Genomic DNA, 57,010 nt, shown 5'->3' with positions numbered 1-57,010 from the left:
CATCAGCAACATCGAGCTGCTCGAACAAGCCGACGGACTGTGCAAGGTGCGCTTCAACTGGCACACCCTGAGCTTTCGCTACAAGACCGTCGACAGCTATTTCGGCAGCAGTTTCTACACCCTCGACGTGCGGGGTGAAAACCCGTTGATCAAGGCCAAGAAAGTGATCCTGAAGAACGACTACGTTCGCCAGGTCATCGATGTTTACCACTTGTGAGACTGCCGTCATGACCCATTCCATCGCGTTCAATTTTGAAGACGGCGTCACTCGATTCATCGACGCCAACGTTGGCGAAACCGTGGCCGATGCAGCGTACCGCCAAGGCATCAATATCCCGCTGGACTGCCGCGACGGCGCTTGCGGCACCTGCAAGTGTTTTGCCGAAGCCGGGCAATACGATTTGGGTGAGGAATACATCGAAGACGCCCTCAGCCCTGAAGAAGCCGAGCAAGGCTTTGTCCTGACGTGCCAGATGCGCGCTCAGAGTGATTGCGTGGTGCGGGTGCCGACGTCATCGGAGGTCTGCCGCACCCGTCAGGCCAGTTACGACGCGACCATCAGCGCCGTACGCCAGCTGTCCGACAGCACCATCGCGCTGTCGATCAAGGGCGAGTCATTGAGCAAACTGGCGTTCCTGCCGGGGCAGTACGTGAACCTGGGCATTCCCGGCAGCGAACAGACGCGGGCCTATTCGTTCAGTTCGTTACAGCGCGATGGCGAGGTCAGTTTCCTGATCCGCAACGTGCCGGGCGGGCTGATGAGCAGCTTCCTCACCGGCATCGCCAAGGCGGGCGACAGCATGAGCCTGGCAGGGCCTCTGGGCAGTTTCTACCTGCGCGATATCCGTCGTCCGCTGCTGTTACTGGCCGGTGGCACCGGGCTGGCGCCATTCACTGCGATGCTGGAGAGAATCGCCGAGCAGGGCAGTGATCATCCGTTGCATCTGATCTATGGCGTGACCCACGATTTCGACCTGGTGGAACTCGACCGCCTGGAAGCCTTTGCCGCACGCATCCCCAACTTCACCTTCAGCGCCTGCGTCGCCAGCCCCGAGAGCCAACATCCGCTCAAGGGCTACGTGACCCAGCACATCGAGCCCAAGCATCTGAACGAGGGTGATGTCGATGTCTACCTGTGCGGTCCGCCGCCGATGGTCGAGGCGGTCAGCCAGTTCATCCGCGAGCAAGGCATCGCGCCGGTGAACTTCTACTACGAAAAATTTGCCGCCAGCGCGGCGTGAGACTTGCGCGGGTAACTGCTTCGACAACCCATCCATGCAGGAGCGGGCCTGCTCGCGATGAGTTCGGCACCGACCGATGAGGTAAACATGAACAGATTTCACGAAAAAGTCGCGCTGATTACCGGTGCCGCGCAGGGCATTGGTAAGCGCGTGGCCGAGCGCATGGCGGCGGAAGGGGCGAAGCTGATACTGGTCGACCGTTCCGAACTGGTGTTCGAGTTGCAGCAACAATTGGCGCCTAGCAGCCAGGTCCTGGCGCTGACGGCCGACCTCGAACAATACGATGAGTGCAACCGGGTGATGCAGACCGCCGTCGAGCGTTTCGGGCGCCTGGATGTGCTGATCAACAATGTAGGCGGGACAATCTGGGCCAAGCCTTTTGAGCATTACGAAGCGTCGCAGATCGAAGCCGAGGTTCGCCGTTCGCTGTTTCCGACGTTGTGGTGCTGCCATGCCGCATTGCCGTTCATGCTGGGGCAGGGCAGCGGTGCGATCGTCAACGTTTCGTCCATCGCCACCCGCAGCATCAATCGCGTGCCATACGGCGCGGCGAAGGGCGGCGTGAATGCACTGACCGCCTGCCTGGCGTTTGAAACCGCCGGGCGCGGCGTTCGGGTCAATGCCACTGCGCCGGGCGGCACCGAAGCGCCACCGCGGGTGATTCCGCGCAACAGCGCCGAACAGAGTCCGCAGGAAAAGGTCTGGTATCAGCAGATCGTCGACCAGACAATCGACAGCAGTTTGATGAAGCGTTACGGCACGCTGGATGAGCAAGCAGGCGCGATTTTGTTTCTGGCCAGCGATGAAGCGTCTTATATCACCGGCATGGTCATGCCAGTGGGCGGTGGCGATCAGGGCTGAGAAGACACGAGTTAGAGGCGACGCTGAAACGCTTTGACGATCCTTCGCGTGGCTTCGCTGGTGTTGAGGTTCTGCACGGCATCCAGCGGGTACCAGATGCAATCGAAGATTTCATTGAGTGGCCGGGCTGCGGGGTAGCCCGGCACTGAGGCCTCGAAGACGTGGTGCCGGGTACTCTCGGTTTCCAGTTCCATCAGGTACAGCATGTCATCGGCATCTATCCCGGTTTCTTCTTGCAATTCTCGCAACGCCGCGGCAGCAGTGGTTTCACCGGGTTCGACTTTTCCCCCAGGCAGCGTCCAGCGACACCTTGGTTTGCGCACCAGCAAGATGTGTCTTTCCAGCTCGCAAATGACTGTCGCGCGTACTTTCATGGGTTCCAGACCAACTGCTGTCATGAAATTGTAACAAAACTGCAATGATCGGGCCGCTTTTGCCTTCTCTTGTTGTTCTGAGCGGTGTGTGACCCGAAAAGTGCCGTTGTTTTGGCAAGCGGCTAAATCGACGTCTGGTCGTCATGACGTCCAGGGGTGGGTGTAAGGTAAGTGTGTTGACCTTGGATTCATTGTCGAGATGGAGGTGACCATGAGTGTTCCGATGTTGAACAAGATGCACATGAACGGTTACGACGTACTTAGCGTAAACAACGGCCCATGGCGGGTTTGCACCAAAGGTGATCGTCTTGGGTCATTTGCCAGCCGAGAAGAAGCATTGGCGTTTGCGGCGTCACTTCCCGGCTACCGATCAAAGTCGAACAAAAAAGCGAACAGCCAGTAAGCTGATCAAGCGTACGCAAAAGCCCCGGCACGCCGGGGCTTTTTATTGTGTCGGGGCGTTTGCCCGGTAACGGCTACTTTTATTCAGCCTTGTTGCGGGTGATGATCTTGGCCTTCACTTCCTCGGCATAGCCAGACAATCGTTGTTCATCGCCCTGGAACAGGTCGCACAGGCGCTTGACGGCCTCTGCATCGACATCGTTGCCGGTCAGGCGTAATTGCTCGGCGATGCGTAAAAGTTCTACCGCCGACCATCGCAGATCTGATGCAAGCCCTTGCAGATCACGCCGAAGCGCTTGTTCGCTCTCGTTAAGCCACATGATGTTCTCCTGAAACGCTGTGCTACGAAATTTTAGACCCATTAGCGTGACGGGGCGTTGTGTTTGTCATGCCCCGAGCGGCTTCCTTTGGTCGGGAAATTTGCGCGATCGGAAAAATTCGTTGTCGTAGTGAAGTAGCGATTTTCCTCAGGGCGGGGACAGGGCAAATGACGGCAACCGATGACTTCCGGGCGCATGCCCACGAGCTGATCGCCGATCTGGATGCGGCCACCAGCGAAATGATGAATCTCATTTCCGGCCACCAACTCAGCGGTCCGGAATGGGAGCGGGTCACGCGATGGCAGCATGAAGCCTACGAGCGCTGGATGACATATCTGAACGAGCGTTCATACCCCGACCCTGGCGAACACAAGTCCGATGGCTAAGGCGCGGCGCAGCAAATCAGCCGATAGCAAATGGTTGTCGGTGCGGGGACAGGCTACATTTCATGTTTTCAGGATAAGGATGCTTTATGCAGAGGCGGATGTTGTGGGGGGCGGCTGTGGTATTGGCGTTGTTGGGGGGATGTTCGTTACCGGCGTCTGTGGTGCCTGGGGAGCCGAATGTCAGTAAGTACAGTGAAAAAACACCCAAGGTCCTCGCCGGGTGCGTATTGCCGATTTGGCAGCAAGAAGTTTCCAACACCACGCAGTCGTCGATTTCCAATGGCTACCGGATTACCGCACCCAGCATCATTACCGCCGACGAGGTTCTGGACATCGTGAAATTCAAGGACGGTAGCCGGGTGTCCTTGTATCAAGGGCCACCCTGGGCGAAATCCGGCGCATTGCGCCAGGCAGTGCGTGACTGCCTGTAGCCTTCAGTCGCCGATGTCAGTGACCTGGATGAGTTGATCGTCGCCTGCCTGGGCACTTGCCGTGCCTTTCTTTTCACGGCGATCATTCATCCAGTCGTCTACCTGCGAATTGAACTCGGCCGGCGCTTTGCGCCCAACCTTTCTGGCGATATCCAGAATGGTTTGCTGGGCGAGGGCGTCTTCCATGCGCTTTTGCGCGGTCATCATTGCAGCGTGCACCGAGCAGTGCCCTTCAAGTGCCCAGTCGGGGGCTTCACCCTCAAAAAGCGCACAGCGACCGCGAATCTCCCGGCAATCGAAAATGGCCTTGCGCCCATCGATGGCGTTGACGATATCCAGCAGCGAGATCTCGTCGGCGGGCCGGGCCAACTTGAAGCCGCCACGCACACCCTCGGTGGCGACCACCAGTTTTGCCTTGGCCAGTTTGGTGAAGATTTTTGCCAGGTAGTCCAGAGGCACGCCTTGCAGTTCCGCAAGGTCGCGCACGCTCGCTTCACGCGTATCGCCGCGATTGCCCACCAGAAAAATCAGGCAGTGAATCCCGTACTCAACACCTGCGCTGTATAGAGACATCTCGATCTCCGACTAAATTTGTCGCAAATATTAACAGCTGATTCCCTGCCTTACAACGAACCACTGCCTCCTCATTGGCATCGACAGGCCTCTGAAACTGTTGGTTTAAAGGAGTTTTATCGGTGTATCGATTTGATTGATTGGAACCATCTCGAAAAAATTGTTGCGGCATTCAACTCGGACAAATAGAGTCGCCGTTGTCAGGTCGAAAGCCATGCGCCGCGTTTACGAGAAACGTGACCATCGACTCCTGATCCTTCAACAAATCTAATTGTCCCTGGAGTGATGAATGAAACAGCACATTTTGGTAATCGGCGCAGGTTTCGGTGGCATGTGGACCGCTTTGAGCGCCACGCGCCTGTTCGACATTCACGGCCACGAAGACTTTGAAGTGACCGTGCTGGCTCCCCAGGCCGAATTGCGCGTGCGCCCTCGCTTCTACGAACCGAACGCCCATCAACTGGCTGCTCCCCTCGGCGAATTGTTCGATGTCGTCGGCGTGAAGTTCATCAAGGGCGCCGCCGAGACCATCGACGTCGCGCAAAAACGTGTGGGCTACATCGACGCAGCGGGTGAAAAACAGGTCTGCATCTACGACAAACTCGTTCTGGCCACCGGCAGCCGCCTGGCATTGCCCGGCACTTCGGGTGTGGTTGAGCATGCCTTCGATGTCGATCAGATCGAGCAGGCCGTGCGCCTGGAAAACCACCTCAAGTCCCTGGTCGACCAGCCAGAAAGCCAGGCACGCAACACCGTCGTGGTGGCCGGCGGCGGTTTCACCGGCATCGAAACGGCGACTGAAATGCCCACTCGCCTGCGTGCCATCCTGGGTGATCGAGCGGACATCAACGTGATCATCGTTGACCGTGGCAATAAGGTCGGCGGTTCCATGGGGCCGCAGATCGCCGAGAAAATCGCTGAAGCCAGTGTTCATACCGGGGTGCAATGGCATCTGAATGCTTCGGTTGTCGCTGTCGATGAAAACGGCGTGACCTTGTCCGATGGCCAGCGCATCGAGGCCAAGACCGTGGTCTGGACCACCGGTGTGCGCGCCAATTCGCTGACCGAGCAAATCCCCGCAGAGCGCGATCATCTGGGCCGCCTGCATGTCGATGCGCACCTGAAAGTCATTGGTCAGGATGACATCTACGCCACCGGCGACGTTGCCTATGCGGCCACCGATGACATCGGCAACCACGCGTTGATGACGTGCCAGCACGCCATTGTGCTGGGCCGTCATGCCGGCAATAACGTCGCGGCGCAGATACTGGGGGTGGACCCGACGCCGTATCGCCAGCCCAAATACGTGACTTGTCTGGATCTGGGGGCGTGGGGGGCGGTTTATACCGAGGGCTGGGATCGTCAGGTCAAGCTGACGGGACAGGAGGGCAAGGAGCTCAAGACGCAGATCAACACGGTTTGGATTTACCCGCCGGTGGCGGATCGTGAGGTGGCTTGGGCGGCGGCGGATCCTTTGATTCCGATTGCCTGATGGCTTGAATTTGAACTGAATCCTGCCTGGGGTTTCCTGGGTGGGATTTTTTTTGCCCAAATCGAGCCATTGCCGGCATGAAATTAATCGTGTACTTTTTCATGAAATTACAACTATAAAATTTCATGGAGCCGGTATGTTTCAGCAGTCCACCCAACACATCGCCAGCTATTACGCCCATACCTGCGCAAATCAGTTGCCCATTCGACCGGCTCTTGAAGGCGAGCAATCCGCTGAGGTGGTGATTATCGGCGCCGGCTTCAGCGGCCTGCACAGCGCATTGCGTCTTGCCCTGGCGGGCAAGCGTGTGATTGTGCTTGAGGCCAGTCGCGTGGCGTGGGCCGCATCGGGGCGCAACGGTGGTCAGGCGATTCTCGGCTGGTCGTGCGACATGCCACCGCTGGAAGCTGCGCTGGGTTACGAGCGCGCGCGGCAGATGTGGGAGGGCATGCGCTGGGCGGCGCGGGAGTTGCGTGAACTGCCTGCGCGGCATGGGTTCGATTGTGACTATCGGCCCGGACACCTGTGGACCTCGGTGATGCCGCGACGGGTGCGCCTGCTCACCGAATGGCAGCACGAGGCCAGTCACAAATGGGGCCACGACGGCTTGCAATTCATCCCCCGTGAGCAGTTGCCCGACTGGGTTGCCAGCGAGCGCTATCAGGCGGGTCTGTTTGATCCCGAAGGCGGGCACTTGAATCCGCTGAAGCTGGCGCTTGGGCTGGCCGCTGCGATCGAGCGCGCCGGTGGGGTGATTCATGAACACAGCAAGGCTCTCGAATATCGTGAGGAGGCGGACGGATACGTAGTGACCACCGAGCGCGGTCGGATCCGTGCCGATGTGCTGGTGTTGGCCTGCAATGCCTACCTGGATCGGCTCGACCCGCAACTCTCGAGTTGTGTGCTGCCTGTCGGTACTTACCAGGTGGCCACCGCTGAACTGAGCGAAGAACAGGCCACGGCGTTGCTGCCGAGCAATGTCTGCGTCACCGACAATCAGTTCGTGCTCGATTATTTCCGTCGCACCCCGGACAACCGGCTGCTGTTCGGCGGTGGCTGCACGTATCTGGGCGGCATGCCGAGAGACATCGCCGCAGCTACCCGACCGTGTCTGGAGCGCGTGTTTCCACAATTGAAAGGCGTAGAGCTGGAGTTCGCCTGGGGCGGTCATATCGACCTGACGCTCAAGCGCACGCCTGACATCGGCCGGCGCGGCGACCTCTATTGGTTGCAGGGCTACTCCGGGCACGGTGTGTTGCCGACCCTGGCCGGCGCGCGGGCGGTGTCCGATGCGATATTGGGCCGGCAGGAGGAACTGGCGTTGTACCAAGGCTTGACCAACGGCAGCTTTCCCGGCGGCAAGTACATGGCCGCGCCCCTGGAAGCCATCGGCAAAGCCTGGTATCGGCTGCGCGACAGTATTTGAAACGAGGGAAACCTTTAGATGGACATGCAGGAAGAAATATCGGCGCTGGCGATCCTGATTCAGGACCTGCGCAAACACAAGAAATACACCCTCAAGGAACTGGCGGACAAGATTGGCCGGTCGGTGGGTTTTCTGTCGCAGGTCGAGCGCGGCTTATCCCGCCCCACGGTGGCCGACCTGACGGCCATCAGCGAAACCCTCGGCGTGCCGACCACCTATTTCTACAGCTTGCCCAAACCCATGGCCTTGCCCTGGGTGACCCGGCCGGATGAGCGTCGCACGCTGTATTACGCCGATGGCATCACCGACATCATGGTTTCACCAAAAATGCGCGCGTCCTTTTCGATGCTGGAAAGCCGGCTGGAGCCCGGCGCGAGCAGCGGCGACCGACACATGAAAGACAGCTCGGAGCAGGGCGGCTATGTCCTCGAAGGCGCGTTGACGTTGTGGCTGGATAACGATGAGCCGGTGACCCTGCATGCCGGTGACAGCTTTCAACTCGCCAGTCATGCCCATTGCCGTTACGGCAACCTGTCAGACCAACTCACCCGCGTGCTTTGGGTTTACACCTGATAAAAACGACAAGGAACAGAATGATGGATGCTGTGTGCTCTGAACTGCTGGCCGAAGTGCGTGGGTTTCGTCAGCGCTACCCCGATGTGCGCTACGTCGACCTGATTTCCCTGGACATCCCGGGGCATTTCTACGGCAAGCGCTACCCGATAGAAATGCTCGAAAAAGTCGCCGCTGGCAGCGCGCTCAAGTTGCCGCAAAACTGCGTGTTGCTTGGGACCCAGGGCGGGTTGTTCAAGATCGGCGACTACTGCTTCAACGACGGCGACCCGGACGCGCTGCGCCGCCTGGTGCCTGGCACGCTCAAGTTGGTGGGCTGGGAAAAACAACCGCTGGGGCAAATGCTGATCACCTCCGACGGCACCGAAAAGCCGATCGTCTTCGAACCGCGCGAAGTGTTGGCGCAGGTGCTGGACCGGCTCAAACGCAAAGGCATTTTCCCGGTGGTGGCGTTCGAGTTGGAGTTCTATCTGTTCGACAGCCAGTTGCGTGATGGTTTGCCGCAGTTCGCCCGCGATCCGTTGACCGGCGATGCCGATGATCAGCCGAACATGCACATCGAACGCCTGTCGCGTTTCGCCCCGGTGCTCGACGAAATGGTCGAGAGCGCGCGGGCGCAAGGTATCGATGCCACGGTGATCACCGCCGAACTGGGGCCAGGTCAGTTTGAAATCAATTTCGGCCACTGCGATGACGGGCTGCGCGCCGCCGACTGGGCCGCCCTGTTTTGCCGCAGTACCCGTGGCGTGGCGCTCAAGCACAACTACCGCGCCAGTTTCATGGCCAAACCGTACTTGCAACATCCGGGCAGCGGCATGCATGTGCATGTGAGCCTCTACGACAAGGCCGGCAATAATCTGTTGGCGGCGAACGGACAGCGCGCGTTGCGCCATGCCGTGGCCGGTTGCCTGGATGTGTTGCCGCACTGCATGCCGATCTTCGCACCGAACCACAATGCCTTGCGTCGTCTGAGCGCTACGGTGAACGTCGCTTCGCGCGCCAGCTGGGGCTTTGAAGACCGTGATGCCTGCCTGCGGGTGCCGGACTCCGACGCGAAAAACCTGCGGATCGAACACCGCCTGGCCGGTGCCGATGCCAATCCATACCTGGTGCTTGCAGCCATTCTGGTGGGGCTGGAGCAGGGGCTGGAAGGGGAGTGCGAGCCGATTGCACCGCTGAACGAAGACCGCAGCAGTGGCATCGATTTCCCGCTGGAAATGCTCGAGGCCGTGCAGTCGATGCAGAATCACTCGCCATTGCGCGCTGGATTGGGCGCAGAGTTTGTCGATGTGTATTGCGAGAACAAGCGTCAGGATCACCTCGCGTTTCTGAACGACATCAGTGCAAGGGAGTACCGCTGGTTTCTATAGTTAAAGAGGTTTCGAGGTTAACCTTAAAAAATATCAGGATATTTAAGGGCTTATAAACTTTAGTAACTGGCTGGTTAAATAAAATATCTTGTTACAGCGCGAAACATTGCGTAATATCCGCGCCGCGTTCACCACCACGGTTTATGCATTTTTAAGTCCCGGGCGTCCATCAGCTGCCCGGGATTTTTTTTGCCTGGTGTTTTTGTGTCTATCTGAACGGCCGTGCAGGCCAAATCAGGACTTCGCTTCCTTGGTCCCCAGTACGTCGCGAATGTTGTCCACGACATTGCTGTCCTTGATCACATCGTTCAGCCATCCTTCGAGCGGCATGTTGCCCCATTTGATCGCGCGTTCGATCAGGTAAGGGACGGGGCTCTGCGGCTCGGTCTGCTTGAAGAACTGCGCGATACCCGCCAGCAGGGTGAACGCCTCGTCGCGGGATTGCGGTGTGGTACGCAACGGTGTGACTGGAATGTCTTGCTGGGTCTGGGTCATTGCAGCTCCTGTGGGTTGTGCGCCCGCGCTATCGGAGACGGTCGGCGTGGGAGCGGCAGGGGGCGGGTTCAACTCGATACCCCGGTCCTTGAGCAGTTTTTCGGCCAATTGGCCTGCGCGGGACAGCACGTCCATGAGCCCGGCAAAACTCGGCGCTTCAGGGCCGAACAGACGATCAGCGGTGCTCTGCAATTGCTGGCACGCGTTCAGGCTGGCGGCAATTTCGCTGGCCTTGCGGCGCAAGTGATCCGAGTCAGTCAGCACCACCGAGCGCTGGAACACCTCAGCGTTGATCTTGCCTTCGTCAAGGGCGGCGCGCATCGCCTGAGGGCTTTGCAGGGCCAGGTTCTCAACGTGCCTGGATTCGTCATAACGAAGCAAACCGTACTGCTGGCCTTGGGTGATGGGCAGTCCGCCGACGACATCGGCGAGGGTCGTCTTCATCCACGACAGGCGGGCAGCGCGCTCATCGACGCCGTCTTCGAGGGACGGAAAGAGATCGCCCCAGAAATTATCCAGAATGCGTTCGGCCAGCGTCAGGCCAAACGTAATGCCGGTGAAATGGTGTTTGTGCGCCAGGCCTTCGCTGAGCCAGGCGACAAGCATCAGGTCCTTGCTCTGTCGAGCCAGGCCTTGGGCAGCCAGGGTGATGGTCAGATCCCAGTCAGATGACTTCAGATCGGTTTGCCAGTCACCCTGGGTCAAATAATCGGGGTCTGCTCGCCGCGCTTCTTTCACCTGATCGAACAAGGCGGAAAAGCTCATGTCTTCGCCGCTCCCCTGATTGATGGGCGCGGTCAGTTCGGCCAGCGAAAGGTCGTTGAGAAATTCAGACATAGGAAACTCTGATCAAAATAAAAGAACACCGTACCCGCCAGGCAGGCACGGTGCTGAAAACGAGCCGCCGGAGCGGCCCGTCATTGCCACGGTTTTATGCGAAAACCTTGTTGGCAGTGCGATCCCAACCACCGGTGACGTTACCGCCGCCCTGGCCATCTGCACGGCTCTGCTGGGTGTAGGTGGTCTTGATGCGAGCGAAGTTGAAGCTGATTTCTTCGATCGGCAGGTCGCCAACCGCTTTGTCTTCGCCGTTCTGGCTGCCACCGGCGACCGCTTTGACCGAAGACACCACGACTTCTTCCAGGTTGATGGTCAGGTAGGTCACCTTGTCACCACCAGCGCGGTTCACATTCAGTTGGATCTTGGCGATGTGCGTGCCTTTGCAGCAGGCTTCGAACAGCTTGGCAGAAGCCTTGTCCACGGCTTTGCGGATGCTGAAGTCGCTCAGCGCTACACGCTCAGACGAAGCACCGCCCGACGAACTGGCCGTCGCGGAGGTGGCCTGGGTTGCGCCGTACTCGTAGCCGAGCACTTCGATCCAATCCTTGTGTTTGTCGTCCAGTACTTCACCAGGAATGCCGTCGATCTGGATGTATGCGTCAAATGCCATTTTTAGTTTCTCCTTACCTTCATTTAAAGGTTGTCACCTGCAAACAGATCACAGCCCTTCGTTTAAACCTCTTTGAAACGATCAAGAGAGGTGTGTTACGCCAGCCCGGGATTGGCCCGGGTAGCGGTTTTTCTTCATTGCACGTGGCGTCTCAATTGAGTGCCCGTACTTCGATTTCTACCCGCCGGTTAGGCTCCAGGCACTGAATCAGCTGAGCCCTTGGCTGCTGCATATCGCACCTGACCAAAGGTTTGGTGCTGCCTTCGCCGACGGCTTCCACCAGCTCGCCGGGAACGCCTTTGCCCACCAGGTAGGTCTTGATGGTTTGTGCCCGCTGCTTGGATACCTGCAGGTTGCCTTGTGGGTCGCCGAGTTGATCGGCGTGCCCGGCGATAATGATTTTGCCGATGTTGGGTGTGCTCAGAAGCTTGCCGGCGATCGCGCTGAGCTGGCTTTGACCCTCGGTCTTCAGGCTCTGGAAGTCGGCGCGGGCAAAGGCGAACAAGGTGTCCGACTCCAGCGTGATGGTCTCGATCGAGCGCAACGACTGGGTGAGCAAGCTGTTGATGTAGTTGCGTGAGCTGGAGATCAGGAACGCGTTGTCGAGGATCCGTGGCACGTCCGGCTCGTGAATCTGATCGCTGTAGAAATTGATCTGCCGGCTGGCGAACTCATAGTCCTGATTGGTGGTGGCGACGGCGGCACTGCCAACCTGGCGGGCAATCGCCGGATACCAGTAATCCGGAATTTTCGCTTTCAGGAACCCAGGGTCGGCCTTGTCTCGTTGTGCGCGCGACAACATGACGTAGGTGTCCAGCGTCGACTTGCCAAATGCGGCGATGGACTGCGCCCGGTTGTCATTGGGCAACGCTTTCGACTCGACGCTGTCCACGCCAGTCACCGGCATCAGCTCTTTGGCGTTGCGCTGATAGACCTTGAGCGTGGTCAGCAGATACAACGAGCGCGTCAGGTTGTCGGCCGTGGGTTTGAGCATCACGGTTTCCAGCCGATTGAAATACTGGCCGCGTACCACTGGCTCTACCTTGTGGCCTTGGTATAGCCCCAGGCGCAGGCGCAGTGGCACGCCATCGTCGTGATGCTGCGCATAGTAATGTGCGGTCCACAAACGCAGGCGATCGAGGGTTTGCCAATCGGTGTACTGCCCGCTGGCCGAGTGATCGTCGGCACTGGCCTGGGTCAGCTCTGCCGAGATGCTTTGGAGGGTGTCGCGGTTATTGACGTACGACCAGCTCAACAGGCTGCACAGCAGCACCGCGACCAGGCCAGCGCCACCGATCCATGCCGCCTTGCGCCGACGCTCGCGGTGATTGGTGGTGTATAGCGCCACCAGGTGTTGATCGGGAATGATGACTTTGCGGAACAGACTGTTGATGAACAACGGTCGTGGTTGCGCGTTGCCGTTGGCGATCTCCAGATCCTGTTCAAGCGAGAATCGCTCGGTCACCTGGCGCGCGTGTCCGCCCATTTCCGGTTGGTCGGCATCGAGGGCACTGGTGAAATAAAAGCCACGCAGCAGCTCTGCATTTTGATAAGGGTTGGCGCGCAACAACGCATCGACGAACAGCTGCAGCCGTGGCTTGAGTGCCGCCAGCTCCAGCGGGAAGCGGTACACCGCCGAATCCTGGCGGGTGATCTGAATGTCCTGCGTCACCAGTTGCTGGCTCGCCACTTGTTGCCAGTAGCCGATCAGCTCGTCCATCGCGACGCCGAAGCGCTGACCCCAATCAGCCTGCTCGTAGCCCTTGTGGGAAAAGGTCTTGCCCATGACTTCGCCGCGCGCGGTTTCGTCCAGCTGGCGATAGAAGGGCGCGAAACCCGGCACCAGGTCGCACTTGGTAAACACCAGGTAAACCGGCAGCCGCACTTCCAGCAGGGCATGGGTTTCCTGAATGCGTTCACGCAGGCGCTTGGCGATACGTTCCTGGTCTTCCAGCGAGGATTGCAGGATGTCGTGGATGCTGACGGTGACGATCAGGCCATTGAGTGGCCGGCGTTGCCGATGCTGGCGCAGCAATTGAAGGAAGGCCCGCCATTTGCCGGCCTCTTCCTGGTTGTTCATGTAGCGACCGGCTGTGTCCAGAAGGACCGCTTCGGAGCTGAAGAACCAGTCGCAATTGCGTGTGCCACCCAGACCGGCGACGCGCACGCCCTCACGCTCGGCGTAGGGAAAATTGAGCCCCGACTGGTAGAGCATGGTGCTTTTGCCCGCTGCTGGCTGCCCGACCACCAAGTACCAGGGCAGGGCATACAGTGCATCTTTGGCATTGCTGCCCCGAGGCTTGTTGCTGTGCAAACGTTCGATGCTTTGCAGCAGTCTTTCGCGCAACAGGCTCACTTCTTCGCGATCGGCCGGGCTCGCATTCAGCACGGCCTGATCGGCATCCTCTCGCAACAATCCTTCGAGGTTGTGATGTCGGGACACGCCTCGGTAAAGCAGCAGCACATAGCCGGCCGACAGCAACAGGAACACGCCAATGCCCGTCAGCAGACTGTTGAGCGAACTGAAATCAAACGCACGCCCGATGCCCCACACCACGAAGATCGTGAGGAAAAAGCACACCCCGAGAATGTAGGGTTGATAGCGCAGGAAGTAATATTTGATCTTGTTCATACGGACTTCGAATCCAGGGCATCGACAAAACGGTCGATAACGTCACCCAGTGGGCGGTCGATTTCGGGAAAGGCGTGTTTGCGGTGGTGCTCGTCGAAGGCATCGAAAGAGGCCAGTACGTCGTAGCTTTGCGAACGCTCACTGATACCTGTCAGCACGCGATAGGCATCGCTGGTGTGGCGTGAGGCAAAACAGATCAGCCTGGGGCGCATGAAGTCGTCGGCCAGCAGACTGACCTGCGGCGCTGTGCGTTCATGGGACATTTGCGTCAGCCATGTGACCCATAAGTCGGCGGTCGGATTCTTCAGGCCTCTTTCCGCGGGCAAGGGCAGGGCGATGCCGATAGGTGTCGCGTCAGCCAGGTGCCGTCTGAAGGCCAGAAGCCGGGTCAACACGGCATTGCTGACGAACTCCGGGTAGGCACCTTCGAGCGCGGTACTGATATCGCGCAGATTGAAATTCACCAGAAACTTGTCATGCACGCGCCGGAACAACTCGAAGTCCTGTCCTTGCAATGGACGCAAGGCCTTGATGCGTTCGAACAGCACCGACGTGCTTTCACCCTGGACGGCCATGTGCAACAAGGGCCTGATCTGTCCGCTGAACAGTTCGCCGAGGGTGAACGGATTGACCAAAGGCTCGGCCTCGCTGGCCTTGAGCGTCTGGAAAATGAAAAACGGATAGCGGCGTCCGCTCGAATCCTTGGAACTGATCAGCCCGCCCAGCAACCAGTTACCGCTGCGTGCGCGATAGCTGAAAAAACATACCGGCAACGCATCGAACAGTTCGCGCCAGTCCTCGCGGTGTTGCAAGGCGGCGAGAGCGCCTTGCAACCAGCCGTCGAACTCGCAGACGTCATCGCCTGCGCCTTGCAGGCTGACGAAGTCCGGGCTCGCGGGGACTTTTCCGAAGCAGCCGATCATTGGCCGGATCCCTGATTCAAGGTTCGGCTGCTCACAACGGACGACCTTCTTTGGCGTTGAGCGCACTCAAGGCTTTGACGTTGGCCAGGTCCGTCAACTTGACGCCGCCGTAGTTGCGCACGGCGAGGCTGACCGGGCCGCTGTTGGTGTTCCAGCTGAAACGTTGCTGGATACCGTCCAGATCGCTGACCCTTGCGCTGTCGTTCATGCGCAGCAGGCCCCAACGGCCCGGGTAATCGAACACCGTGATGCGCTCGCCGGTCAGGGTCACCACATCCAGGCGTGCGCCGGGAGTGGTGGTCGTGCCCGGCCATGAGAACCGGCTCCAGCTGGTCTTGCCGTTCCGGTAGTGCTGCACCTGGCCATCGAGGGTGAAGATGATGTCGGTCAGGTTGGCAGAGGGTTCGAGCATGATTTCGAAGCCGTTGTCGCGGTCCGACAGACTGGCGATCACCTGGCCCAACGAGCTGGCCTTGTCGATGCTGTTGACCATGTTCGGGTTGACCAGCGGCGTTGCCTTGCTGTCGCTTCCCATTCCCAGGCCTTCGCCACCGGACAGGTTGCCAATCTCGTTACGCTTGAAGTTCGGCAGCAGCCCGGATTCCGGATCGACAAAACGCTGCAGGTCCTTGACCGATGCTTCGTTGCGGCTGCCGGCGGCAATCGGATAACGGTGGGCCATCACCTGTTCCCATGGCTTGGCAATCTGCTGTGCCCAGGCTTTGGCAATCTGTTGGCCGGCCGGGTCGCGCAGGGTTTCCCAGGCAAACTGGATCGGCAGGCTGAACAAACCCTGCAACGCAGTGGACAGGCCGCCCTGACTGGTGTCGACAGTGGTCTCGACGTAGTTGCGCACGTTGGTCACTTCGCTTGGCAGCCCTTCGAGGGTTTCGCTGATCAGCTGCTTGCTGCTTTTGCCGACGTCCTGGGAGCGCTGGATGTTGTTCATCCGCACCTTGAGTTTGCGCAAGGCCGCCAGGTATCGATCCATGATCGTACTGTCGGCGCCTTCGGCGTTTTGCACGGCAAACACACGTGACACAGGCTCGAAGCGTTTCGCCAGACTGCCGTCGTCAACCGCCGGAAAAGGCGATATCAGCGTGCTTGGCGAGGCATTCTTGCCATCGAGAATACCGCTGACGCTGCTCCAGAATCCGTCGTCAGGCTTGATGCCTGCTGGCAGGGTTTCCCGCGGGGCAGGGACATCCCACTGGGTGTTGTCGTTGACCGCCGCCAGGAGAATTTTCACCGGCGAATTCTGCACATCGCTGAGCAGTGACAGTTGTTGGGTCGCATTGGCCATGTCAGTGAAATGGCGAACGCCGACGCTGTCGATCAAGGTGTACCAGGCCTGTGTGTAGTCGCGCTTGTAGCGCGTCATGAACTCACGGATGAAATTGGCTTTCTGCACGATGCTGTCGGCGCCTTCGCCGTCGAGCACCCAGTCCGATTCATTCTGCAGATTGCCCGACACCAGTTTGATCAGCTCCGGCTTGACGAATTGCTCCCAGCCCTGACGGGTGAAAATCGCCGGCACCGCTTCTGTGCCGTAGAGCAACTGTCGGCCTGGCAAGGGCACCAGATCGCTCAAGCCGACCGCCGGGAACTGGCGACTGGATTCCAATTGCAGGCGCAGGTATTCGCGGTCTACCAGCGAACTGGAAATCATGAAGGACTTCAGGCTGTTGCGGGTCTCACTGATGAGCTGTTCATTGCGTGACAAGGTCGGCGCCTGACCGGTCTTGAGCAGCTGCACATACACCGGCGCGTTGTCCTGGATCACCGCGCTGCTGACCGCGTTGTCGCTGCTGGCCGTGTTGGCCCAGGCGACCGGTAATGCAGCACTCACGAATTCGGGATCCGGATGCGTGGCGGGTTGGGTCAGCATCAGGTAGAGCTTGAGTGCGTTGTAAGACTCGATGATCGACGCAACCTGGCGCTCATCCAGCCGTCCCAACATTTCTTCGGACAGTGAAAGCCCGCCGGTAGTCGCCGACAGTTCAGCGGCATCGCTCGCTGTGGCAGGGTTGCGCAGCGCTGTCAGGGCTTCGCCGCGAGCCTTGTTTGCAATACCCCGGGCGGCGCCATTGAGGCGGCCGGCGACATCACCGGTGCTGCGCGGCAGGTTGTTCAGGCGGGTCGGCAGTTTCTGCCCCTGCGCACGGGCTTTGGCTGAGCCGGTTTTGGAAGTCGCAGGGGCAAAGTTGTTCTGCGGGTCCATGGTTTTTGCAAACTCATTGAACGCGCGCATCTGCAATTGCAATTGCAGGGTGATCGGTTCCAGCGCCTGAGTGCGCAGTTGCTGCAAGTAGGCGGTTTGTGCAACGCGGTAGACATCGTCACCCCGGTACAGGCCGGCGCCGAGTTGCAGCGGCACGCCTTTGGCTCGGTGCTTCTCGATGGCGGTGAGTTGCTCGCGCAGCAGTTCCAGGCCGTGGCCCGACGCGAGCAGTCGCGTGCTGTCCGGCGATTGTTGCAGTTCGGTCAGTTGTTCGCGCAGTGTCGCCAGCCACTGACGGTTGTTCTGGAACGACAGGGTTTGCCAGCCGATGAACGCGAGTCCCGCCAGTACCGCCAGACCCAGCAGGGCAGGGCTGGCGGACTTGTTCTTGCCGAATCGCGACTGGTAGAGGGTCAAGTCGCGATCCGGGAAAATCACCCGACGGAACGTATCGGTGATGAAGTAGCTGCGGTCGCTGATTTTCCGGCTGCTGCCTTGCGCCTGTTTGTCGTGCTCGGGGGCGGACTGCAAGGCGAACGACTCAGCCAGATCATCTTCATACACCTGGCTCAGTTGCTGGTCGGTCTGCAGGGCACTGGTGAAATAGAGACCGCGCAGCAACAGTGGCGCACCACTGCGACGGGTTTCGGCGAAATGCTGGAGAAATTGCTCGAGCACGCCCGACAGCTCGGCGAAATAGTTGGGGAAGTTCAGCAGCGCGCTATTGGCATCGGCGCCCAACGCAATCATCTGGGCATCGACGTGGCGACGGATATGGCTGTGCAGGTTGGCCAGCTTGGCATCCAGCACCGGACGCAGGCCCTGGTTGCGGATTTCCGACAAACCGAAGGTCATGCCCAGCGGTTGTTGCCGTTCGTTCAGGTCCAGGCCTTCAAACGCCTGGCTGAACCCCGGCAGCTGATCAGTCTTGCTCAGCATCAGGTAAATCGGCGGGTTGGCCTCCAGGCAATCGTTGTATTCCTCGATGCGCGAGACCAGTTGTGCGGCGAGCTCGTTGCGCTCGGCAGCACTGCACGCCAGCAGTTCCGGCAGGCTCACCACCAACACCAGACCATTGACCGCGGCCTTGCTGCGTTGTTTTTTCAGCATGCGCAGGAAAGCGGCGAATTCGCTGGCCGACGGGTCGTCCCGCAGATAACGGCCGGCCGTATCGATCATCACGGCCTCAGGGCTGAAATACCAATCGCAGTGTTGCGTACCGCTTTCGGTGTCGTTGGCACTGCTGGCAATGTTCGCCGACAGTCCCGAGCGGGTCAGCAATGAGGTCTTGCCCGCGGCCGACATGCCGATGACCAGGTACCACGGCAAATCGTAAAGCGCCGACGAACCGCCGCCGCCAGCCGAACGATCAGCGCGCAGCATGGCGATGGCGTGCTTGAGCCGCTCGCGCAGCACTTGCTGATCTCGGAACTCACCGGTGGAATTGAGCGACCGGTCGACTTCGATCTGCACCAGGTTTTCGAGGTTGTGTTCAGCCCGGATACGCTTGTACTGACGCAGCACAATGATCAGCAGGTAAAAGGCGCTGACGATCGCCATCGTCTCCAGCGCATAACCGCGCAGCCAACTCACCCGCGGGGCCACGAACCAGCTGACCGCCAGGCTGATCAGCCACAGGACGGGGATGAGAAACCAAAAACTTTTCAACAAACGCAATAATGTCTTCATGTCTTCCTGACTCGGTTACCTGACCTGTGCTCAGGCACTGAACAGCTGGCTGATTTGTTCGGACAGCGCGGCGACTTCTTTGCCCAGCAGCCAGTCCAGCGTCAGGTAAACACCTGCGCAGACCAGCGCAATCAGCGCCAGGTAGAGCCAAAGCGGAACTTCATGACGCAGCATCTGCGAAACCTGGTCTGGCAGTGCCCAGTCGGGCGAGAGTGCCTTGGGCGTCTTGCGAAACCGCGCGATGTCCTGGCCCAGGGTATTGGCCAGGTAACGCAATTGGTCCTTTTGCCCGATGCTGAATTTGCCTTCGAAACCCAATGCCAGGCACAGGTGGTAAACCTCGAGTACATCGAGGTTCTGTTTGACGTCGCCGCGCAACGAATCGATTTTTTCGAAGAAACCTTCACCGGCCAGGTGCACGCCGAAGTAGCGGAATTGCAACGGCTGCAATTCAAAGTGGCGGCGCAACTCGTTGTCGCCGGAGCGCAGCACGCTTTCATCGAGGAACGCACACAGCGCGTACTGGGTGTCTTTGACCTGTTCAACGCTGTAGTCGGCACTGCGCGCTTCACGCTCCAGTGTCTTGAAGAAAGCGTCGACGCTCGCTTCAAAGGCGCTGACCGAGGTCACTTGCCGACCCTTGCGCACGATCAGCGCCATGCTGATGAAATCCTGCACCAGGTCTTTGAGCGTCGGTTTTTCGCTGGCAGCCGCAACGGCGCCTTGCAGTACGGCTTCGGTCATTTGAGTACCGCCATCAGTTCAAGCTTGAGGTTGGTGAACGCGCTGGGCGCATAGAAAGAAATGGCCTGGGCACTCATCATGCGTTCGTAGACCCGGCCATGGGGCTCGATGGAGAAATAGTGATTGTCCAGTCGCACCGGGATCGCATTGGGCAGGCGCGTCGAGTGGTTGAGCGTGACGCCCGGCATGGCGCTGTTGACCACCACTTCGATGTCCTCCGGCGAGCCGACCTTGAACGCCCGCGGCACCAGTTCCAACAGGCTTGCGCCTGGCATGTCGGCATGCACGGAAATGTAGAAATCCGCCTCTGCCAGCCGTGGATCGTGCAACTGCCCTTGCCAGTACGAGGGCTTGGTCTGCGTCAGGTTGATCACCACGCACTGGTTCGGCACGACGTTGTCGAGCAGCACGCGAATCATTTCGTCGAGCTTGACCAGCGAGGCCGCCGGGTCGTGGTGGTCGTACTCGGGAATGTCGTTGAGCTGCGTATCCAGCGAAAACGTCAACAGGCCGCCGGCGAGTTCGGCCAGGAACAGGTACAAACGTTCGGGATGCAAACGCGGGTGCGCGAGCAAATGCGCCAGGCTCGGGTGGGCGCGGTTCACCGTGTTCAGCAGCCAGAACAGGGTCACGTCGCTGGAACCGAACTCGGCGATCTGGTCCGCGCGCTCGCGACGGCGACCGGACAACGCCTTGCTCTTGGATTGCAATGCACCGAGCAGACGCTTGCCCAGCCCGACCAGGGTGTCGTGGGTGCCCAGGTGCAGCGTCGGGTGCACAAAATGCCCGTCGAGGTTGAAGCCGCCGATGTTGTTGCGTGACAGCCGGGCAATCGGGCACCAAGTGTAGCCATCAAGGTTGTCGCCGTCGATCAGCATCACCACGTTCAGGCGCAGGCTGGTGATTTCGTTTTCCAGGTCGCCTTCGTTGAGGTCCGGCAGGGTGTCGAACTGCTTGCGAAAGCGTCGTCCGGTCTTTTGTTCCTGGCCGTCTTCAACGTAATTCAGGCCGAAGGGCTCTGGCAGTTTCAGCGCGGCGTAGACCTTCAGGTCGTTTCCCTTGAGCAGGTCTTTCAAGTCACGGGCCGCGGGCAACGGATCATGCTGCGGCGCGTCGAACAGGCTGCCGTCGGGAAACACCAGCTTCAGCCGTTTGAGCTGCAAGGAACCGGTGGCGAGGGCTTCCTCGTCCACTTCCAGCAACTGCACGCCCCAGTGAAAGGGCGTATTGCGCAGCGTCGCCTGCGCCAGCTGATGCTGGTGGAACTCATCCTGATACTGGAAATGTTGTGGCAAAAGGAACATGCCTTCGGACCACATCACCCGGCTTTGCTTACTCATTGAGCGCCTTCCAAAAATGAATTCAATTTCGAGTCCAGCGCTTTTTGCGCGGAACTGGCCGCTTTGTCCTGGGCCTTTTCGATCACGACGTCCTGAACCCGTTCGGCCAGCGTCGGCTGGACCTGCTGGTCGGGCAGGGTGTAGGCCTTGGCGAGCTGCTCTTCGGTCTTGGGTTTGTTCAGCACGTCGACGCCGCTGACGGCGGACACCGTGTTGTTGTCCACCAGCACCCGCAGGCCATCGGAAGAGAACCAGATGCCGTCCTTGCGCAACGAATTGGCGTCAAACGCGACCTTCCAGCGGCTGTTTTCCTCCGAGCGGAAAAAAGCCGCGACGCCGACATAACCTGCGGCTTTGTTCAGTGGCCACTTGTCGACCTGACCCATACCCGGCAGCAAAGTGATTTCACGGTTCTCGATCAGGGTATTGCCGAGGGCTTTTTGCGGGTCGTCCCACAACGAATCCGCGTCAACCGATGAAAAGCGCTCCAGAGAAGTCAGCTGGTAGACCCGCAGCACCACCGAAAGCGGTTTGCCGGAGGCGTCGGGGTTGAGCTGGTTGCCGCCGTCGGACGTCAGGATGACTTTTTCGCTGTCATCGAACAGCATGTCGCCGGCCCACGTGTCGTCGACCCGCTTGCCAACCCGGTCGGTGACGCCACACGCCGTCAGCGCCAGCATCACCGCCACCGCCGTCAGGCATTTAGCCAATGCCGTTTTCGCGGGCTGCTTCCCTGTTTGTCTGTTATCCATGACCGCTACCTGTAAATGCTCGATCAGCACAGGCGATAGGCGAAGTCGCCGTCGCTGCCCAATTCGATGTTCAAACTCTGGATCGGTTTGTCCTGCGCCATTCGCTCCAGTACCCGCTGCGCGAGTTCCGGCATCAGGGTCTTGGACAAAATGTTGTCGATGTTGCGGGCGCCGCTGTCGACTTCCGTGCAGCGCGAGGCAATGGCTTTGACCAGCGCCTCGTCATAGCTCAGGACGGCCTGATGATTGCGCTCGAAGCGCTGGCGAATGCGCTCCAGCTTGAGTGCGACGATGCGCTCCAGAATCGCGTCCTTGACCGGGTAGTACGGGACGATGGTCAGGCGGCCGAGGAAGGCTGGCTTGAATACCTGATTCAGCTCGTCACGCAGTCCTTCGACGATGGCTTCGGGCGTCGGTTGCGGCTGGGCATTGAGGCACCACTGCATGATGCGGTCGGTGCCGGTGTTGGACGTGAGGATGATCACGGTATTGCGGAAGTTGATCTCGCGACCCTCACCGTCATCCAGCACGCCTTTGTCGAACACCTGGAAAAACAGTTCGAGCACGTCCGGGTGGGCCTTTTCCACTTCATCGAGCAGCACCACGCTGTACGGCTTGCGCCGCACGGCTTCGGTCAACACACCACCCTCGCCATAACCGACATAACCCGGCGGCGAGCCCTTGAGGCTGGAAACCGTGTGGGCTTCCTGGTACTCGGACATATTGATAGTGATGACGTTACGCTCACCGCCGTACAAGGTATCCGCCAGCGCCAGTGCGGTTTCGGTCTTGCCGACGCCGCTCGGGCCGAGCAACAGGAACACGCCGATCGGTTTGTTCGGGTCTTCCATGCGGGCGCGGGAAATCTTGATGCGTTTGCCGATTTCATGCAGCGCGTGGTCTTGTCCGAGTACCCGCTCAGCCAGCAGTGCAGGCAGGCGCTGCACGGTTTCGATTTCGTCGCGCAGCATCTTGCCCAGGGGAATGCCGGTCCAGCCGGAAATCACTTCACCGATGGTGCCGCCATCCACCAGGGCATGCACCAGCGGTTGCTCGCCCTGGACGCTGGCCAGTTCGGCGCGTACGGCGGCAATCTCAATGGCATCGGGTGATTGATTCTCGGGGTGGCTGAGGGCACCGAGTTGCTCCACCAGTTGCAGCTCGCGTTGCCATTGTTGTTCGAGGGCGTCGCGGGTCTGCTGCTCACTCTGCAACTCGGCATTGAGGGCGGTCAGGCGTCGGGCGTGGTCGCTGCCTTTGGCGGCTTCCTGCTCCAGGACCGAAATTTCCGCCTGCAAGTTGTCGATCTGACGCTTGCAGTCTTCCAGCGGTCCCGGCTGCGCCGATTGCCCCAAGGCAACCCGTGCGCAGGCGGTGTCCAGCACGCTGACGGCTTTGTCCGGCAACTGGCGCCCGGTGATGTAGCGATTGGACAGGCGCACGGCCTGCACCAGTGCTTCGTCCATCACCGTGACGTTGTGGTGCTCCTGCATCTTCGCCAGCAAGCCGCGCAGCATGTGGATCGCCTTGTCTTCGTCCGGCTCTTCGACCTTCACCACCTGGAAACGGCGGGCGAGGGCGGCATCCTTCTCGAAGTACTTCTTGTACTCGGCCCAGGTGGTCGCCGCGATGGTGCGCAGTTCGCCGCGAGCCAGGGCTGGCTTGAGCAGGTTGGCGGCATCGTTCTGCCCGGCCTGACCGCCCGAACCGATCAGGGTGTGCGCTTCGTCGATGAACAGAATGATCGGATGCAGGCTGCGCTTGGTTTCTTCGATGACCGACTTGAGACGGTTTTCGAACTCGCCTTTCACGCCGGCTCCGGCCTGCAACAAGCCCAGGTCGAGGGTGTGGATGGCAACGCCTTTGAGTACCGACGGCACGTCACCTTGAATGATGCGCAGCGCCAGGCCTTCGACCACGGCGGTTTTGCCGACGCCGGCTTCACCGGTCAGGATCGGATTGTTCTGGCGGCGGCGGGTCAGGATGTCGACCATCTGCCGCACTTCGAACTCCCGGCCCAGCACCGGGTCGATCCGGCCTTCGCGAGCGCTTTGCGTGAGATTGATGGTGTACTGATCGAGGGCCGGCGTCTTGCCGTTGCCTTTAACCGGGCTGCTGCTCACACCGCCAGTGGTGTCCAATGGTTTGGCCTGTTGCGACTCGGCGCTGCCTTCTACCAACGCGTTGAGATTCACGCGCAAATCGTCGGCGTTGATCTTCTCCAGCTCGGCTGCACCCGCGATCACCACCCGGCGCAGCTCGTCGTCATCGAGCAAGGCCTGCAGCAGATGACCGGTGCGGATCTGTGCCTGGCCGAACTCAATGGAGGCCAGGACCCACGCCTGCTCGATCATGCGAGTCAGGTGCGGGGACAGTGCCGGGGTGCGTGAATTGCCTTTTTTGAAAGTCCCCAGTGCCGTCACCAATTGCGCCTGCAAGCGCTCGGGCACCACATCGTAATGACGCAGGATCGCCGGCAGGTCGTTATCGCTGCTGTCGAGCAACTGCAACAACAGATGCTCGACTTCAACGTCGTAGTGGTGTTCCGACAGACAAAGCGCCGCGGCGCTTTCGGTGGCGGTGCGGCTGGTGTCGTTCAGCTTGGCGAACAGGGACTTCAGGTTCACAGGGAGACCCCATCAAAAGGAATGTGGAAGAGCGCGCAACGGGAGGGTTCCACGTCGACGCCTGGTCGTTTGAGCCAGCCGAGCCGGCCCAGCGAGACGTTGCCCTGGCGACCGAGGCGGGCGACGGGTACGGCTTGGGTCTTGAGCTTGGGCGCCAGTTGGAAATCGAGTTCCGCACCGACATAGAAACGCACCAGTTCGAGCAATTTCTGGTAATCGACGGCGCCTGGCTGCAAGCGTTGATAGTCGGCCAGTTCCAGTGGTGCGGTTTCGATGCGCACGCACGACTGGTAATCCCAGACCCGGTTACCGGCGACCGCGCTTTGCCCTAGCACGGCGTTCTTGCGGCCCAGTTGCGTGCATTGGCTGGCATCGAGCTTCAGCCAGCGACCGGCGAACGGCTTGACCTTGAACGGCAGCGAAAAATAGAAGCTGAGCATCACTTCCAGGTTCAACGCATTGCGTGGTTTCTGGGCGAACAGGCCGGAGAAATAGCTGAACAGTTCGCGGCGCAGGGGCGAGCCTTGTTTGTCGAATTTCTGTTTCTGCGCCTCCGGGCCGAAGCCCACCAGGTTGAGCAGATAGCGGTCGAAATCCGAGCTGCCGTTGCGTTCGTACTCGATGTAAAACTTGTACTTTTGCCAGGCCTCGTAAAACAGCGTGGTCATGCGGTGCGAAAAGATATCGAGGAAGGCGTGCGCTGCATCATCCCGATACTGGATGTGTCGCTCGATCAACAGCTCGGTGTACGGGCGCGGCAACACACCCGACGGCCCCACCAGTCCCATGAACGTGACTTGCACCTCGGACAGTGGCAGGCCGGCCACGGACACCTTGCCTTCGCGCTCAAACTGCAAGTCGCTGACTTCACTGGCCGGGAAGTTGAGCGACAGCTGCGAGCGAAAACGCAAAGGGTCTTCGTGCGGTCGGGTTTGCAGGTCCATGCGCCCGGTTCTGCTGTAATGCAGGCGAAGCAAGCGCACCAATTGGAAAAACTCGAATCGGTGCGGCTCAGCCCGTGCCTGGTCAATCAGACCAGAGGTTGATCGCCGGTTCGCGGTGGCCATTGGACGACTCTCTTTTCGCGCTGCAAGGTGCGAAGGGTTAATTGGGTAAAACTGTTCATGGAGCAGTACTGACCAAAGAAGTGATCGAGCACCATGCCGAACAAAAACACACCGCTGCCGGTGTATTGGCTTTCATCGAAATTGAGGGTGATACCGACGCCTCGAACGAAGTTCGGCCGTGGGTGACCGATGCGTGCAACGACCGGTTCGCTGCTCACCGAGACGATGCCGTTGATCTGTTTGCGGATCGCCGACACGTTTCGGTAGTTGTAGAGCGACAGCAGCTCCAGCAGCACTTCGCGGCCACGGGACACCAGTGACATGTGGTTCAGCGACAGGTGCGAAATCAGTCGCCAGATCACCCCGTTGCCCAGCGGTACACGAACAGTGGCGGTGGGTTTGCGCAGGCAGCGGATGTCCTTGATTACCGAGTTGCCGGGGATATTGAAATCGCCGCGCTCGCCACCGAAAGGCAGCATCAGGGGCAAGTCGCGGTTGCTGCAGGTCAGGCGGATGCTCAACGTATCGTTATTGGCCTCCAGCAAACCCAATTCGCGATCCACCACGCGGATAAACACGTTCGAGCCATCGCGCTGGCCGGACTGCACGGCGCGGCGCCGGGCAATCCAGAAACTTTGGCCGGAACCTTGATCGCCACGGGGTTCGAAAAACGGATGGCAAGTGCCAACCTGATCGATACCGCCGACCTTGCGCACGCGCCGTACGCGATCGATCGACACCACTTCGGCCGAGCTTTGCAGGCGCACATCCGGCGTCACCGCGTACTCGTGCTGAGCGTGGGTCAACTTGATCGGCTCAGCCTGCTGGCGGAACAGGTTGATGATCGGCGTGCAGTTGAGCTTGAAGTTATTGCGCCCGATATTTTGCGTCAGACGCGCCAGGCGATCGCTGAGGTCGTAGTCGGAAAAGTAGAAGTTGACCTCGACTTTCTCGATCTCCTTGCCCGCCAGAATGCGCGCGAACCCAGACAGGTCGAAGAACATGAACTTGTCGGGGAAGGTGAAGTATTCGTGCAGCAAGCGATAACCGAGGAACGAGCGCTCCGAGTAATCCACCAACCCTTCGTCCAGACCGTAACCGACAGCTTTCAGCGCGTTGGCCGGCAAGACCACCTCGCGGCTGCGCCCCTGATCCTCGAAGCTCAAAGTGGCCTTGGCCAGGTTGTTGAACAGCAGTTCGTACAGTTGCAGCATCAACGTGCTTTCGCCGTCGAGGAAAAACCGCAGGCTGTCGAGTTCCATCTTGCCGAACATCACATCGGAGGTCGCTGTCAGGCCGATGCGCAAGCGGGCGACCAGGTCGGCGCTGTGGCCGTTGAATGCCGAGCGCTCCATCTCGATGAACGACGCCTGCTGCACGGCTATTGGCCACAGCTCGACCGGGTAGCAGGTGCGGAATTTACACACCACGCCATCGATCGGGTTGGCACTGAGCTCGGTATGCCGGGGCACACGGAACGCTTCGGTGACCTTTTCCTGTTTGCCCAGGTTGAACTCGACGATCGACATCGACGGGGTAGGGCGCAGGTAATGCGGGTACAGCACTTCGAGAAACGATTCGACGATTTCCGGCAGCTCATCGTCGAGTTTTTTGTGCACCCGCGCAGAGAGAAACGAGAACGCTTCGATCAAGCGCTCGGTGTGCGGGTCTTCGCAGTTATCGCCCTCGATGAGCAACCGCGAAGCGATTTTCGGATACTGGCTCGCAAACTCCTGGCCCAAAAAGCGCAGGTGCGACAGTTCCTTTTCGTAATAGGGCAGCAGATCGTCGAGCATCAGTTGAGGTTCTGCACTTTGTATTCCTGGGTGTTGACCTGCAGCACCGCGTCGAAGGACACCTGACGGGTGATGTCTTGCAGGCGCAGGACCGCGTCCACGCGAAAGGTCAGCATGCGTTGGCCGGTCTGTTGTGCGAGCAGCTGGACTTTTACGCTGCGAAAGCGCCGGTCGCCGACCGTGATCGCCTTCTCCAGCTGCCGCTGGATCAACAGGCGATCTTTCGGATCAAGTACGCTGCGACTGGTGAAATCCGGCATGCCGTAGTCGAGGATGGTGCCGCCCAGATTGACGAAACCGTCCAGCTCGCTGGCGACCAGGGACTGGCGGGTGTTGACCAGAATCTCCAGGTCGCGAACGATGCTGGCCTTGTAATCGGCCAGCGAACACAAGCGTTGCGATGACGCTTCGATGGACTGATGCGGACGATCGTCCAGCAATCGGTCCAGCAGTGATGGCAACAGCTTGTGTTGACTCGTCATATCGCCTTCCTGGCAAAGTGTTCGATCAGCCGCGGGTCGATTGCGGCAATTCAGCAACCAGACGCAACGATGCAGTCAGTTCGTCCAGTTGATAGTGCGGGCGCAGGTACGTCACAGCCTTGTAGACGCCCGGCTTGCCCGGCACCTCGAACACTTCGGCACGCGCTTCGCGCAACGGGAACTTGGCCTTGGCTTCCTGGCTCGCGGTGTCGTCCAGCAACACGTAGCTCGACAGCCACTTGTTGAGGAACAGTTCGACGTCCTTGCGCGAGGCGAAGCTGCCGATCTTGTCGCGCATGATCGCCTTCATGTAATGCGCGATGCGCGAAGTGGCGAAGATGTACTGCAACTGCGCGGAAAGCCGGGCGTTGGCATTGGCGATATCGGTGTTGTACTGCTTCTGCTTCTGCGCCGACTGGGTGCCGAAGAACGCGGCGTAGTCGGTGCCTTTGCAGTGCACCAGCGGAATGAAACCGAGGTCCGACAGCTCTTTCTCGCGGCGGTCGGTGATGGCGATCTCGGTCGGACACTTGAGGGCGATTTCACCGTCATCGGTCTTGAATGTGTGGGTCGGCAAACCTTCAACCAGACCACCACCCTCGACACCACGAATTGCCACGCACCAGCCGTAACGGGAGAACGCATCGGTGACCCGAGTGCCCAGTGCGTAGGCGGCGTTCATCCACAGGTACTTGTTGTGGTCGCGTCCGTCGACGCTTTCGACGAAGTTGAATTCCTCGACAGGCGTGGTATCCGGGCCATACGGCAGGCGACCGAGCACGTGGGGCAGGGTCAGGCCGACATAGCGCGAGTCTTCGGAGGCGCGGAACGACTTCCACTTGGCGTATTCGACGGTGTCGAAAATCTTCGCCAGATCCCGTGGGCCGGACATGTCGGTAAACGAATCCCAGCCGAACAGTTCAGGCGAGGCTGCCGAGATGAACGGCGCGTGGGCGGCTGCGGCGACGTGGGAAATCTCTTCGAGCAGGTACATGTCTTCCGGGCTGCGGTTGAACTCGTAGTCACCCAGCAGCATGCCGAACGGTGCACCGCCGAAGGTGCCGTACTCTTCTTCGTAGATCTTCTTGAACAGCGCGCTCTGGTCGAATTCAGAAGCGGCCTTGAGATCACGCACCAGGTCTTTCTTCGACGCGTTGAGCAAGTGAATCTTCAGCGTGGTGCTGGTTTCGGTCTGGTCGACCTGATACTTCAGGCCACGCCAGGACGCTTCCAGCTGCTGGAATTCACTGGCGTGCATGATCTCGTTCATCTGCTCGGAAAGCATCGCGTCGATCTCGGCGATACGCGCATCGAGCACGGCGATCAGGTCCTTGCTCGGCGTCATTTCGCCTTCAAGGATCTGGTTGACCAACTCGCCAATCAGGTCGCGGGTTCGGGTGCGCTCGGTCTCGGAGCGGGCCACGCGGCTTTGCGAAATGATGCTGTCGAGCAGCGAGGATTGCGCGGTGAAGTTTTCCACTTCAACCAGTTCGCTGTCCTGTTGAGTCACGGTTTGCTTGTCGTTCATCGTCAGGCTCCTACACTTTGCCGTCGGTGGCTGGAATGGCGGCTTCGCGCCCGAATTCCTTGCCCAGGGTTTTCAACTTCTCAGTGTTCTGCAACACGTCCATCAACAGCTCTTCGAGCTTGTCGTTACCACCCATTTTGTTGCGCAGGTCTGCCAGCTTGTTGCGCACGTCCAGCAGCTTGCGCAGCGGCTCGACCTGCTTGACCACGTTCTGCGGCTCGAAGTCTTCGAGGGCGTTGAAGTTGAGCTCGACGCCCAGTTGTGTACCGTTTTTCGCCAGCGTGTTGTCGACGCGGTAGGTCAGGCGCGGCTTGATGCCCTTGAGCACACCGTTGAAATTGTCGCGGTCGATGAAAATGAACTTGCGGTCCTTGAGCTTCGGCAGCGGCTCCAGCGGGTTGCCGGAGAAATCGCCCAGCACACCGACGACAAAGGGCAGCTCTTTCTTTTCCTGAGCGTCACCGATATCCACGTCATAGGTGATATGGACCCGAGGCGCGCGGACGCGGTCGAGTTTGTGCTGGGTACTTTCCTTCTTCGCCATCGTGATCTCCTGTGCGAACAATTCGCTGCAAGTCGTGTGCGTGTCGGTTCAATGGGTGGCCGAGCGCGTTACATTCCTTCGATCGTCAGCAGCAGGCGCTGACGGATTTCATCGTTCATGTCCATGATGTTTTCAAAGCCCACCAACTCTTCGAAGCTGGTGTTGCCGGCGATCTGGGTGCTGCTGCGGATCACGGCCTCGTCGGGCAACTGCGAGCGAACCGGCGAGCCGATCACGCAGAAGGGCAGGTCGCCGAATTCCTTCAAGCGTTCGAACGTGACGGGAAAGCGCAAGCCTTCGAGCAGGCGGCTGATGCCGGGCGACTTGCTCAGGCAGTAGAACAGCACCAGGTAATGCACCACGAAGCGGTACAGCTCGGCGCTGCTGCGATTGGGGTCTTTGATGACAGTGCGGAAGCGTGCCAGATCGAACGAACTGAAGCCGACCACCCAGCGCACGGGGCTGGTGATGCGAATGGTTTGACCGTTTGCGCTCAGCACCTTGTCGTACTCCAGCGCAAACAATTGCGGGGTGGTACTGAGCAGATTGAGGGGGACTTCGAGCTCATTGACCAGCTGGAACGGAGCGACCGAGCCGATGCGGTCGTAGAGCTCCTTGAGCTCCTTGAAATGGTGCTGGGTCTCGCGCCCGCTGCTGCGTTGCGCACCCTGCAGGTACTCACCGAAAAACGTCTGGGGACGAATCAGCAAAGCCAGGGTCGCCAGATAATCCGCGGCCTGCGCCTTCAGCGCATCGGAAATGGCCCGGGTCTGGCTTCGCAGCTTGATCAATGCTTCAACATCAAAAAACGCTTGAGTCATCGGTACATCGTCCTTGAACACTCCACGCCTCCCTGGCTTAAAAAAACCGGTGCATGTCGAGTGGTTTGATTTCCCATGGACATCCGTCCACGAGAGGTAATTGCTGATGTCGGTCATCAAAAAAACACACTGCCGGAACCAACCGGGAGTGTGATGCTGGCATATGGATATTGAGTTGCCAGTAACGCCGTGTATGGCAACACGTCGTATCGAAAAGTTCATTCGGCGGCGGATTTTTTCTCGTTTTTGTTACACACCGCAATGATGCCTTCTTGCCACTATTTGCTGGATGTGTCTGTCAGACAGTTCCGAAAGCCAGTCAATTCAATGGTTTCAGAGGGGTTGTGGATCCAATTTTTAATCGAAAATATTTTAAAAAAGGTGAAGCGGTTCACCTAATACCCACTTGAGTGGCCGTTGACGAAAAAATTGCAGGACGAGTGTCATATAGCCGTCAACGAAGTGATGGCATCTCAGGATGTCGGGATATACAAGGCGGCCTCTCCATGGCTGAACAAGTGTTCGGGCAATATCGCGTTACATAACGTCGATATTTCTGTATAACGCGCCAAGTACGACTGCACTCAGTAACTTTCAGGTCGGGCCATACAATTGCGTGAAGGCTTTCGCGCCTTCGTGGGCTGGCATTTCCGGACGGTCGGAGCAGACATGATCGTCATGTTCTACGAGCCGATGGAAGGTTTGGTGCTATTCACCTTCGATTACAGTTGAATTCCATGAATAAGGCCGAACCGCAATCTCTTGTCGTCAGAGTCAAAAAGTATCTCGCGATTATCTTTTTGCTCTGCCTTCTAGGCGTTTCCATCTATGCGTACCTGCACAAACCAGAGTTTCCTGCTGAGATAGTCCTGAAGCAAGACTTCATTCCGGGACAGTCGATCTACATCGTTCAAGATGCCAGGGATGCAGATGAACCCAAAAGCCTGAGGTTCTACGTCAACAATGACGGCGGTAGGAATAATGAGACGATGAAGGTGCGCCTCGGCAAGACCCCGCCCTTCCTGGTCTCGGAAACTGACTTGAAAGACGTGGTAATCCAGCGTGTCTCCAACGGCCTGCACATCAAACTCAAAGGCGCAGTCTCGAACTACCAGAGCAACCTTTACCTTGAAGACGGCGACACTTACACCACGTATCGTGTAAGCCTTGAGCAAGTCGAAACGCGACCGCCCTTGCCGAGTGGTCGGTAGGCTTACTTCAGCGAGGCAATCACTGCGCAGACAACCGCAATCGCCAGCGCCGGCCACTGCATTGGCAAATCGATGATACTGGTTGCTGGCGGGGACTGGTCGTATTGATGGCGTGCCTGCTGCCATTCTCGTTGCGCATGCTCAAGCTGGCGAACAGGGCGGCGATGTTGCTGGCGTCCGAGCGCTTGGTATTTGCGAACTTGAAGGCGCCATTGCTGATCGGCACATCGCCGATTTTGGCCTGCATTTTGGTGATTATGTAGGTTTCGGATTACTGTTCTATTTTTCTTCCATCTGGCTTTTTAGTCGACGTAGCGTAGGGGATTCTCCTCCGATCAGTTCGATTTTAAATTCCGCAAAAGCTAGCTCAAGTTCTGCGTATTGCTGCAAGCCGTCTTCAGTGAACAAGTAGCATCCAGGGATATCCCGCCACTCCAAAGGTGTGCGGATTCGGCCTCGTTCAGCCCGGTCCATCAGGGGCGCCAGCTCTAGATCCAGTTGAGCTACAGCTGGGTCCTCTGCCATCAATGCATCGATGGTCGACCGTAGCCTCAGAGTTTTTTCTTTCAGTTTTTCGATATCCATGGGAACGGATTTTTCTGTATTGGATTACTGGCCACAATGATGTCTGCTTGCCACTACTTGTGGGATATGTCTGTCAGGTAATTCTGAAATTCAGCCAATTCAGTGATTTCGACGACGTAGTGGATCAAGTATTTAATCCAAATCTATGTGAAGCCGGTTCAATATTGAAGGCTAACAAGCAATTCGGAGGCGATGAGTGATGTGCTAGCATTTCGACATATGATTTCCTGAGAAAAAATACCTGCTTGACACTTGGTGTTGCATAGGTGTTTCCTTTCGCACGTGCTCAGATGACGATTGAAAAATGTGATGCAGTTCTATTTTTGTTGAAGTCCTTCGGCACTTTTTCCGCAGGGTGGTTGTCGCACCCACGGGTCATTTTCCGCCGTTTGTGATTCAGGAAGACAATTGAAACAGCGGTTTTTTCGTGATGGTTGATGGGGCAATGCTCTTCGGGCGGAGTATGGCCCAAGAAAGATTGTTCAGTTATTGCACGGAGCAGGTTTTGCCGAAGATCTTTTCGGGAAGGCGGTATTAGGAGAAAGGAACATGGACGAAAGGTTTTTACCCTGCACAGTGGCGAACCCCCGTGGCACACGATCACAAGCTGGATTGATTGGCGGCGGTAGCCTTCCGTTTCCCAGCGAACTCGCCTCGCGGGCTATTCCTGCACCACCAAATTTTGCCGGTTACTACGCGACCAGTGATTACAACGCGGCGATGTTTCTTGCCCATGAACTGGCTTCGCCCGAATTGGAAATGTCGCCGAGTGAGGCGCAAGAGTCCTTGCAGTTACTGCGCTCGTTAATCAGGAATTTGTCTTCGGCGAAGGACGTTTCCGTCGAAGCGCTGCAAGAATTACAGAAAACCGCAGCGGCCATCCCGGAGATAGGCTCTTTGTTGTTTTCTCCAGCCAACTTGCCTGGCACGTTGGTCAGTGCAGGCACCAGCGTAGCTGCATTTTCCAAGTCGAAGTCGGTTGTAGACTTGCTGGATCTCTCCGCGGCCGACAAGAAAAAACTGATCAAGTGGGCCAATAGTCGGGGCACAGCGAACTCGATCTCGGCTAAGAAAGCCTTCAAAGGCAGGATAAAACTGATTCGGGTTGCAGGGCAGTTGCACTTCGAGGTGCCGATTACTGCTCAGGCACAAAGTTACAAGGTGCTCGGTCGGGTTGGAGGGCAAGTTGCTAATCTTCCGGCTTATGGAACAAAAACTGCACTGAGTAAGCGTGCAATGTTGCATGCCGGAGGAGCGGCAGGCGGACTAAAATTCATGACGGGTAATACGGTGGGTGTGGCGCTAGCCATTGGGCCGCAGGCTTATCTGGATTATACAAGTTCGACTTCAATGGAAGAGTTTTATAGGGAGTCTGCATATAGCCAGCCTACTAACGTAGCGGCGTTCGCCAGTGGTGTATTAGTGAGTTTTTTTATGGGGTCTTCGCTGGTTGCAGCTCCATTGGTAATAGTGTTGTTGGTTGGTTGGGGTGCTGGTCTGGCAGTTCAATATTATATGGGTAAGTCCGGCGCTGATAAAAAGATTGGTGGTTCAATAAATAAGTTGATTGATCATGCTTTTTGATCCTGCTGTAGATACGGTGAAAACTGGTCCGTGGGTTGTTTTTCTTATGGTTGTGTTTTTTGGTATGTTTGGTCCGCCAGGAGTGCCATATTATTGGTCTATATATTGTGTTGTAGTGGTTTTTTTCTTGCTCATAACTCTTTTTTTGGTTGGGGCTTGTGAGCGATATGTGTTTTTTGTTGTGATGATATTTTTCACTGGTGTCGGCATAATGGGTTTTTTGTTTTCTAGTGTTTTGTATTTGGTTGTCTCGGATTTTTTTGGAGAGGGGAGTTTTAAATCGATCGCTATTGGACTGTCGCCCTTGATTTTGATTTCTTTGGCGGTAGCGATTGCTGCTTATGGTAGAAGTCATTTATCAAGCTTTAGACTTGAAGGCAATAAAGTGGCTTTTAAGGTCGAGAGCCGAGAGAAGTATAGTGCAGGTTTTCTGGCAGGGCTTCTTACTCTAACAGGGGGGGGAGTGTTGAAATTAATAGGTTCATTAAATGGTGGTGCGCTTGGGGTTTTAGTCGGTACATCTGGTTGTATAGCTTTAATACTTTACTGTCGGCATACAATCCAAGGTCTTCGCGCGCTGCGACTCCGGGAGCATACAATGCCTACTCCGTACACCTTCATGAGAATCGATGAAATACGCGAAGCCCGCAGTCGTTGGTGGTTGGGGAGATTATTTAAATGGTTGCTTTCTTCGCGTCAGTCTCATGATTGATTCGCAAAATTTAAAGAAGGGTGGGTGGATTGTCTTTTTTTCTGCTGCTCTATTTGGTGCCTTTGGTCCCTCAAATTTGAGCTATTTCTGGTGGGTATATCTATTTTTTATAGTTGCACTGCTAGGTTTTGTTTTGTACGTAATTTATAGCTGTGAACGATTTGTGTTGTATCTGTCGTCACTGTTTTTGCTGGTGGTCGGTATCTTTACTTACCTAGCCTGTACGGTGGCATATCTATCTGCTTCGAGAGTCTTAGGTGGGAACAGTTTGCTTGCTGCACTGGTGGGCTTGTCACCAGCGCTAACAGTGTTTTTAACGGTTGCCACAATACTCTATGGGGAGACGGTTTTTTTTCCTTTCGAGTGCAAAGGGAATAGAGTTGCCGCGCGGGGTAAGGGGCAGAGCAATAAAAGTCATAGTGTTGGATTGGTAGTGGGTGCGGCTGTGCTCACAAGCGGAATATTTTTCAAGTCAGTTGATGCGCAGACAAGCAATGTACTAGCAGTCGTAATCTGCACTGGATGTTCAATAGCTATTTCGATTTTGTCACGTCACAGTATTCGAGGTCTGCGCACGCTTCACATCCAAGAACGAAATATGCCTGCACCCTATACCTTCATGGAAATTGACGAAATACGTGAAGCTCGCAGGCGCTGGTGGTTGAGTAGGTTGTTTAAGTGGTTAACTTCCCTGCGTTCTTCGACGTGATGTGGCGCGGAGTCGAGTGAAATGGTCATGATTGATGCAAAGAATATAAAAAAACAAATTTTTCTAATGTTTATTGGAGTGGCCTTTTTTGGTGCTTTTGGACCCTCAAACTTGAAGTATTTTTGGTGGTGGTATTTTTTTATTGTTGTGGTTGGTTTTGGTTTTAACCTATATCTAATTTATTGCTGTGAGAGATATATTTTGTTATTGGCGACGGTGTTGTCAGTTGCGATATGTATTTTTCCTTATATTGCTGGTAGTCTGGCGTACTTGATTGTCTCAGATTATTTTGGCAAGGGAGATCCTAGATCTGTAGCTATTGGGATAGCACCGATCACTATAGTGCTTATGATGTTTTTGGTGATTTTTTATAGTAAGGCATCGTTCTTTCCTTTCGAATGCGTAGGCAATAGAGTCGCGCCTCGACCTAAAAGAATTGTGAATTCCAGGAATTATAACCTTGGATTAATTTCCGGTGTATCGACGCTCACAGGCAGTATGTTTCTAAAGTCGGTGGGTGCAGAAACGGGCGGCATGTTTGTGGTGGTAGCCTGCACGGTGCTTTCTGTAATTCTTCTTTTTTACGTACGTCATGGCATCCGCGGTCTCCGCACCCTTCATATCCGTGAGCGCAAAATGCCAACCCCCTTCACCTTCATGCAAATCGACGAAATACGCGAAGCCCGCAGCCGCTGGTGGCTGGGTCGGTTATTCAAGTGGTTGGGTTCCCTGCGCCAGTCGACAGGTTCCTGACGATCAGAACGTTAATGCGGTGGTTGCCCGAATATTGATTCCAGGAGTTGCACATGACAATGGACCTTTCATCCCTGTTTACCGCACAGAACCGGCGCCTGTTCAAACTGACCATGCCGCTCAAAAGTGGTCAGGAGCTCTTGCTTGAGTCTTTCACCGGACACGAAGGCCTGTCGATGGAGTTTGGTTTCCATTTGGACCTTCTGTCCGATGATGCCAGCGTAAAACTCAAATCCGCCATGGGGCAGTCGGCGACGATAGAGATCGAACTGGCGACTGGCGCAAGTCGTTACATCAACGGGCATGTACTGCGTTTTGGCAGTAATGGCAGCGACGGTGGGATGTGTCGGTATTTCGCGCTGATTGGCTCCTGGCTCAGTTTGCTTGAACAGCGGTTCGACTCGCAGATATTCCAGGACCAAACCGTCGAACAAGTGATCACCCAAGTGTTCAGTCGTTATGAAGGGCTGGCCAAGTTCGAATTTCGTATCAACCGTACGCTCAAACCCCATAGCTATATCACTCAGTATCGGGAAAGTGATCGGCATTTCGTCATGCGCCTGCTGGAGCACGAAGGGCTGTTCTATTACTACGAACATGCTGCCGACAGTCACACGCTGATCATCATGGATGATTCAACCCAGTTGCCTGCGCTGCCAGAGCAGCCACAAGTGCGATTTCACACGGCGTCCATCACAGAGTCGGCGGATTCAATCACTCACTGGAATGCGGTAAGGGAATTGCAGTCGAGCAAGATAGCGGTCCAGACGTTCGATTACCGTCAGCCTCGAAACCGCCTGCCGGTCAGCATGAACAGTCTCAATCAGCAGGGCGATGTACCGGCCTACGAGATTTACGATTTCATGGGCCAGTACACCCATGCAAACTATGACGATGGCGAAGTGTTGGTGCGCAATCGTATCGAGGCTTTGGAGCTCAGGGGCAAGGGATTTTCGGGAAGGAGCAATTGCCGTGCGATGCGCCCGGGCTATACGTTCGAACTCACGCAGCATTACGAACACGATAATGGCTCAGTCGAGGATCGACAATTCTTGCTGACGTGCATCGAGCACTGGGGCAGTAATAATTACCTGTCCGGCGGGCAGGCGGGTTATGCCAACAAGTTTGATTGCGTACGCAAGAAAATCAAGTTCCGACCGCAGCTCGACACGCTGACGCCAACGATTTCCGGCCCGCAAACCGCCATTGTTGTCGGCCCACCTGGCGAGGAAATCTATACCGATGAACTGGGCCGGGTGAAAGTACAGTTTCACTGGGACCGCTACGGCGAGTTCAACGACAAGAGTTCCTGCTGGGTCCGTGTCGCACAGTCCGGCGCCAGTGGCGGTTTCGGCAGTGTCTTGATCCCTCGCGTTGGCGACGAGGTGGTTGTGGCTTTCCTTGATGGAGACCCCGACCGCCCGCTGGTCATGGGCAGTCTCTACAACAGCCAGAACACACCGCCTTGGTCGCTGCCGGCGAACAAGACCCAGAGTGGTTTTTTGACCCGGTCAATGAAAGGTGACGGCGGTACGGCGAACTTCTTCCGCTTCGAAGACAAGGCCGGTGCCGAGCAGATCATCATGCATGCCGAGCGCAACATGGACACCGAGATTGAGGTCGACGAGACCCACAGTGTCGGCAGCAACCGCACGATCACGGTCGGTGGCACGCACACTGAAACGATCAAGAAAGACACGGTGATGAATGTCCAGGAAGGCTCGCTGACGATTCAGGTCGATAACCAGTTCATCCAGGTCAACGCCAAGCAACACATCATTCTTCAGGTGGGGGAGAGCAGCATCATTCTCACGCCGGACGGCATCGAGATCAAAGGCAAGACGATCAACACGGTCAGTACCGGCACGACCCAGATCACCGGTTCCGAGGTCAGGGTCAATGACTGAGGTAGCGGCGCGATGATCAGAACCAGCCTCTACGATCGCATTTCCGAAAAGCGTATTGCGCAAGAGGAAGCTGAACGGCTCGCCCAGCAGAACGCGGTCCCCGTCCAGCCTGAGCCCGAGCCGGAACCCGCGCCTGTGGTGGCGCTGAAAGACACGCCCAGCAGCTTCAGTTTCGCGGGATTCAATCTGGCATTTCCGACGGGTTTTCAATTCCGCGAGATCCAGACCACTGTCGAGCACGAAGGCGAACCGGTCAGCCTGACGATCAAGCGACGTGATGTGCAACAGGGGCAGACCCTGGAGCAACTGTTCGATGCCTCGGTGCAGGCGTTTCGCAAGGAACACCCGGACGTGCGCATCATTCGCCAGCGCGATGTCATCGTGGCCGGTAGTACGGCGAAGTCGGCGGATCTGCATTTCAAGAGCGGCCATGCCGATCGACACGCGCGCCTGGTGGGTGCGCTTGTGCCGGTCGTTGGACGTGAAGATATGCAATGGCTGAGTATCGGTTGCGAGATTGATCCGGCAAGACCCGCGCTCAGTCTCTGGCTGGTTGATTTTGACGGCATGCTCGATGACCTCGCGGCCAGCTGAAATACCCTTTTTTTGAATTCAGGAATTTACATCACATGGATTATGAGTTGCAGGAAGGCAGCATTGCGTTGCCACAGGGTTTCCAGGATCGAACCGTAAACATGTTTGTGCTGGGGGCAAGCATTCCCGCACCATTGAGCATCACCATTTCCCGCGATACTTTGCTGCCCGGCGAGGCGCTCAAAGCCTACGTCGAACGTCAGATCAAGATGCTCGCGTCCAAGCTGCGCGGCTATACGCTACTGGGCAAAAAAGCCGTAGCGCTGTCGACTTCGGCGCCGATCGACGGCGTGCAGATCGATGCGTATTACATGACCGATGGCCGACCGTTCTACCAGCGTCAGGCAGCGTTTCTGATTTCACCGGGACGCGCGATAATCTTTTCCACTACCGCCCAGGCTGATTTCAGCAGTGAGCAGAACCAGAACTGGGTGGACCTGCTGGCGAGCTTTCAGCCTCGCCTGCCGGGCGACTCCGTGACCGACTCCAGCGCTCAGGAGTAACGGTCATGTTCGAAGCCGCAAGGTTTGGTGATGAACTGTCGCACACCAGTGCATTGGGCGGGTTTCTCATCGGCGCAGCACTTGGCATAGCGTTGATCGCTACGGTGGCGATCGCGACGTTTACCTGTGGGTTTGGCGTGGCATTGTTGGCAGGTTTACTGGCAGGCGTCGGAGGTAGCCTGCTCACCGCGGCCGGAGAAAAGATAGGCAGTATGTTTTCTTCACCCGCGGGGACCATTGTCACCGCGTCGCCCAACGTCTTCATCAACAGCCGCAAGGCAGCCCATGTGGAGAAAAGCACCGGCGCCTGCGATAAGCATCCAGGCCCGGTGAAGGTCGCCGAAGGTTCAACCAACGTCTTCATCAACGGTACGGCGGCTGCTCGCAAGGGCGACAAGTTGACCTGCGGTGCTACCCTCTCCAGCGGTTCGGACAATGTTTTCATCGGTGGCGGAACCTACCGCTACCTGCCGGTGGACGATGAAATTCCCGGGTGGCTGCGGACCACGGTCGACATTCTGATGGCGGTTGCCGGCGCGGCGGGCGGTATCGCCCAATTGATCAAGGCCGGGACCCAGGCCGGCATGAAAGCCGTCATGCCCTGCGTCCTGAAATTCACCGCCGGATTCGTCGCCGGTGAGGTGGCGTCGCGTTACGTCGTGGGCCCTGCCATCGAGCGCGCGGTGGGTGGCTTGATCGGCAACCCGGTCGACGCGACTACCGGCCGCAAGGTCATCACCGACGAAACCGACTTCAGCCTGCCGGGCCTGATGCCTATTCAATGGTCGCGGTTCTATGCAAGCGACCTGGGTGTCGACAGCGTACTTGGAAAAGGATGGGTCCTGCCCTGGGAGCAGAGCCTGCGTCGCAGTGGCGCTTTTGTCTATCTCACCGACAATCAGGGGCGCAGCGTTCCGTTCGTGGACGTGCAGCCAGGGGAGCGCATCTACAACCCGCATGAACAGGTGTATCTGGTTTGCACCGAAGGCGGTCACTATCTGCTGCAAACCCTCGACAACACCTTTTTTTACTTCGGCGAAGTCGAAGACGACAACATCCCCGTGGCGCTGCAACGCATTGAAAATGCCCTGGGTCATTTCCTGCATTTCACTCGCACCGCTGAAGGTACGCTCACCGACATCAGCGCCACTGGTGGCGTGCGGGTGCACCTGCATTACGACAACCCGCTGGGTCGCCTCACCGATGTCAGGCGTATAGTCGCCAACGAGGCCGTTGAAACGCTGGTGCAGTACCGTTACGACAAGCACGGCCAGCTCAATGAAGTGATCAATCGCAACGGTGATTCAGTACGCCGTTTCAGCTATGCCGACGGTGTGATGGTCAGTCACAGCAATGCCCTCGGCCTGACCTGCAACTACCGCTGGGAACACATCGATGGCCAGCGGCGCGTGGTGGAGCACTGGACCAGCGATGGCGAACGTTACCTGTTCCGTTACGACAGACAGGCCCGTATTACGTGGGTCACCGATGTGCTCGGGCGCGAAGCCGAGCTTCATTACAACGCCGATCATCGCGTCACCGCCAGCCGCGACTTCGGCGGCGAACACTACGCCATCGATATCGATGACAGCGGCAACATGACTGGCCTGACACTGCCGGATGGCAACAGACTCACGCTCAAGTACGACGAATACTCACGCCTGCTTGAAGAGAGCGACCCGCTCGGGCGCACGATCAAATACCGCTATCACCACCTGACCCCGCTGATCACCCAGGTGGACTACCCCGACGGCAGCACATGGCAGGCCCGCTACGACGACAAAGGCAACCTCATCGCCGAAGTCGACGCCCTCGGTCACACCACCGAATACCTCAACGGCGACGATGGCCTGCCACACACCATCATCGACGCGACCCACAAGTCCAAATACCTGTGGTGGAACACCCTGGCCCAGGTCGAGCGCTTCCAGGATTGCTCGGGTAAAACCACCACATACCGCTTCGACGAGCGCCAGCACCTGGTCGCCGTCACCGACGCGCTGGGCCAGACCACCACGCTGGAACGCAAACCCGACGGCGAAGTGCTGCGCATCCATCACCCGGACGGCAGCGGCGAATCGTTCACCTACAACGCCCTCGGCCAGGTGCTGACGCACACCGACGGCAAAGGCCAGACCACGCGTCTGCTACGCACCGCCCGGGGACTGCCGAGCAGCCGCCAGGACGCCAAGGGCCAGCGCATCCGCTACGAATACGACGCGGCGATTCGCCTGACCGCGTTGATCAACGAAAACAACGCGGCGTACCAGTTCGCCTACGATGCGTCCGACCGGCTGATCGAAGAAAAACGCATCGACAACCTGACCCGGCGCTTCAGCTACAACCTGGGCGGGCATCTGACCCAGGTCGACGAAACCGGCTACGGCGAACGCGGCGAGCGGCCACAACGCCGCACCGAATTCGAGCGCGACAGCATTGGCCGGCTGCTGGCCAAACTCAATGCCGATGCCCGTCAGGATTATGCATATGACGACGGCGATCGCCTGCTGTCGATCCAACGCCTGCCGACCGCGCAGGGCAAGCAACTGGGTGTCAGCGAAGAAACCCTCGAATTCTCCTACGACCTGCTCGGCCGCCTGATCCAGGAGACTACGGCGCAAGGTGCCTTGTCCTACGAGTACGACCCGCTAAGCAACCTCACCACCCTGATGTTGCCTACCGGCCAACACCTCAATCACCTGTACTACGGCAGTGGCCACCTGCACCAACTCAACCTCGACGGCCAGCTCATCAGCGACATCGAGCGCGACGACCTGCACCGCGAAGTCCTGCGCACCCAGGGCGCGCTCACCAGTTGCTTTGGCTACGACGCCATGGGCCGCAAAGCCTGGCAATTCGCCTCTACCTTGCCGGCAGAAAAGCTCTCGCAAATTCACAATCCAGGCATCCAACCTGCGCTGTTGGTCGAACACGCCTACAACCCGATCCACCGCCGCCATCAATACGACCCGGCTGGCGAGTTGACCCGCACCCTCGACAAACTGCGTGGCGAGATCAAGTACGAATATGAAGCCAACGGCCAACTGCACAGCCGCGACACCGGCCAGTTGATCGACAGCGAAGAATTCCGCTACGACGCCGCGGCGAACCGGCTGAACTTCAACACCAGCCAGTTCGACCACGTCAAAGACAACCGTCTCAAGCGCTGGCGAGATCAGGAATATGCCTACGATGCGTGGGGCAACCTGATTGAGAAACGCAGCGGGATGGGCACGCTGCAGACGTTTGTTTATGACTGTGAGAATCGGCTGGTGCGGGCCGAGACGTTGATCAACGGCAAGCTGGAGAGTACCGGTGCATATCGGTACGACAGCCTTGGGCGGCGGGTTGGTAAACAGTCTGTTGTTAATGGCGTGACCGAGCAGAAACACTTCTTATGGCAAGGCCTGCGGATGCTGCGGGAGGAGCGTCCGGGGCAAAGCAGTCTGTATATCTACGAACCGGGCAGCTATGTGCCGTTGGCGCGTGTCGACCAGGCAGAAGGTGAAGCGCAGCAGCTTTACTACTTCCATACCGACCAGATTGGTACGCCGTTGGAGATGACTGACCGGGAAGGGCAGATCGTCTGGCAGGCGACGTACAAGGCTTGGGGGGCGGTTGAGAAGCTGACGGTCAATGAAGTCGAGCAGAACCTGCGGTTTCAGGGGCAGTATTTCGACGATGAGACGGGGCTGCACTACAACACGTTTCGGTATTACGATCCGGAGGTGGGGCGGTTTGTTACGCAGGATCCGATAGGGTTAATGGGGGGGGATAATCTCTATCAATATGGAAGCAACCCGTTAGGTTGGATAGACCCTTTAGGGTTAGCATGTTCGTCGCTTCATGAAAGGGTAGTAAATGATGCGAACAAGGTCGCGTCTGCTGGCGGGGAAATCACTGCGAAGCAAGCGCAGATATTGAAAGGAAATCTGCCCGTTGTTCAGAGGCGTACTGTGTTTCAAAATCAGATGGCACGTAAAGAATTTGTGGGTAGTCAAAACTATTTGATGAAGCAATGGGAAGCCAACACCGGTAGAGTATGGCCATCTGGAGCAACTCCCCATCACATCATCCCTTTGGAAAGCGGTGGCGCAAACAAGTGGTGGAATCTAATGCCGACACACGGCTCGTTACCTAATCATTCCTTGCCAGGAATTCCAGGTCCGCATGCCGCAGGTGGAGTTCTCAGGACAACAATTCAACAAGGAAGAAAGGCTCTGCCGCCTGGTACAATAACTGATTTGAGATTGTAATATGATTGATATTGACGAAGAGTGTAAAAAAATAGAAGGGTCCGACTTTTTTTTTAATATGGGGGGTGACGGGGCTGAGGATGGTCGTTTGATATATATAAAAAATGTCCGCAAGGTTTTTGTAGAGCCTTCTGATGCTGAGTTTAAGGGGCGCTACGATTGTGTTGAGTGGCTGCCCACATCTCCAACTCAGCCGGACCCTTTTTATAATATTCCTAAACCACCTTCTGATCTTGTTGCTATGCGGATGAAGGTGAATAAGGCGGTAATGGCTGCGACTAAAAATCTTGATAAAAATAAATTTTTGTGTGCGCCGCATGACTTTAGCCTTGCGGCAAGAAATGGAATCTGCTTCGCTTTTAGGCAATATGTCTCTGAAGAGTATTACGGACTTGGTGAGCGATGGTCGACAATAATAAAATTGTATTACTGTGGTCGCTGGCCTGTTGGCTTCTGTAAGGATGAAATAGTCGTTATTTGATTTGCGATGGATGAGTTGAGAATCTCCGTTGGCGGCAGTTTGGTGAGGGGTTTTTAGTTGGTGTAATTATGTGCGCTTCGCTCTTTTATAACATGATTAGTTTGTTGTCAGGTGATCTAATGCTCTGTTCATGTCGTCGACGACGCAATTCCCTGTCGCATCAATGCCTTGAGCCTGAACTTTAATTACCTCTGAGAAAACATCCACAGCGGCTAACGTGTGGTGGAGCAATGTACCAGCTATGGTGAGCCCTCAGCATTGGCCGGCTGCTGGCCAAACTCAATGCCGATGCCCGTCAGGATTATGCATATGACGACGGCGATCGCCTGCTGTCGATCCAACGCCTGCCGACCGCGCAGGGCAAGCAACTGGGTGTCAGCGAAGAAACCCTCGAATTCTCCTACGACCTGCTCGGCCGCCTGATCCAGGAGACTACGGCGCAAGGTGCCTTGTCCTACGAGTACGACCCGCTAAGCAACCTCACCACCCTGATGTTGCCTACCGGCCAACACCTCAATCACCTGTACTACGGCAGTGGCCACCTGCACCAACTCAACCTCGACGGCCAGCTCATCAGCGACATCGAGCGCGACGAGCTGCATCGCGAAGTCCTGCGTACACAGGGCAAACTCACCAGTTGTTTTGGCTACGACGCCATGGGCCGCAAAGCCTGGCAATTCGCCTCTAGCTTACCGGCAGAAAAGCTCTCGCAAATTCACAATCCAGGCATCCAGCCCGACCTGCTGGTGGAACACGCCTACAACCCGATCCACCGCCGCCATCAATACGACCCGGCTGGCGAGTTGACCCGCACCCTCGACAAACTGCGTGGCGAGATCAAGTACGAATATGAAGCCAACGGCCAACTGCACAGCCGCGACACCGGCCAGTTGATCGACAGCGAAGAATTCCGCTACGACGCCGCGGCGAACCGGCTGAACTTCAACACCAGCCAGTTCGACCACGTCAAAGACAACCGTCTCAAGCGCTGGCGAGATCAGGAATATGCCTACGATGCGTGGGGCAACCTGATTGAGAAACGCAGCGGGATGAACCGGCTGCAGACGTTCACGTATGACTGCGAAAACCGCCTCGTCAAAGCTGAGACGATGGTCAACGGCAAGCTGGAAAGTACCGGTGCGTATCGTTACGACAGCCTTGGGCGGCGGGTTGCCAAGGTGTCAGAGGTCGATGGCGTCACCGAGCAGAAGCATTTCCTGTGGCAAGGCCTGCGCATGCTGCGTGAGGAAAGTCCGGGGCGGAGCAGTCTGTACCTCTATGAACCGGGCAGTTATGCCCCCTTGGCGCGGGTGGACCAGGAAGAGGGTGGGGAGCAGCAGCTTTACTACTTCCATACCGACCAGATTGGTACGCCGCTGGAGATGACTGACCGGGAAGGGCAGATCGTCTGGCAGGCGACGTACAAGGCTTGGGGGGCGGTTGAGAAGCTGACGGTCAATGAAGTCGAGCAGAACCTGCGGTTTCAGGGGCAGTATTTCGACGATGAGACGGGGCTGCACTACAACACGTTTCGGTATTACGATCCGGAGGTGGGGCGGTTTGTTACGCAGGATCCGATTGGGTTGTTGGGCGGTAGTAATTTGTATGGTTATGCTCCCAACACAAACGGGTGGATTGACCCTTTAGGGTGGTGCGTGACTACTAATGTCACCAGAGGGTCGGCAGGGCAACCGTTGAAAGCAACCGCCACCATAACCCAGAAAGACTTGGGGACAGGAACGGCAACTAATGAATCATCTCGGTTTTGGGCTAGATCGCTGGGTAATTCAGATGATGATGCTGGGCATATAATTGGTAAGCTACTTGGCGGTTCGGGTGGGAAAGATGGTGTGTTTCCTCAGCTTTCCAAGGTGAATAGAGGATTGTTTAGGGATTATGAGAGGCAAATATTTAACGATATATCAAAAAATGGGCCAATTGATGTGGAATTGATTTTTAAGTATGGGGCTGGTGGTACAAGGCCGACAAAAATTTTGTATAACTTATTTAGGAATGGAGAATTGCTTGATGGCAAAATATTCCTCAACTAACACAGGTGATTCCCTCAGAGAGGTCGTGTATTTAACTTTGAATAGTTTTATGAATGAAATGTATGGATGGGAGAAGAAGTACTATAAAAAAAGTATGGAGGCACTTGAGGATGAGTCCTTGGAAGAATCGCTGCAGAATCACATGCGGGCTGATTTGTTGATTATATTCTCTAAGTATGTGGTTCAAGTTGATAGAAATTATGATCGATTAGCAAATCTGGTTTGCGGGAGTAACCCGGAATATGACCCGGAAAACGACAACGTAGGGGGGGTTGAGGTTAAGGGGGATTTTGCATCGGTAGTAATAGAAAAGAACACTGGACTTTCAACAGTGTATCGATTGGTTTTTTCGGTCAAAGATGGTAACTGTGTAATTCAGGGGCGTGACTTTAAGTCTGGTGGTAAGTGGAGTAAAACATATGTTTGAATGACCAAGGTCTCCCAGTTTCATCAAAAAAATACTATTTGTTGCGGAGTAGAGGAATTCATAAAATTTTGGATGTGGAGAAATCTAAATATGAGTTAAGGCTTGATTCGGTTACTAAGGATCCAGAAGTGGATTTTTTTCATTCGGGTAGAGTAATTTTTGACGCTATATCCGATATACGCATAAAAAAAGATATTTGTGATTTAGATTTTTTTATTTCTTCTGAGATGCTGAGAGGGGAGTATGTTTTTTCAGTCGGGCTTGGGGAGAAAATCATTAGGCTTGGTATGAAAGGTGTGATGTTAATACCAATGTCAGAGTTGGTATATGATGCGAAGTTAGATTTTTAGTGTTGATAAAGGTTTGGTGGTAATTAAGTTTGTATAGTGTGCTTCTGAAGGCGGTTTGAGATGGTGGCCGGTTTTTAATTGGTTGCGGCGTTCTTTAATAAACTGGTTTTCGGAGAGGCTGAGATTATAGCTTGGCCTCTAATATTTACGCTGTTATCGCAAACAGTAAGTACGCAATAGACGGATCGCCGACCCGCTCGGGCGCACGATCAAATACCGCTATCACCACCTGACCCCGCTGATCACCCAGGTGGACTCCCCCGACGGCAGCACATGGCGGGCCCGTTACGACGACAAAGGCAACCTCATCGCCGAAGTCGACGCCCTCGGCCACACCACTGAATAACCGGTAATCAAAAAAATATCGTTTCAATCACAATGCAGGGTGCGAGGGGACGGGACTTCACCCAGGCATATAAAGAGGCAGGTATCAAAGCTTCGGCAGCCGATGATTATACTTGGCATCACGTTGATGACTTTGATCCGAAAACCGGTAAGACCACTATGCAGTTAGTCAAAACATCAGCCCATGAAGCGACATTTCCACATGGCGGCTCTGTTGCTCAGTTTGAAAAGCATTTCGGTCTACCTTCTGGTTCTTATGGCAATACTGATGCTGTAGGTATCTCGCACTCTAAGGGCTGGCTGAATGGGCGGGCTCCGAAAGCTGCCTCTACAACTTGTTAGTAAGGAGACAATGATGGGTGTACTGAAAGTATCGAAGTCCGATCCGGAAGTGAATAGTTCTGATCTCAGTTTGCTGGAGGACGAGATCGGACATACATTGCCTGAAGGCTTTAAAAATTTTTATTTAACTCATAATGGTGGGGTTGCAGATAGAGATTGGTGGGATAGTGGTGATGAATATGAGCCTGTTCGAATAAAGAAATTTAAAGCTGTTGCAGCTAGTGGTGCTTTGGATGCTGCAGAGACAAAATATTTAAGCGGTTGTTATGCAGTGATGACCTCTAAAAATGTGATACCTAAAACATTGCTGCCGTTTGCGACTGACGACGGTGGTAACTTTTTCTGTCTGGATTTGACTGATGGTGATGTGTGTTTTTACGCAACTGATTCCTTTGATTCGAATAGTAGTTATGCCGCCAATCATGCAAAGGCCTATCGTTGGCTCGCAAGTTCATTTGACGCTTTTGTTGAGGGTTTAAAGGACGAATCTGAGATCGACCTGTAAAATCGAAGGCCAGAGGAGCCGTGACAGGGATCGCGATGACCTGCACAGTGAGGCGGACAATGATTGTCATTTTCCGCTTTTTTCAATAACACCGGTCTGGATTAGGGTGTTTTATAAAACCAACTACTAGGGAAGTACTCATCTCAGGCAGCAATCATCCACAGCCGCTTCAACGGTGACAGGTCAGCTGATCTCCACCTTCCGCCACGGCAAAGGCTTTCTGGTTTATTCTGCTGTTCGCAATTGTATTGTTGTGCTTGGTAGGAGTTTGTTATGGAAAAAGAAGTTTCGGTGGTTGAGGCGTTGAAAGGCTTTATGTCAGAAATGCGAGATTGGGAGACAGCTTTTCGCGATGAGCAGATGAGCCTGATCGATGCGGATAAAGATACGTCTGATTGTGATAAAAAATATGAAGCAGAACTTAAGAGAATTCTAACCAAGTTTTCTGTATCAGATGAACGCAGCTGGGCTCGACTGGTAGATCTGGGTTGTGGGTCTCCTCCGACTTATGATCCTGAGAGGGATGTAATAAGTAAGCCTGTTCAAGAAGGCAAAAATTACACTGTGGTTGTCGAGCAAATGGCTAGGCTAAAGGCTGTGTATAAGTTTGTTCTGAAAAATACTGAAAATGGGTGGTTGATAGTGAGAAAAGAAACAAAAAATGGAGATAAATGGAAAAAAGCGGCTCTCTGACCTTCGTATAGAAGACGGTGGAGTATTCTGCTGCACCGTTGGTGCGATATTTTTGTTGCGTATTTAGTTGTTTATCGGTGGTCAAGAATTAGTGGGGATTGAGCCGTTCTTTAAAATTTTAACTGCAGAGTGGTGTAAGGTTTCTTAAGTCACTTTTCTCTATAATCAGAAATTACATGGGACGCATCGGGTCGAGTAATCAAGTGCTTGCGCCGACCAACAGATAAATCACCTGTACTACGGCAGTGGCCACCTGCACCAACTCAACCTCGACGGCCAGCTCATCAGCGACATCGAGCGCGACGACCTGCACCGCGAAGCCCTGCGCACCCAGGGCGCGCTCACCAGTTGCTTCGGCTACGACGCGATGGGCCGCAAGAGCTGGCAGTTCGCCTCGCGCCTGCCGGCGGAAAAACTCTCGCGCCTCCACAACCCCGGCATCCAGCCCGACCTGCTGGTGGAGCACGCCTACAACCCGATCCACCGCCGTCACCAGTACGACCCGGCTGGCGAACTGACCCGCACCCTCGACAAACTGCGCGGCGAGATCAAGTACCAATACAAAGCCAACGGCCAGTTACACAGCCGCGACACGGGGCAGTTGATCGACAGCGAAGAGTTCCGCTACGACGCGGCGGCGAACCGGCTGAACTTCAACACCAGCCAGTTCGACCACGTCAAAGACAACCGTCTCAAGCGCTGGCGAGATCAGGAATATGCCTACGATGCGTGGGGCAACCTGATTGAGAAACGCAGCGGGATGGGCACGCTGCAGACGTTTGTTTATGACTGTGAGAATCGGCTGGTCCGGGCCGAGACGTTGGTCAACGGAAAGCTGGAGAGTACCGGTTCGTATCGGTACGACAGCCTCGGACGGCGGGTTGCCAAGGTTTCAGAGTTCAAGGGTAAAACCGAGCAGAAGCATTTCCTGTGGCAAGGTCTGCGGATGTTGCGCGAGGAAAGTCCGGGGCGGAGCAGTCTGTACCTGTATGAGCCGGGCAGTTATGCCCCCTTGGCGCGGGTGGACCAGGAAGAGGGTGAAGCGCAGCAGCTTTACTACTTCCATACCGACCAGATTGGTACGCCGCTGGAGATGACTGACCGGGAAGGGCAGATCGTCTGGCAGGCGACGTACAAGGCTTGGGGGGCGGTTGAGAAGCTGACGGTCAATGAAGTCGAGCAGAACCTGCGGTTTCAGGGGCAGTATTTCGACGATGAGACGGGGCTGCACTACAACACGTTTCGGTATTACGATCCGGAGGTGGGGCGGTTTGTTACGCAGGATCCGATTTCTTTATCAGGAGGCATGAATTTTTACTCTTATGCGCCAAGCCCTAATAACTGGGTCGATCCGTTGGGTTGGTGCTCTACGAAATTGGGTAACAACATGGGAGCAAGCGCCGGGGATGGAATGGCAAATCACCATTTGATACCCGAAGAGCTAATAAAAAGCACTCAGTTCAAAAATATGTTTGGTAGGCTGAAAAAAATTGGTTGGGATCCGGATGGGGCGTCCAATGGGATTTTTCTACCTGGATCAAAAGATCTAGCCAAAACTACTGGCATGCCGGGGCACTGGTCGAATCACGGTCAGTACACTGAAGCTGTAAAAAACAAGTTGGTGAAACTTAACAATAACCTAAATAGCTTGACCAGATATAGATCTGGCGCTTGGTGTGAAAAATGTTCAAGCGTGGGCTTCTCAGGGTCTAGAAGGCGGGCTATTTAAACTTGATGCCATAACTGGTCGGTTACTTTAGAGGTGGAAAAATGAAGGGTTTATATATCATTGGTTATGAGCCGGATGGTGAGGGGGCGCCATACTTTTTTGATTTGAGTTGGACTCCCGATTTGCCAACCTTTCATTATCCCTCCGAAAATCCAGCGCAAGGTGCTTTGAGTGCCTGCTATCAAGCAATGGCTGATACTCCCCAATTGACGGCAGATTGGTTGCCAGATCATTTTTTGGCGTCCGAAAATTTTTTGGCTGTCTGCGATGCTTTCGAGTGCAAGTACGTTAGCAGGCCAGTTGAACTTTTTACTCAGGGTATGGCTAAGCAAGATAAGTCATATTTTTTCTTCGCTGTTGTCGAAAGACTGAGAGCTATGGATCTGGATAGTTCCTCTTTTGTGCTGGATAGTAATGTGAAGTCAGGCGCTCTCGATTTGAGTAGTTCAAATTATGAGCGTATTGATAAACTTGTTGTTTTAGATAGTGTTGAGTCTGATTTGTTCTATTTTGAAGAAATTCATGAGGTTGTATGCTCTGCTCGCTTCTTTAATGAATGTGTTGATAAACAAATCGATGGTCTTACCTTTAAAAAGATAGATGATGATTATCGGTACGCACCGTGGGATGATTTTTAGTTAGGCGATGCCGAATGTATGATGGTCAGAATCGGTTGTCTCGGGCCGAGACATTGGTTAATAGCAGGCTGGAAAGTACCGGTTAGTATCGGTACACCGGACAACTGATCGACAACGAAGAGTTCCGCTACGACGCCGCGGCGAACCGGCTGAACTTCAACACCAGCCAATTCGACCACGTCAAGGACAACCGTCTCAAGCGCTGGCGAGATCAGGAATATGCCTACGATGCGTGGGGCAACCTGATTGAGAAACGCAGCGGGATGGGCACGCTGCAGACGTTTGTTTATGACTGTGAGAATCGGCTGGTCCGGGCCGAGACGTTGGTCAACGGAAAGCTGGAGAGTACCGGTTCGTATCGGTACGACAGCCTCGGACGGCGGGTTGCCAAGGTTTCAGAGTTCAAGGGTAAAACCGAGCAGAAGCATTTCCTGTGGCAAGGTCTGCGGATGTTGCGTGAGGAAAGTCCGGGGCAGAGCAGTCTGTACATCTACGAGCCGGGCAGCTATGCGCCGCTGGCGCGGGTGGATCAGGCAGAAGGTGAAGCGCAGCAGCTTTACTACTTCCATACCGACCAGATTGGTACGCCGTTGGAGATGACTGACCGGGAAGGGCAGATCGTCTGGCAGGCGACGTACAAGGCTTGGGGGGCGGTTGAGAAGCTGACGGTCAATGAAGTCGAGCAGAACCTGCGGTTTCAGGGGCAGTATTTCGACGATGAGACGGGGCTGCACTACAACACGTTTCGGTATTACGATCCGGAGGTGGGGCGGTTTGTTACGCAGGATCCGATTGGGTTGTTGGGTGGGTTTAATCTTTACCGATATGCTGCCAACTCTACCGGATGGATAGACCCTTTCGGGTTGACCGGATATTTCTCACCGTCTACATTCACAGCACCTTCCGGGAGCGTCCATACGGTTTATCAGCAAGTTATCGATTGGGATCTGCCTGTGAATACTCGAAATGGCGTCAGAACTAACCTCGATTTGGCGTCGGAAGGGAAGAGTCCGTTCGTGGTAAAGAATGGTAGTTACTCACAACTTAATTTACACCATTCGAAACAAGATGGCTTGGGTTCTCTGTTCGAGCTGTCTGCTGATACCCACCAAAAATTTGGTAAAACTAATGCCCTTCATCCTCATCTGCCTGGTCAACACCCGATTAATCCTGTAGACAGAGACTTGTTCAATGGAGATCGAGAGGCTTATTGGAAGGGGCGAGCGCAATCGGAAATTAATAATCGAAACTCTGGGCGTTCTAGAGGATCTGTAAGTTGCGGGTGAATATATGATTTCGAAAAAAATAATGGATTATTGTAAGCAGCAAGGCTGGTGGTATGATGACGTCAGCGCTGACTATGAAATAGAGTTAAAGAAAATAAATGTTGATGCGTCTAGCGATTTCGGTCAGTTTTATCTTCATGTTGAGGATGGGCCGACTTTTATGAGTCGCGGCAAAGAGATATATCAAATTTGTTGGTTTTCCAAAAATACTAACTTTGATTTGGCGCTGAAACGAACCCATGAAACGCTTGGAGTACCTTTAGAGTACCTTCCGTTGGATAGCTTTGAGGGTGAGAGTGGGTTTTTTTATAATAAGCTAACTGGCGAAGTGGTTGAACTTTCTCTTGGTGATTCATTGGTTGATTTCAAGCTGGGGAAGCTCAAGCCCCAGTGGGCAAGTTTTAACGAGTTCTTGGAGAGTTTTTTTGAGTTAAATTGAAGGGATTTGTACTCATCAGTTTTTCGTCGGCAGGAGGTTGTGGATGAAAAGCATAGCGAAAATTGAAATATTCGAGCCCGGGATCGTTATTTTTTGACCCAGTTGTATTGAATGATTTTGTTCTAAGTAATGGGGTAGATACTGGTAATTTATTCGAGCTTTTTTTGAGTGGCGAAACAATTGGGTTAAGTGTAGTGGGAAAGGGAGTGATTTTTCCTATCTATCAGATTCCGGAGATGGATATAGTATTTTTCTAAAGGGAATAGATCAAACTTTTCCATTACTTGAGTTCTTCCCTTGGAGACTCCTTCCCAGGAGAGGCCAAAACTTCGGAGCGCACGTATTGAACGATGTTCGAAGAGTATTTGAATTAAATCGAAGGAGGTTGTACTAAAAAATCTATTAATGGATTAACACAAGGCAGTTGAAATAACCATAACGCTTTGTTTGAAAATAAACTACTAGGGAAGTACATTCCATGCAGCAATCATCTATACCCGCTCCATCAGTAACAGGTCAGCTAATCTCCACCTTCCGGCATGCCCAAGGCTTTCCGGTTTTCATGCTGTTGTTTGGAATTGTCATGTTGTGCCTGGCAGGATTTGTGTTGTTTCTGGGCACCATACTGCCGGCGGCCAGTTCCGGGGCGAACACCAGCCGTGGTTCCAGTCCACAGTTGCTGATCTATTCTGTCAGTGGCTTGCTAGTCGTCATTTCCGCGGTCCTGTTCGGACTATATGTTTGGCAGAAAAAACTGCGTGGGACCCATTATGAGGTTTATGAGCACGGCATTGTTGCTCTCACGGGGAAGCAGCAACAATACACGGCGTTTTCTGAAATAGAAGACCTCTACCTGTTCGCCTCCGGGCAAGCTGCATTCACTGGGCTGATTACTAATCTGGCGTACCGGCGCAGCGCGAGTGAGCCATTTCATCGGGTTATCGAATCGCTCAAAGGGTTTCAGGATTTTCAGCAATTGGTGCGCGAACTACATGTCCGAGAACGACTGCCGGTTGTGATGAACATGCTTGATTCTAACGCTCCGGTAACTTTCAAATATGTGCCTACCGGACAGGTCTGGCGCAAACGCATTGCCGGCGATTTCCTGAATGTGGACACCCAGACAATTGTTGTGGCACGCGACTTTCTGAAAGTTGAAGGGCGTCAGGTAGCAACGTCGACGCTATCCTCAGTCGATTTGAATACCTGGAGTGAGAAGGTCACCCTTACGGACGATACGGGGAGTGAGATGCTCTCAACGGTGTGCACCGGCATCATGAGTCACGACCTATTTCTCACCACGCTGGATGTGCTGCAGGATGAGCAGCGCATAAGCAACGGTAAAGCCGAGCCAAGCCTGGCTTGAGGAATACTGAATGCCGACCGGCATAACTGTCGGTCGTGCCCCTCGCCAGTAGACAAAACAGCACATCTCAGATTTAGTTTATATTCCTTAAAAGAATAACTAGATAATTATATATTCCTTTTGTTGTCGTCGCAGGCAGTGCACTTTGAGTGCCTGCCCATCCATGCGGAAGGGCTCGCCATCAGACAGGAAGCCTCATCATGACTATCAAAGCGATCAACGTGCGTAACCAGTTCAAGGGTGTCATCAAGGAGATCCTCGTAGGCGAAGTGGTCTCTGAAATCGACGTTCAGACGGCGTCCGGCATTGTCACTTCCGTGATTACCACCCGTTCGGTACGCGACCTTGAATTGAAGGTCGGCAGCGAAGTCATTGCCTTCGTGAAATCCACCGAAGTCTCGATTGCCAAACTCTGAGCCCGGTCTCAAGTCATTTGCGCAGGCGCGCGTGAGTAGCGAGTGACTTGGCGCGTTCCTTTTATTCATTCCTGAGGTTTTCATGGTGAGTCGTTTCAAGCATTCGGCGTTGACGTTGTTGGCGGCATCCGTAGCGGCGGTCGGTGTATTGCTCAGTCCGGCCGCCCAGGCTGAAGGCAAGATCAGCATTGCCCAGCAGTTCGGCATCGGTTACCTGATTCTGGATGTGGTGCGCGATCAGCAGCTTATCGAGAAGCAAGGCAAGGCGCAGGGCCTGGACATTGTGGTGGACTGGAACAGTATTTCCGGTGCCACGGCGATGAACGAGGCGTTGTTGGCCGGTGCACTGGATGTTGTATCAGCGGGTGTGCCACCGATGCTGACGATCTGGGATCGGACCAAGGGCAAGCAGAACGTCAAGGCGATCGCGTCGCTGGGCTCGATGCCCAACTACCTGCTGACCAATAACCCGAAGGTGAAGGGCCTCAAGGACTTCACCGAGAAGGACCGGATTGCGGTGCCGGCCGCGGGTGTCGGGTTCCAGTCACGCACGTTGCAGATCGAAACGGCCAAGGTGTTTGGCGATGAGCATTACAAGAAGTTCGACGATATCTCTATCAGCCTCGCGCACCCGGATGCGACGTCAGCACTGATCGCGGGCGGCTCGGAAATCACCTCTCATTTTTCCAGTCCGCCGTTCCAGTATCAGGCATTGCAAAGTCCCAACGTGCACAAGGTGCTGAGTTCCTACGACGTGCTGGGTGGCCAGGCTACGTTCAACGTGCTTTACACCACTGAAAAATTCCACGACGAAAACCCGAAAACCTACAAGGCGTTCTACGACGCATTGGCCGAGGCGGAACAAATCATCAAGGCCGACAAGTCGGCGGCGGCCGCGACTTACATTCGGGTTGAGCAATCGAAATTGCCGCTGCCACTGGTTGAGAAAATCGTCAACGATCCCGAGATCGACTTCACGATTACGCCGCAGCGCACGGCGGTCTATGCCGAGAAACTGCAGGCGTTGGGTGTGCTGAAAAACAAGGCGGACAGCTGGAAAGACTACTTCTTTGAAGAAGCCCACGGTGGTGCGGGAAGCTGAGTGGCTGTGGGGTCAGCGGGAAATCAGTCCGTGATCGAGGGCGTATTTGACCAGCGCCGCAGGCTTGTCGATGTTGAGTTTGCGGCGAATGCTCAGCCGATGGGTTTCCACCGTGCGCACGCTGATGTCCAGTTCCCGGGCCATTTCCTTGTTGTTCAAACCCTGGGCCATCTTGGCGAGCACCTGGCTTTCCCTCGGCGTCAGCTCGTTATCGGTGTTCTTGTCGGCGATCAAGCGCTGGGCGATTTCGGCGCTGTAGAAGGTTCCGCCGCTGGTGATGGCTTCGATGGCGGCGATGATTTCCCGGGACGGCGCGTTCTTCAGCACATAGCCACTGGCGCCGGAGCGCACTGACTCACTGACGTATTCGTAGTTGTTGTACATGCTCAGCACCAGCACCTTGAGCGACGGATACTGGCTGCGCAACACGCGGGTCAGCTCCAGGCCGTTCATGTCGGGCAGGCTGATGTCGACCAACAGCAAGTCCGGCCGGCAGCGGCCGACCATTTCGATGGCCTGTGCGCCGTTTTCCGCCTCGCCAACCAATTCCAGGGGCGACATGACGGCCAGTAGCGCCTTGATGCCGTCGCGGACCAGGGAGTGATCGTCGACCAGGGCGACGCGGATCGGGGAGGGCAGGTTCATGCGAGGCTCACTTTTGTTTTGAGGGGCATCAGCGTTTGCCGGTGGGCAGTTGCATCGGCAGCAGGACATCCAATTCGCTGCGTCCCGAGGTCGAGATCAGTTCGAAGCGCCCACCAAAATGTTCGACGCGTTCACGGATGTTGCGCAGGCCGATGCCGGTGTGACGGCGTTCGACCTGAGCGACGTTGAAACCTACGCCGTCGTCGACCACGGTCAACCGAACGGATTGTTCACAGCCGCGCAGGGTAATGGCAACGTTTTTTGCCCCGGCATGACGTTCGATATTGGTCAGGCCTTCCTGCACGATGCGAAACAGCGCGACGTCGGCGCCATCCACCAATTGGCAGTCGAACTCATTGTCGTCGTAGCTCACCGTGAGACCACTGCGTTGCGCGAACTCAGCGGCCAGTTGGCCGATTGCGGCGGACAGGCCAAGCGTATCGAGCAAGGATGAACGCAGGTCGTGGGACAGGCTGCGCACCTCGCCAATCGCTTCGCCCAATCGTTCAGTGGCGTTTCTTAACGTGCCCAGGCCTTTGTCGTGCGCCTGAGCGTTCTCCAGCAGATGGCTGGCCAGTTCGAACTGAAACTTGATCGAAACCAGCACCTGACTGATGCCGTCGTGCAGCTCGCGGGACACCCGTGAGCGCTCTTCCTCCTGGAGGCTGACGATGCGCTGGGTCAGGCGCTGCAATTTCTTGTCCGCCAGACGGTGTTCACTGACATTGAGCGTCATGCCCGTGGCGAACACGAACAGCACCGCAACGAGGGCGACCACGGCGATCGCCATCATGGTCTTGCGAATGCCCATGGCCACTTCG

The 57,010-nt window shown here is 56.0% G+C and carries 54 protein-coding genes and 3 pseudogenes (2 of these 57 running past the window's edge); 36 read left to right on the top strand and 21 right to left on the bottom strand.

The window, feature by feature from the left end:
- From benB to D8U73_RS12330, 3 genes are all read left to right on the top strand, one after another.
- A protein-coding gene (benB, locus tag D8U73_RS12340; RefSeq protein WP_056856693.1) for a benzoate 1,2-dioxygenase small subunit crosses the window boundary here: on the top strand, positions 1–217 show its 3' portion. It extends 272 nt beyond the left edge of the window; the window shows 217 of its 489 coding nt (coding positions 273–489); its start codon lies beyond the left edge, outside the window; its stop codon occupies positions 215–217.
- 10 nt (positions 218–227) lie between these two features.
- Entirely contained in the window at positions 228–1,241 is a 1,014-nt protein-coding gene (gene benC, locus D8U73_RS12335) for a benzoate 1,2-dioxygenase electron transfer component BenC (RefSeq protein WP_130904604.1), read from the top strand.
- Positions 1,242–1,328: 87 nt separating this feature from the next.
- Complete coding sequence (locus tag D8U73_RS12330) at positions 1,329–2,102, top strand: 1,6-dihydroxycyclohexa-2,4-diene-1-carboxylate dehydrogenase (RefSeq protein WP_130904603.1); 774 nt, start codon at positions 1,329–1,331, stop codon at positions 2,100–2,102.
- Between the two features lie 11 nt (positions 2,103–2,113).
- Here the strand turns inward: D8U73_RS12330 and D8U73_RS12325 are convergent, their stop codons facing one another.
- Positions 2,114–2,476, bottom strand: a complete 363-nt coding sequence (locus D8U73_RS12325) for an NUDIX hydrolase (RefSeq protein WP_056856691.1) — start codon at positions 2,474–2,476, stop codon at positions 2,114–2,116.
- 211 nt (positions 2,477–2,687) lie between these two features.
- Between D8U73_RS12325 and D8U73_RS12320 the strand changes: the two genes are divergently transcribed.
- Positions 2,688–2,879, top strand: a complete 192-nt coding sequence (locus tag D8U73_RS12320; RefSeq protein WP_056856690.1) for an SPOR domain-containing protein — start codon at positions 2,688–2,690, stop codon at positions 2,877–2,879.
- 79 nt (positions 2,880–2,958) lie between these two features.
- Here D8U73_RS12320 and D8U73_RS12315 read toward each other — a convergent pair whose 3' ends face one another.
- Positions 2,959–3,198 carry a hypothetical protein gene (locus D8U73_RS12315; RefSeq protein ID WP_056856689.1) on the bottom strand — a complete coding sequence of 80 codons (240 nt, stop codon included), beginning with the start codon at positions 3,196–3,198 and terminating at the stop codon, positions 2,959–2,961.
- A gap of 167 nt (positions 3,199–3,365) precedes the next feature.
- Here D8U73_RS12315 and D8U73_RS12310 point away from each other — a divergent pair, with 167 nt between their 5' ends.
- Positions 3,366–3,584, top strand: a complete 219-nt coding sequence (locus D8U73_RS12310; protein ID WP_056856688.1) for a hypothetical protein — start codon at positions 3,366–3,368, stop codon at positions 3,582–3,584.
- Between the two features lie 86 nt (positions 3,585–3,670).
- The gene (locus tag D8U73_RS12305; protein WP_056856687.1) at positions 3,671–4,015 is read left to right on the top strand and encodes a hypothetical protein; all 345 of its coding nucleotides are present in this window, start codon (positions 3,671–3,673) and stop codon (positions 4,013–4,015) included.
- A gap of 3 nt (positions 4,016–4,018) precedes the next feature.
- On the opposite strand, the gene D8U73_RS12300 is transcribed toward D8U73_RS12305, so the two are convergent.
- Entirely contained in the window at positions 4,019–4,588 is a 570-nt protein-coding gene (locus D8U73_RS12300) for an Rrf2 family transcriptional regulator (protein WP_130904602.1), read from the bottom strand.
- Between the two features lie 289 nt (positions 4,589–4,877).
- Here D8U73_RS12300 and D8U73_RS12295 point away from each other — a divergent pair, with 289 nt between their 5' ends.
- The 4 genes from D8U73_RS12295 (at position 4,878) to D8U73_RS12280 (ending at position 9,449) form a co-directional block, all read left to right on the top strand.
- A complete protein-coding gene (locus D8U73_RS12295) occupies positions 4,878–6,080 on the top strand; it encodes an NAD(P)/FAD-dependent oxidoreductase (protein ID WP_130904601.1) in 1,203 nt (400 codons plus the stop codon).
- 136 nt (positions 6,081–6,216) lie between these two features.
- A complete protein-coding gene (locus D8U73_RS12290; protein ID WP_130904600.1) occupies positions 6,217–7,506 on the top strand; it encodes an FAD-binding oxidoreductase in 1,290 nt (429 codons plus the stop codon).
- An 18-nt stretch (positions 7,507–7,524) separates the two neighbouring features.
- On the top strand, positions 7,525–8,079 hold the full coding sequence (locus D8U73_RS12285; RefSeq protein WP_056856683.1) for an XRE family transcriptional regulator: 555 nt from the start codon (positions 7,525–7,527) through the stop codon (positions 8,077–8,079).
- Between the two features lie 23 nt (positions 8,080–8,102).
- Positions 8,103–9,449, top strand: coding sequence for a glutamine synthetase family protein (locus tag D8U73_RS12280; RefSeq protein WP_130904599.1), 1,347 nt, complete (start codon positions 8,103–8,105; stop codon positions 9,447–9,449).
- 234 nt (positions 9,450–9,683) lie between these two features.
- On the opposite strand, the gene tssA is transcribed toward D8U73_RS12280, so the two are convergent.
- The 15 genes from tssA to D8U73_RS12205 form a co-directional block, all read right to left on the bottom strand.
- The gene (tssA, locus tag D8U73_RS12275) at positions 9,684–10,781 is read right to left on the bottom strand and encodes a type VI secretion system protein TssA (protein ID WP_130904598.1); all 1,098 of its coding nucleotides are present in this window, start codon (positions 10,779–10,781) and stop codon (positions 9,684–9,686) included.
- 94 nt (positions 10,782–10,875) lie between these two features.
- The gene (locus tag D8U73_RS12270; protein WP_007978712.1) at positions 10,876–11,394 is read right to left on the bottom strand and encodes a type VI secretion system tube protein Hcp; all 519 of its coding nucleotides are present in this window, start codon (positions 11,392–11,394) and stop codon (positions 10,876–10,878) included.
- A 151-nt stretch (positions 11,395–11,545) separates the two neighbouring features.
- The gene (tssM, locus tag D8U73_RS12265) at positions 11,546–14,026 is read right to left on the bottom strand and encodes a type VI secretion system membrane subunit TssM (RefSeq protein ID WP_130904597.1); all 2,481 of its coding nucleotides are present in this window, start codon (positions 14,024–14,026) and stop codon (positions 11,546–11,548) included.
- Positions 14,023–14,949, bottom strand: a complete 927-nt coding sequence (gene tagF, locus D8U73_RS12260) for a type VI secretion system-associated protein TagF (protein WP_056856679.1) — start codon at positions 14,947–14,949, stop codon at positions 14,023–14,025. Before tagF ends, tssM begins: the two co-directional genes overlap by 4 nt.
- Positions 14,950–14,980: 31 nt before the next feature.
- Entirely contained in the window at positions 14,981–18,859 is a 3,879-nt protein-coding gene (locus D8U73_RS12255) for a type VI secretion protein IcmF/TssM N-terminal domain-containing protein (protein WP_130904596.1), read from the bottom strand.
- A gap of 30 nt (positions 18,860–18,889) precedes the next feature.
- Positions 18,890–19,603 carry a type IVB secretion system protein IcmH/DotU gene (icmH, locus tag D8U73_RS12250; RefSeq protein WP_056856677.1) on the bottom strand — a complete coding sequence of 238 codons (714 nt, stop codon included), beginning with the start codon at positions 19,601–19,603 and terminating at the stop codon, positions 18,890–18,892.
- On the bottom strand, positions 19,600–20,943 hold the full coding sequence (tssK, locus tag D8U73_RS12245) for a type VI secretion system baseplate subunit TssK (protein ID WP_007978722.1): 1,344 nt from the start codon (positions 20,941–20,943) through the stop codon (positions 19,600–19,602). The genes icmH and tssK overlap by 4 nt, the downstream gene beginning before the upstream one ends.
- A complete protein-coding gene (gene tssJ / locus D8U73_RS12240) occupies positions 20,940–21,695 on the bottom strand; it encodes a type VI secretion system lipoprotein TssJ (protein WP_130904595.1) in 756 nt (251 codons plus the stop codon). The genes tssK and tssJ overlap by 4 nt, the downstream gene beginning before the upstream one ends.
- Positions 21,696–21,718: 23 nt before the next feature.
- The gene (gene tssH, locus D8U73_RS12235; RefSeq protein WP_130904594.1) at positions 21,719–24,322 is read right to left on the bottom strand and encodes a type VI secretion system ATPase TssH; all 2,604 of its coding nucleotides are present in this window, start codon (positions 24,320–24,322) and stop codon (positions 21,719–21,721) included.
- Complete coding sequence (gene tssG / locus D8U73_RS12230; protein WP_056856674.1) at positions 24,319–25,389, bottom strand: type VI secretion system baseplate subunit TssG; 1,071 nt, start codon at positions 25,387–25,389, stop codon at positions 24,319–24,321. Before tssG ends, tssH begins: the two co-directional genes overlap by 4 nt.
- A complete protein-coding gene (gene tssF, locus D8U73_RS12225) occupies positions 25,353–27,185 on the bottom strand; it encodes a type VI secretion system baseplate subunit TssF (RefSeq protein ID WP_130904593.1) in 1,833 nt (610 codons plus the stop codon). Before tssF ends, tssG begins: the two co-directional genes overlap by 37 nt.
- Complete coding sequence (tssE, locus tag D8U73_RS12220; protein WP_056856672.1) at positions 27,185–27,667, bottom strand: type VI secretion system baseplate subunit TssE; 483 nt, start codon at positions 27,665–27,667, stop codon at positions 27,185–27,187. Before tssE ends, tssF begins: the two co-directional genes overlap by 1 nt.
- A 25-nt stretch (positions 27,668–27,692) precedes the next feature.
- A complete protein-coding gene (gene tssC / locus D8U73_RS12215; protein WP_056856671.1) occupies positions 27,693–29,195 on the bottom strand; it encodes a type VI secretion system contractile sheath large subunit in 1,503 nt (500 codons plus the stop codon).
- A 10-nt stretch (positions 29,196–29,205) separates the two neighbouring features.
- A complete protein-coding gene (gene tssB, locus D8U73_RS12210; RefSeq protein WP_130904592.1) occupies positions 29,206–29,739 on the bottom strand; it encodes a type VI secretion system contractile sheath small subunit in 534 nt (177 codons plus the stop codon).
- A 68-nt stretch (positions 29,740–29,807) separates the two neighbouring features.
- Positions 29,808–30,560, bottom strand: coding sequence for a hypothetical protein (locus D8U73_RS12205; RefSeq protein ID WP_130904626.1), 753 nt, complete (start codon positions 30,558–30,560; stop codon positions 29,808–29,810).
- A gap of 737 nt (positions 30,561–31,297) precedes the next feature.
- Between D8U73_RS12205 and D8U73_RS12200 the strand changes: the two genes are divergently transcribed.
- Together D8U73_RS12200 and D8U73_RS29160 are read left to right on the top strand one after the other, a co-directional pair.
- Positions 31,298–31,771 (top strand): hypothetical protein, encoded by a 474-nt coding sequence (locus D8U73_RS12200; RefSeq protein WP_130904591.1) that lies wholly within the window; start codon positions 31,298–31,300, stop codon positions 31,769–31,771.
- A gap of 107 nt (positions 31,772–31,878) precedes the next feature.
- On the top strand, positions 31,879–32,034 hold the full coding sequence (locus tag D8U73_RS29160; RefSeq protein ID WP_177434470.1) for a hypothetical protein: 156 nt from the start codon (positions 31,879–31,881) through the stop codon (positions 32,032–32,034).
- A 16-nt stretch (positions 32,035–32,050) separates the two neighbouring features.
- Here D8U73_RS29160 and D8U73_RS12195 read toward each other — a convergent pair whose 3' ends face one another.
- On the bottom strand, positions 32,051–32,356 hold the full coding sequence (locus tag D8U73_RS12195) for a hypothetical protein (RefSeq protein ID WP_130904590.1): 306 nt from the start codon (positions 32,354–32,356) through the stop codon (positions 32,051–32,053).
- Between the two features lie 549 nt (positions 32,357–32,905).
- Between D8U73_RS12195 and D8U73_RS12190 the strand changes: the two genes are divergently transcribed.
- The 24 genes and pseudogenes from D8U73_RS12190 to D8U73_RS12070 all read left to right on the top strand — a co-directional run bounded on the left by D8U73_RS12190 (position 32,906) and on the right by D8U73_RS12070 (position 55,544).
- On the top strand, positions 32,906–33,940 hold the full coding sequence (locus tag D8U73_RS12190; RefSeq protein ID WP_056856669.1) for a hypothetical protein: 1,035 nt from the start codon (positions 32,906–32,908) through the stop codon (positions 33,938–33,940).
- Entirely contained in the window at positions 33,930–34,652 is a 723-nt protein-coding gene (locus D8U73_RS12185) for a hypothetical protein (protein WP_130904589.1), read from the top strand. Before D8U73_RS12190 ends, D8U73_RS12185 begins: the two co-directional genes overlap by 11 nt.
- A complete protein-coding gene (locus D8U73_RS12180; RefSeq protein WP_130908505.1) occupies positions 34,570–35,361 on the top strand; it encodes a hypothetical protein in 792 nt (263 codons plus the stop codon). The genes D8U73_RS12185 and D8U73_RS12180 overlap by 83 nt, the downstream gene beginning before the upstream one ends.
- A gap of 21 nt (positions 35,362–35,382) precedes the next feature.
- Complete coding sequence (locus D8U73_RS12175; protein WP_130904587.1) at positions 35,383–36,114, top strand: hypothetical protein; 732 nt, start codon at positions 35,383–35,385, stop codon at positions 36,112–36,114.
- Positions 36,115–36,167: 53 nt separating this feature from the next.
- Positions 36,168–38,021, top strand: a complete 1,854-nt coding sequence (locus tag D8U73_RS12170; protein WP_177434469.1) for a type VI secretion system Vgr family protein — start codon at positions 36,168–36,170, stop codon at positions 38,019–38,021.
- Positions 38,022–38,033: 12 nt separating this feature from the next.
- Positions 38,034–38,615 (top strand): DcrB-related protein, encoded by a 582-nt coding sequence (locus tag D8U73_RS12165; RefSeq protein WP_056856666.1) that lies wholly within the window; start codon positions 38,034–38,036, stop codon positions 38,613–38,615.
- 35 nt (positions 38,616–38,650) lie between these two features.
- Positions 38,651–39,118 (top strand): DUF1795 domain-containing protein, encoded by a 468-nt coding sequence (locus tag D8U73_RS12160; RefSeq protein ID WP_056856665.1) that lies wholly within the window; start codon positions 38,651–38,653, stop codon positions 39,116–39,118.
- Between the two features lie 5 nt (positions 39,119–39,123).
- The gene (locus tag D8U73_RS12155; RefSeq protein ID WP_130904586.1) at positions 39,124–43,374 is read left to right on the top strand and encodes an RHS repeat-associated core domain-containing protein; all 4,251 of its coding nucleotides are present in this window, start codon (positions 39,124–39,126) and stop codon (positions 43,372–43,374) included.
- Position 43,375: 1 nt separating this feature from the next.
- Complete coding sequence (locus tag D8U73_RS12150; RefSeq protein WP_241667882.1) at positions 43,376–43,855, top strand: hypothetical protein; 480 nt, start codon at positions 43,376–43,378, stop codon at positions 43,853–43,855.
- Positions 43,856–44,112: 257 nt separating this feature from the next.
- Positions 44,113–45,906, top strand: a pseudogene (locus D8U73_RS12145) (RHS repeat-associated core domain-containing protein); the annotation flags it as partial.
- Positions 45,884–46,333: an NTF2 fold immunity protein gene (locus tag D8U73_RS12140; RefSeq protein ID WP_177435522.1), complete on the top strand. Its 450-nt coding sequence runs from the start codon at positions 45,884–45,886 to the stop codon at positions 46,331–46,333. The pseudogene D8U73_RS12145 and the gene D8U73_RS12140, both read left to right, overlap by 23 nt.
- The gene (locus D8U73_RS12135) at positions 46,330–46,683 is read left to right on the top strand and encodes a hypothetical protein (protein ID WP_130904584.1); all 354 of its coding nucleotides are present in this window, start codon (positions 46,330–46,332) and stop codon (positions 46,681–46,683) included. The genes D8U73_RS12140 and D8U73_RS12135 overlap by 4 nt, the downstream gene beginning before the upstream one ends.
- A 250-nt stretch (positions 46,684–46,933) precedes the next feature.
- Positions 46,934–47,029 carry a hypothetical protein gene (locus D8U73_RS29475; protein ID WP_241668512.1) on the top strand — a complete coding sequence of 32 codons (96 nt, stop codon included), beginning with the start codon at positions 46,934–46,936 and terminating at the stop codon, positions 47,027–47,029.
- Between the two features lie 32 nt (positions 47,030–47,061).
- A complete protein-coding gene (locus D8U73_RS12125) occupies positions 47,062–47,370 on the top strand; it encodes an HNH endonuclease (protein WP_130904582.1) in 309 nt (102 codons plus the stop codon).
- A 13-nt stretch (positions 47,371–47,383) separates the two neighbouring features.
- Positions 47,384–47,875 carry an SMI1/KNR4 family protein gene (locus tag D8U73_RS12120; RefSeq protein ID WP_056854513.1) on the top strand — a complete coding sequence of 164 codons (492 nt, stop codon included), beginning with the start codon at positions 47,384–47,386 and terminating at the stop codon, positions 47,873–47,875.
- A 273-nt stretch (positions 47,876–48,148) separates the two neighbouring features.
- Entirely contained in the window at positions 48,149–48,568 is a 420-nt protein-coding gene (locus tag D8U73_RS12115) for an NTF2 fold immunity protein (protein ID WP_130904581.1), read from the top strand.
- 292 nt (positions 48,569–48,860) lie between these two features.
- A pseudogene (locus tag D8U73_RS29470) lies at positions 48,861–49,928 on the top strand (RHS repeat-associated core domain-containing protein); the annotation flags it as partial.
- A 27-nt stretch (positions 49,929–49,955) separates the two neighbouring features.
- Positions 49,956–50,297: an AHH domain-containing protein gene (locus tag D8U73_RS29730; RefSeq protein ID WP_347238984.1), complete on the top strand. Its 342-nt coding sequence runs from the start codon at positions 49,956–49,958 to the stop codon at positions 50,295–50,297.
- A gap of 41 nt (positions 50,298–50,338) precedes the next feature.
- Entirely contained in the window at positions 50,339–50,935 is a 597-nt protein-coding gene (locus tag D8U73_RS12100) for a DUF1629 domain-containing protein (protein WP_130904579.1), read from the top strand.
- Between the two features lie 89 nt (positions 50,936–51,024).
- Positions 51,025–52,221, top strand: a pseudogene (locus D8U73_RS29725) (RHS repeat-associated core domain-containing protein); the annotation flags it as partial.
- A 4-nt stretch (positions 52,222–52,225) separates the two neighbouring features.
- Positions 52,226–52,660 carry a hypothetical protein gene (locus D8U73_RS12090; protein WP_056856662.1) on the top strand — a complete coding sequence of 145 codons (435 nt, stop codon included), beginning with the start codon at positions 52,226–52,228 and terminating at the stop codon, positions 52,658–52,660.
- A 478-nt stretch (positions 52,661–53,138) separates the two neighbouring features.
- Positions 53,139–54,026, top strand: coding sequence for a hypothetical protein (locus D8U73_RS12080; RefSeq protein WP_130904577.1), 888 nt, complete (start codon positions 53,139–53,141; stop codon positions 54,024–54,026).
- Positions 54,027–54,226: 200 nt separating this feature from the next.
- The gene (locus D8U73_RS12075) at positions 54,227–54,442 is read left to right on the top strand and encodes a TOBE domain-containing protein (protein WP_056856660.1); all 216 of its coding nucleotides are present in this window, start codon (positions 54,227–54,229) and stop codon (positions 54,440–54,442) included.
- An 82-nt stretch (positions 54,443–54,524) separates the two neighbouring features.
- Complete coding sequence (locus D8U73_RS12070) at positions 54,525–55,544, top strand: ABC transporter substrate-binding protein (protein ID WP_130904576.1); 1,020 nt, start codon at positions 54,525–54,527, stop codon at positions 55,542–55,544.
- A 12-nt stretch (positions 55,545–55,556) separates the two neighbouring features.
- Here the strand turns inward: D8U73_RS12070 and D8U73_RS12065 are convergent, their stop codons facing one another.
- Together D8U73_RS12065 and D8U73_RS12060 are read right to left on the bottom strand one after the other, a co-directional pair.
- Complete coding sequence (locus D8U73_RS12065) at positions 55,557–56,189, bottom strand: response regulator transcription factor (protein ID WP_056856658.1); 633 nt, start codon at positions 56,187–56,189, stop codon at positions 55,557–55,559.
- A gap of 28 nt (positions 56,190–56,217) precedes the next feature.
- A protein-coding gene (locus tag D8U73_RS12060) for a cache domain-containing protein (RefSeq protein ID WP_056856657.1) crosses the window boundary here: on the bottom strand, positions 56,218–57,010 show its 3' portion. 575 nt of this gene lie beyond the right edge of the window; only the last 793 of its 1,368 coding nucleotides appear in the window; the start codon falls outside the window, past its right edge; the stop codon is at positions 56,218–56,220.

The sequence above is a fragment of the Pseudomonas sp. Sample_22 genome, assembly GCF_004307635.1.
Lineage (GTDB): Bacteria > Pseudomonadota > Gammaproteobacteria > Pseudomonadales > Pseudomonadaceae > Aquipseudomonas.
Note: the sequence above shows the minus strand (reverse complement) of the source record. Positions and strands in the feature narration are given on the sequence as shown.

Excerpts from the sequence above, each read along its gene's own strand:
- D8U73_RS12315 (WP_056856689.1), bottom strand. The coding sequence starts at position 3,198 with ATGTGGCTTAACGAGAGCGAACAAGCGCTTCGGCGTGATCTGCAAGGG.
- D8U73_RS12140 (WP_177435522.1), top strand. The coding sequence starts at position 45,884 with ATGGCAAAATATTCCTCAACTAACACAGGTGATTCCCTCAGAGAGGTC.
- D8U73_RS12255 (WP_130904596.1), bottom strand. The coding sequence starts at position 18,859 with ATGAAGACATTATTGCGTTTGTTGAAAAGTTTTTGGTTTCTCATCCCC.
- D8U73_RS29160 (WP_177434470.1), top strand. The coding sequence starts at position 31,879 with ATGGCGTGCCTGCTGCCATTCTCGTTGCGCATGCTCAAGCTGGCGAAC.
- D8U73_RS12205 (WP_130904626.1), bottom strand. The coding sequence starts at position 30,560 with ATGACTCAAGCGTTTTTTGATGTTGAAGCATTGATCAAGCTGCGAAGC.
- tssA (WP_130904598.1), bottom strand. The coding sequence starts at position 10,781 with ATGTCTGAATTTCTCAACGACCTTTCGCTGGCCGAACTGACCGCGCCC.
- tssF (WP_130904593.1), bottom strand. The coding sequence starts at position 27,185 with ATGCTCGACGATCTGCTGCCCTATTACGAAAAGGAACTGTCGCACCTG.
- D8U73_RS12270 (WP_007978712.1), bottom strand. The coding sequence starts at position 11,394 with ATGGCATTTGACGCATACATCCAGATCGACGGCATTCCTGGTGAAGTA.
- D8U73_RS12200 (WP_130904591.1), top strand. The coding sequence starts at position 31,298 with ATGAATAAGGCCGAACCGCAATCTCTTGTCGTCAGAGTCAAAAAGTAT.
- D8U73_RS12090 (WP_056856662.1), top strand. The coding sequence starts at position 52,226 with ATGATTTCGAAAAAAATAATGGATTATTGTAAGCAGCAAGGCTGGTGG.
- D8U73_RS12310 (WP_056856688.1), top strand. The coding sequence starts at position 3,366 with ATGACGGCAACCGATGACTTCCGGGCGCATGCCCACGAGCTGATCGCC.
- tssG (WP_056856674.1), bottom strand. The coding sequence starts at position 25,389 with ATGGCCACCGCGAACCGGCGATCAACCTCTGGTCTGATTGACCAGGCA.
- D8U73_RS12100 (WP_130904579.1), top strand. The coding sequence starts at position 50,339 with ATGAAGGGTTTATATATCATTGGTTATGAGCCGGATGGTGAGGGGGCG.
- D8U73_RS12320 (WP_056856690.1), top strand. The coding sequence starts at position 2,688 with ATGAGTGTTCCGATGTTGAACAAGATGCACATGAACGGTTACGACGTA.
- tagF (WP_056856679.1), bottom strand. The coding sequence starts at position 14,949 with ATGATCGGCTGCTTCGGAAAAGTCCCCGCGAGCCCGGACTTCGTCAGC.
- D8U73_RS12285 (WP_056856683.1), top strand. The coding sequence starts at position 7,525 with ATGGACATGCAGGAAGAAATATCGGCGCTGGCGATCCTGATTCAGGAC.
- D8U73_RS12075 (WP_056856660.1), top strand. The coding sequence starts at position 54,227 with ATGACTATCAAAGCGATCAACGTGCGTAACCAGTTCAAGGGTGTCATC.
- D8U73_RS12175 (WP_130904587.1), top strand. The coding sequence starts at position 35,383 with ATGGTCATGATTGATGCAAAGAATATAAAAAAACAAATTTTTCTAATG.
- D8U73_RS12160 (WP_056856665.1), top strand. The coding sequence starts at position 38,651 with ATGGATTATGAGTTGCAGGAAGGCAGCATTGCGTTGCCACAGGGTTTC.
- D8U73_RS12080 (WP_130904577.1), top strand. The coding sequence starts at position 53,139 with ATGCAGCAATCATCTATACCCGCTCCATCAGTAACAGGTCAGCTAATC.
- D8U73_RS12300 (WP_130904602.1), bottom strand. The coding sequence starts at position 4,588 with ATGTCTCTATACAGCGCAGGTGTTGAGTACGGGATTCACTGCCTGATT.
- D8U73_RS12170 (WP_177434469.1), top strand. The coding sequence starts at position 36,168 with ATGACAATGGACCTTTCATCCCTGTTTACCGCACAGAACCGGCGCCTG.
- D8U73_RS12115 (WP_130904581.1), top strand. The coding sequence starts at position 48,149 with ATGGAAAAAGAAGTTTCGGTGGTTGAGGCGTTGAAAGGCTTTATGTCA.
- D8U73_RS29730 (WP_347238984.1), top strand. The coding sequence starts at position 49,956 with ATGGGAGCAAGCGCCGGGGATGGAATGGCAAATCACCATTTGATACCC.
- benC (WP_130904604.1), top strand. The coding sequence starts at position 228 with ATGACCCATTCCATCGCGTTCAATTTTGAAGACGGCGTCACTCGATTC.
- D8U73_RS12290 (WP_130904600.1), top strand. The coding sequence starts at position 6,217 with ATGTTTCAGCAGTCCACCCAACACATCGCCAGCTATTACGCCCATACC.
- D8U73_RS12120 (WP_056854513.1), top strand. The coding sequence starts at position 47,384 with ATGGGTGTACTGAAAGTATCGAAGTCCGATCCGGAAGTGAATAGTTCT.
- tssB (WP_130904592.1), bottom strand. The coding sequence starts at position 29,739 with ATGGCGAAGAAGGAAAGTACCCAGCACAAACTCGACCGCGTCCGCGCG.
- tssE (WP_056856672.1), bottom strand. The coding sequence starts at position 27,667 with ATGACGAGTCAACACAAGCTGTTGCCATCACTGCTGGACCGATTGCTG.
- tssM (WP_130904597.1), bottom strand. The coding sequence starts at position 14,026 with ATGAACAAGATCAAATATTACTTCCTGCGCTATCAACCCTACATTCTC.
- tssK (WP_007978722.1), bottom strand. The coding sequence starts at position 20,943 with ATGAGTAAGCAAAGCCGGGTGATGTGGTCCGAAGGCATGTTCCTTTTG.
- D8U73_RS12190 (WP_056856669.1), top strand. The coding sequence starts at position 32,906 with ATGGACGAAAGGTTTTTACCCTGCACAGTGGCGAACCCCCGTGGCACA.
- D8U73_RS12325 (WP_056856691.1), bottom strand. The coding sequence starts at position 2,476 with ATGAAAGTACGCGCGACAGTCATTTGCGAGCTGGAAAGACACATCTTG.
- D8U73_RS12185 (WP_130904589.1), top strand. The coding sequence starts at position 33,930 with ATGCTTTTTGATCCTGCTGTAGATACGGTGAAAACTGGTCCGTGGGTT.
- D8U73_RS12065 (WP_056856658.1), bottom strand. The coding sequence starts at position 56,189 with ATGAACCTGCCCTCCCCGATCCGCGTCGCCCTGGTCGACGATCACTCC.
- D8U73_RS12295 (WP_130904601.1), top strand. The coding sequence starts at position 4,878 with ATGAAACAGCACATTTTGGTAATCGGCGCAGGTTTCGGTGGCATGTGG.
- D8U73_RS12155 (WP_130904586.1), top strand. The coding sequence starts at position 39,124 with ATGTTCGAAGCCGCAAGGTTTGGTGATGAACTGTCGCACACCAGTGCA.
- tssC (WP_056856671.1), bottom strand. The coding sequence starts at position 29,195 with ATGAACGACAAGCAAACCGTGACTCAACAGGACAGCGAACTGGTTGAA.
- D8U73_RS12165 (WP_056856666.1), top strand. The coding sequence starts at position 38,034 with ATGATCAGAACCAGCCTCTACGATCGCATTTCCGAAAAGCGTATTGCG.
- D8U73_RS12070 (WP_130904576.1), top strand. The coding sequence starts at position 54,525 with ATGGTGAGTCGTTTCAAGCATTCGGCGTTGACGTTGTTGGCGGCATCC.
- D8U73_RS12330 (WP_130904603.1), top strand. The coding sequence starts at position 1,329 with ATGAACAGATTTCACGAAAAAGTCGCGCTGATTACCGGTGCCGCGCAG.
- D8U73_RS12125 (WP_130904582.1), top strand. The coding sequence starts at position 47,062 with ATGCAGGGTGCGAGGGGACGGGACTTCACCCAGGCATATAAAGAGGCA.
- icmH (WP_056856677.1), bottom strand. The coding sequence starts at position 19,603 with ATGACCGAAGCCGTACTGCAAGGCGCCGTTGCGGCTGCCAGCGAAAAA.
- tssJ (WP_130904595.1), bottom strand. The coding sequence starts at position 21,695 with ATGGATAACAGACAAACAGGGAAGCAGCCCGCGAAAACGGCATTGGCT.
- D8U73_RS12280 (WP_130904599.1), top strand. The coding sequence starts at position 8,103 with ATGGATGCTGTGTGCTCTGAACTGCTGGCCGAAGTGCGTGGGTTTCGT.
- D8U73_RS12305 (WP_056856687.1), top strand. The coding sequence starts at position 3,671 with ATGCAGAGGCGGATGTTGTGGGGGGCGGCTGTGGTATTGGCGTTGTTG.
- D8U73_RS12180 (WP_130908505.1), top strand. The coding sequence starts at position 34,570 with ATGAAATACGCGAAGCCCGCAGTCGTTGGTGGTTGGGGAGATTATTTA.
- D8U73_RS12150 (WP_241667882.1), top strand. The coding sequence starts at position 43,376 with ATGATTGATATTGACGAAGAGTGTAAAAAAATAGAAGGGTCCGACTTT.
- D8U73_RS12195 (WP_130904590.1), bottom strand. The coding sequence starts at position 32,356 with ATGGATATCGAAAAACTGAAAGAAAAAACTCTGAGGCTACGGTCGACC.